Source organism: Virgibacillus sp. 6R (assembly GCF_001895305.1).
GTDB lineage: Bacteria > Bacillota > Bacilli > Bacillales > Amphibacillaceae > Virgibacillus > Virgibacillus pantothenticus.
This window is the reverse complement of record NZ_CP017762.1, coordinates 1,960,829-2,018,499: the sequence shown is the minus strand read 5'-3', so window position 1 is coordinate 2,018,499 and position 57,671 is coordinate 1,960,829. Positions and strand designations below refer to the sequence as shown.

Annotated in this window: 48 protein-coding genes and 2 pseudogenes (2 of these 50 running past the window's edge); 28 read left to right on the top strand and 22 right to left on the bottom strand. The window is 37.2% G+C overall.

Annotation, left to right across the window (positions count from 1 at the left end; translation table 11 throughout):
- A protein-coding gene (locus BKP57_RS09120) for a DUF4306 domain-containing protein (RefSeq protein ID WP_050350850.1) crosses the window boundary here: on the top strand, positions 1-140 show its final stretch. It extends 163 nt beyond the left edge of the window; 140 of the gene's 303 nt are visible here — the last part of the coding sequence; its start codon lies off the left edge, out of view; the stop codon is at positions 138-140.
- A gap of 316 nt (positions 141-456) precedes the next feature.
- Here BKP57_RS09120 and BKP57_RS09115 read toward each other — a convergent pair whose 3' ends face one another.
- The 5 genes from BKP57_RS09115 to BKP57_RS09095 form a co-directional block, all read right to left on the bottom strand.
- Complete coding sequence (locus BKP57_RS09115; protein ID WP_050350851.1) at positions 457-1,695, bottom strand: ABC transporter permease; 1,239 nt, start codon at positions 1,693-1,695, stop codon at positions 457-459.
- Complete coding sequence (locus BKP57_RS09110; RefSeq protein ID WP_128743317.1) at positions 1,688-2,620, bottom strand: ABC transporter ATP-binding protein; 933 nt, start codon at positions 2,618-2,620, stop codon at positions 1,688-1,690. Before BKP57_RS09110 ends, BKP57_RS09115 begins: the two co-directional genes overlap by 8 nt.
- A 73-nt stretch (positions 2,621-2,693) precedes the next feature.
- Positions 2,694-3,554 carry an ATP-binding cassette domain-containing protein gene (locus BKP57_RS09105; protein WP_050350853.1) on the bottom strand — a complete coding sequence of 287 codons (861 nt, stop codon included), beginning with the start codon at positions 3,552-3,554 and terminating at the stop codon, positions 2,694-2,696.
- Positions 3,551-3,946 (bottom strand): GntR family transcriptional regulator, encoded by a 396-nt coding sequence (locus BKP57_RS09100; RefSeq protein ID WP_050350854.1) that lies wholly within the window; start codon positions 3,944-3,946, stop codon positions 3,551-3,553. The genes BKP57_RS09105 and BKP57_RS09100 overlap by 4 nt, the downstream gene beginning before the upstream one ends.
- 37 nt (positions 3,947-3,983) lie before the next feature.
- Complete coding sequence (locus BKP57_RS09095; RefSeq protein ID WP_050350855.1) at positions 3,984-4,700, bottom strand: hypothetical protein; 717 nt, start codon at positions 4,698-4,700, stop codon at positions 3,984-3,986.
- A 389-nt stretch (positions 4,701-5,089) separates the two neighbouring features.
- Between BKP57_RS09095 and BKP57_RS09090 the strand changes: the two genes are divergently transcribed.
- Together BKP57_RS09090 and BKP57_RS09085 are read left to right on the top strand one after the other, a co-directional pair.
- On the top strand, positions 5,090-5,596 hold the full coding sequence (locus BKP57_RS09090) for a DoxX family protein (protein WP_050350856.1): 507 nt from the start codon (positions 5,090-5,092) through the stop codon (positions 5,594-5,596).
- Between the two features lie 221 nt (positions 5,597-5,817).
- Positions 5,818-6,138 (top strand): nucleoside triphosphate pyrophosphohydrolase, encoded by a 321-nt coding sequence (locus BKP57_RS09085; RefSeq protein WP_050350857.1) that lies wholly within the window; start codon positions 5,818-5,820, stop codon positions 6,136-6,138.
- A gap of 258 nt (positions 6,139-6,396) precedes the next feature.
- On the opposite strand, the gene BKP57_RS09080 is transcribed toward BKP57_RS09085, so the two are convergent.
- Positions 6,397-6,774 carry a PH domain-containing protein gene (locus BKP57_RS09080; protein ID WP_050350858.1) on the bottom strand — a complete coding sequence of 126 codons (378 nt, stop codon included), beginning with the start codon at positions 6,772-6,774 and terminating at the stop codon, positions 6,397-6,399.
- A gap of 253 nt (positions 6,775-7,027) precedes the next feature.
- Between BKP57_RS09080 and BKP57_RS09075 the strand changes: the two genes are divergently transcribed.
- Entirely contained in the window at positions 7,028-7,648 is a 621-nt protein-coding gene (locus BKP57_RS09075; protein ID WP_050350859.1) for a superoxide dismutase family protein, read from the top strand.
- A gap of 307 nt (positions 7,649-7,955) precedes the next feature.
- On the opposite strand, the gene gnd is transcribed toward BKP57_RS09075, so the two are convergent.
- Positions 7,956-8,855: a phosphogluconate dehydrogenase (NAD(+)-dependent, decarboxylating) gene (gene gnd, locus BKP57_RS09070; protein WP_050350860.1), complete on the bottom strand. Its 900-nt coding sequence runs from the start codon at positions 8,853-8,855 to the stop codon at positions 7,956-7,958.
- A 280-nt stretch (positions 8,856-9,135) separates the two neighbouring features.
- Between gnd and BKP57_RS09065 the strand changes: the two genes are divergently transcribed.
- The 6 genes from BKP57_RS09065 (at position 9,136) to BKP57_RS09040 (ending at position 16,121) form a co-directional block, all read left to right on the top strand.
- Positions 9,136-9,990 (top strand): MurR/RpiR family transcriptional regulator, encoded by an 855-nt coding sequence (locus BKP57_RS09065; protein WP_050350861.1) that lies wholly within the window; start codon positions 9,136-9,138, stop codon positions 9,988-9,990.
- 95 nt (positions 9,991-10,085) lie between these two features.
- Positions 10,086-10,841: a MurR/RpiR family transcriptional regulator gene (locus tag BKP57_RS09060; RefSeq protein ID WP_077298207.1), complete on the top strand. Its 756-nt coding sequence runs from the start codon at positions 10,086-10,088 to the stop codon at positions 10,839-10,841.
- 137 nt (positions 10,842-10,978) lie between these two features.
- Complete coding sequence (locus BKP57_RS09055; protein WP_050350862.1) at positions 10,979-12,574, top strand: PTS transporter subunit EIIC; 1,596 nt, start codon at positions 10,979-10,981, stop codon at positions 12,572-12,574.
- Between the two features lie 27 nt (positions 12,575-12,601).
- Positions 12,602-13,927, top strand: a complete 1,326-nt coding sequence (locus tag BKP57_RS09050; protein WP_072741394.1) for a 6-phospho-alpha-glucosidase — start codon at positions 12,602-12,604, stop codon at positions 13,925-13,927.
- Between the two features lie 190 nt (positions 13,928-14,117).
- The gene (locus BKP57_RS22045; RefSeq protein ID WP_139344987.1) at positions 14,118-14,264 is read left to right on the top strand and encodes an IS110 family transposase; all 147 of its coding nucleotides are present in this window, start codon (positions 14,118-14,120) and stop codon (positions 14,262-14,264) included.
- 669 nt (positions 14,265-14,933) lie between these two features.
- On the top strand, positions 14,934-16,121 hold the full coding sequence (locus BKP57_RS09040; protein ID WP_050350865.1) for an MFS transporter: 1,188 nt from the start codon (positions 14,934-14,936) through the stop codon (positions 16,119-16,121).
- A gap of 158 nt (positions 16,122-16,279) precedes the next feature.
- Here the strand turns inward: BKP57_RS09040 and BKP57_RS09035 are convergent, their stop codons facing one another.
- The 4 genes from BKP57_RS09035 to BKP57_RS23125 all read right to left on the bottom strand — a co-directional run bounded on the left by BKP57_RS09035 (position 16,280) and on the right by BKP57_RS23125 (position 21,260).
- Entirely contained in the window at positions 16,280-18,160 is a 1,881-nt protein-coding gene (locus BKP57_RS09035) for an ABC transporter permease (protein WP_072741392.1), read from the bottom strand.
- 14 nt (positions 18,161-18,174) lie between these two features.
- Entirely contained in the window at positions 18,175-18,939 is a 765-nt protein-coding gene (locus BKP57_RS09030; protein ID WP_050350867.1) for an ABC transporter ATP-binding protein, read from the bottom strand.
- Between the two features lie 324 nt (positions 18,940-19,263).
- Positions 19,264-21,144 (bottom strand): FtsX-like permease family protein, encoded by a 1,881-nt coding sequence (locus tag BKP57_RS09025; RefSeq protein ID WP_072741391.1) that lies wholly within the window; start codon positions 21,142-21,144, stop codon positions 19,264-19,266.
- Complete coding sequence (locus BKP57_RS23125) at positions 21,135-21,260, bottom strand: hypothetical protein (protein WP_257786705.1); 126 nt, start codon at positions 21,258-21,260, stop codon at positions 21,135-21,137. The genes BKP57_RS09025 and BKP57_RS23125 overlap by 10 nt, the downstream gene beginning before the upstream one ends.
- A 165-nt stretch (positions 21,261-21,425) precedes the next feature.
- Between BKP57_RS23125 and BKP57_RS09020 the strand changes: the two genes are divergently transcribed.
- Positions 21,426-24,614 carry an SNF2 helicase associated domain-containing protein gene (locus BKP57_RS09020; RefSeq protein ID WP_311998399.1) on the top strand — a complete coding sequence of 1,063 codons (3,189 nt, stop codon included), beginning with the start codon at positions 21,426-21,428 and terminating at the stop codon, positions 24,612-24,614.
- A 61-nt stretch (positions 24,615-24,675) separates the two neighbouring features.
- Here the strand turns inward: BKP57_RS09020 and BKP57_RS09015 are convergent, their stop codons facing one another.
- Positions 24,676-25,953 carry a hypothetical protein gene (locus tag BKP57_RS09015; protein WP_072741390.1) on the bottom strand — a complete coding sequence of 426 codons (1,278 nt, stop codon included), beginning with the start codon at positions 25,951-25,953 and terminating at the stop codon, positions 24,676-24,678.
- 413 nt (positions 25,954-26,366) lie between these two features.
- On the opposite strand from BKP57_RS09015, the gene BKP57_RS09010 reads away from it, so the two are divergent.
- Entirely contained in the window at positions 26,367-27,404 is a 1,038-nt protein-coding gene (locus BKP57_RS09010) for an NAD(P)H-dependent flavin oxidoreductase (RefSeq protein WP_050350869.1), read from the top strand.
- A gap of 304 nt (positions 27,405-27,708) precedes the next feature.
- On the opposite strand, the pseudogene BKP57_RS22040 reads toward BKP57_RS09010, so the two are convergent.
- A pseudogene (locus tag BKP57_RS22040) lies at positions 27,709-27,873 on the bottom strand (IS5/IS1182 family transposase); the annotation flags it as partial.
- Between the two features lie 512 nt (positions 27,874-28,385).
- On the opposite strand from BKP57_RS22040, the gene BKP57_RS22805 reads away from it, so the two are divergent.
- The 3 genes from BKP57_RS22805 to BKP57_RS08990 all read left to right on the top strand — a co-directional run bounded on the left by BKP57_RS22805 (position 28,386) and on the right by BKP57_RS08990 (position 30,544).
- Positions 28,386-28,691 (top strand): DEAD/DEAH box helicase family protein, encoded by a 306-nt coding sequence (locus BKP57_RS22805; RefSeq protein WP_072741389.1) that lies wholly within the window; start codon positions 28,386-28,388, stop codon positions 28,689-28,691.
- Positions 28,692-29,009: 318 nt separating this feature from the next.
- A complete protein-coding gene (locus BKP57_RS08995; RefSeq protein ID WP_072741388.1) occupies positions 29,010-29,384 on the top strand; it encodes a BlaI/MecI/CopY family transcriptional regulator in 375 nt (124 codons plus the stop codon).
- An 8-nt stretch (positions 29,385-29,392) separates the two neighbouring features.
- The gene (locus BKP57_RS08990) at positions 29,393-30,544 is read left to right on the top strand and encodes a M56 family metallopeptidase (RefSeq protein ID WP_072741387.1); all 1,152 of its coding nucleotides are present in this window, start codon (positions 29,393-29,395) and stop codon (positions 30,542-30,544) included.
- Positions 30,545-30,841: 297 nt separating this feature from the next.
- Here the strand turns inward: BKP57_RS08990 and BKP57_RS08985 are convergent, their stop codons facing one another.
- A complete protein-coding gene (locus BKP57_RS08985; RefSeq protein ID WP_156875305.1) occupies positions 30,842-31,624 on the bottom strand; it encodes a hypothetical protein in 783 nt (260 codons plus the stop codon).
- Positions 31,625-32,128: 504 nt separating this feature from the next.
- Here BKP57_RS08985 and BKP57_RS08980 point away from each other — a divergent pair.
- Complete coding sequence (locus BKP57_RS08980) at positions 32,129-32,623, top strand: hypothetical protein (RefSeq protein ID WP_072741385.1); 495 nt, start codon at positions 32,129-32,131, stop codon at positions 32,621-32,623.
- Positions 32,624-32,780: 157 nt separating this feature from the next.
- Here the strand turns inward: BKP57_RS08980 and BKP57_RS08975 are convergent.
- Positions 32,781-34,138: pseudogene (locus tag BKP57_RS08975) on the bottom strand (IS1182 family transposase).
- A gap of 474 nt (positions 34,139-34,612) precedes the next feature.
- On the opposite strand from BKP57_RS08975, the gene BKP57_RS08970 reads away from it, so the two are divergent.
- From BKP57_RS08970 to BKP57_RS08935, 7 genes are all read left to right on the top strand, one after another.
- Positions 34,613-35,164, top strand: a complete 552-nt coding sequence (locus tag BKP57_RS08970) for an IS110 family transposase (RefSeq protein ID WP_072741384.1) — start codon at positions 34,613-34,615, stop codon at positions 35,162-35,164.
- Positions 35,165-35,861: 697 nt separating this feature from the next.
- On the top strand, positions 35,862-36,863 hold the full coding sequence (locus BKP57_RS08965; RefSeq protein WP_050350871.1) for a TAXI family TRAP transporter solute-binding subunit: 1,002 nt from the start codon (positions 35,862-35,864) through the stop codon (positions 36,861-36,863).
- Between the two features lie 137 nt (positions 36,864-37,000).
- Positions 37,001-37,537 (top strand): DUF1850 domain-containing protein, encoded by a 537-nt coding sequence (locus BKP57_RS08960; RefSeq protein WP_072741383.1) that lies wholly within the window; start codon positions 37,001-37,003, stop codon positions 37,535-37,537.
- On the top strand, positions 37,530-39,530 hold the full coding sequence (locus BKP57_RS08955; RefSeq protein ID WP_072741382.1) for a TRAP transporter permease: 2,001 nt from the start codon (positions 37,530-37,532) through the stop codon (positions 39,528-39,530). Before BKP57_RS08960 ends, BKP57_RS08955 begins: the two co-directional genes overlap by 8 nt.
- Positions 39,531-40,627: 1,097 nt before the next feature.
- Positions 40,628-41,050 (top strand): hypothetical protein, encoded by a 423-nt coding sequence (locus BKP57_RS08945; protein WP_072741380.1) that lies wholly within the window; start codon positions 40,628-40,630, stop codon positions 41,048-41,050.
- Positions 41,051-41,053: 3 nt separating this feature from the next.
- Positions 41,054-41,683, top strand: coding sequence for a lysozyme family protein (locus tag BKP57_RS08940; protein ID WP_072741379.1), 630 nt, complete (start codon positions 41,054-41,056; stop codon positions 41,681-41,683).
- 39 nt (positions 41,684-41,722) lie between these two features.
- On the top strand, positions 41,723-42,103 hold the full coding sequence (locus tag BKP57_RS08935) for a RidA family protein (RefSeq protein WP_050350877.1): 381 nt from the start codon (positions 41,723-41,725) through the stop codon (positions 42,101-42,103).
- Positions 42,104-42,428: 325 nt separating this feature from the next.
- On the opposite strand, the gene BKP57_RS08930 is transcribed toward BKP57_RS08935, so the two are convergent.
- From BKP57_RS08930 to BKP57_RS08920, 3 genes are all read right to left on the bottom strand, one after another.
- On the bottom strand, positions 42,429-42,674 hold the full coding sequence (locus BKP57_RS08930; RefSeq protein WP_050350878.1) for a YuzB family protein: 246 nt from the start codon (positions 42,672-42,674) through the stop codon (positions 42,429-42,431).
- Positions 42,675-42,885: 211 nt separating this feature from the next.
- Complete coding sequence (locus tag BKP57_RS08925) at positions 42,886-44,250, bottom strand: MATE family efflux transporter (RefSeq protein ID WP_072741378.1); 1,365 nt, start codon at positions 44,248-44,250, stop codon at positions 42,886-42,888.
- A 600-nt stretch (positions 44,251-44,850) separates the two neighbouring features.
- Positions 44,851-46,056, bottom strand: a complete 1,206-nt coding sequence (locus tag BKP57_RS08920) for an MFS transporter (protein WP_050350880.1) — start codon at positions 46,054-46,056, stop codon at positions 44,851-44,853.
- Between the two features lie 719 nt (positions 46,057-46,775).
- Between BKP57_RS08920 and BKP57_RS08915 the strand changes: the two genes are divergently transcribed.
- Both BKP57_RS08915 and BKP57_RS08910 read left to right on the top strand, forming a co-directional pair.
- On the top strand, positions 46,776-47,702 hold the full coding sequence (locus tag BKP57_RS08915; protein ID WP_050350881.1) for a DUF1002 domain-containing protein: 927 nt from the start codon (positions 46,776-46,778) through the stop codon (positions 47,700-47,702).
- Positions 47,703-48,106: 404 nt separating this feature from the next.
- Positions 48,107-48,964: a LysM peptidoglycan-binding domain-containing protein gene (locus tag BKP57_RS08910; protein ID WP_072741377.1), complete on the top strand. Its 858-nt coding sequence runs from the start codon at positions 48,107-48,109 to the stop codon at positions 48,962-48,964.
- 1,395 nt (positions 48,965-50,359) lie between these two features.
- Here the strand turns inward: BKP57_RS08910 and BKP57_RS22030 are convergent.
- Positions 50,360-50,530, bottom strand: a complete 171-nt coding sequence (locus BKP57_RS22030) for a hypothetical protein (protein WP_156875304.1) — start codon at positions 50,528-50,530, stop codon at positions 50,360-50,362.
- A 708-nt stretch (positions 50,531-51,238) separates the two neighbouring features.
- On the opposite strand from BKP57_RS22030, the gene BKP57_RS08905 reads away from it, so the two are divergent.
- Positions 51,239-52,429, top strand: a complete 1,191-nt coding sequence (locus BKP57_RS08905) for a glycine C-acetyltransferase (RefSeq protein ID WP_072741376.1) — start codon at positions 51,239-51,241, stop codon at positions 52,427-52,429.
- A 35-nt stretch (positions 52,430-52,464) separates the two neighbouring features.
- On the top strand, positions 52,465-53,412 hold the full coding sequence (locus tag BKP57_RS08900; RefSeq protein ID WP_050350884.1) for an L-threonine 3-dehydrogenase: 948 nt from the start codon (positions 52,465-52,467) through the stop codon (positions 53,410-53,412).
- Between the two features lie 507 nt (positions 53,413-53,919).
- Here the strand turns inward: BKP57_RS08900 and BKP57_RS08895 are convergent.
- Positions 53,920-55,542 carry an ABC-F family ATP-binding cassette domain-containing protein gene (locus tag BKP57_RS08895; protein ID WP_050350885.1) on the bottom strand — a complete coding sequence of 541 codons (1,623 nt, stop codon included), beginning with the start codon at positions 55,540-55,542 and terminating at the stop codon, positions 53,920-53,922.
- Between the two features lie 579 nt (positions 55,543-56,121).
- On the opposite strand from BKP57_RS08895, the gene BKP57_RS08890 reads away from it, so the two are divergent.
- Positions 56,122-56,754, top strand: a complete 633-nt coding sequence (locus BKP57_RS08890; RefSeq protein WP_072741375.1) for a hypothetical protein — start codon at positions 56,122-56,124, stop codon at positions 56,752-56,754.
- 62 nt (positions 56,755-56,816) lie between these two features.
- On the opposite strand, the gene BKP57_RS08885 is transcribed toward BKP57_RS08890, so the two are convergent.
- Both BKP57_RS08885 and BKP57_RS08880 read right to left on the bottom strand, forming a co-directional pair.
- Positions 56,817-57,437 (bottom strand): YpmS family protein, encoded by a 621-nt coding sequence (locus BKP57_RS08885; RefSeq protein ID WP_072741374.1) that lies wholly within the window; start codon positions 57,435-57,437, stop codon positions 56,817-56,819.
- A gap of 5 nt (positions 57,438-57,442) precedes the next feature.
- A protein-coding gene (locus BKP57_RS08880) for an SGNH/GDSL hydrolase family protein (protein WP_072741373.1) crosses the window boundary here: on the bottom strand, positions 57,443-57,671 show its 3' end. 653 nt of this gene lie beyond the right edge of the window; 229 of the gene's 882 nt are visible here — the last part of the coding sequence; its start codon lies off the right edge, out of view; its stop codon occupies positions 57,443-57,445.

Below are 57,671 nucleotides of genomic sequence, written 5' to 3'. Positions count from 1 at the left end.
TTGATAAATGGGTATTTGCTTTTCAAACCTATCCAGTACGTACCATTACATTTTTACTATCAGCTTCTGCTGTTGTTGGTTTTTGCATCTTTTTTGTTCGCAAGTTTATTCGTAAGCGTAAAAGCAACCAAGAGATATAATAAAACCAATTGGGAGAGTGTGAGTATGAAACATAAAAAGAGTTCGAAAAATAAAGCTAACCACGAAAAGTTTTCTCTTTTAGATATACTATTTGATTTCTTAGGGGAGCTAGTTTTTTTAGTATTTAAGTGGATAGGCAGGATGATTGCTGGATTATTTAAGTCGTGGTTTTAAAACTTATGATGCCTATAGCTACAAGCACCTACTTCTATACAGAGGCAGGTGCTTGCGTTGTGTTTTAGATAGGTTACTTTTTGCTTCTCCAAGCGTTCATAAGAAAATTTCGATGCTTGTGGAATGAACAGCATTTAGGGTTTACATTCTAATCCATTTCCAAATTTCCGCCGGGGTAGCATTTTTACCATACATCAATATTCCTACTTTGAAAATCTTTCCGGCAAGTTTAACAAAAATCCAAATACTGATTACTAAAATAACAAGTGAGATGATGATTTCAATCCACGGCCATTCCTCTAAGTTACTAAGTCTAAGTAAGAGAACTCCTGGAGATGTAAACGGAATGTACGTTCCTAGTTGTGCCATGAAGCCATTCGGATCACTAAGAACAGGCGCAATAAAAATGAATGGTAGAAATGGGAGCATCATAACCATACCTTGAAAGTTCCCAGCTGAACTCACATCCGTCATGGTTGCTCCAACGCCAACAAAAATAGAAGCAAACATAAGATAGCCTAAAATAGCAATTATGATATATAGTGCTAATTCTGGGACAAATAAATATTCTAAAAATGCAATTTCTAACCTCCATGATAGGACGGGAAGTACAATAGCTAAAGAAACGAATGATTGTAGAATTCCCAATACAAAATAGCCAATAATTTTTCCTTGCATAAGATCATTTGGTGTTAGAGAAGATAAAATTATTTCGGCAATTTTATCTTTTTTCTCTTGGGATGCACTTTGAAATATCGCCATACCGGTAAATACGATGGATAGCATAATAAAACCGGCAAACGCCCCAGGCACGATCCGTTCTAATGGTGCATCGGTAGATTCCTCAGCAGCTTCATCGGTTTTCTCGGCAGTTGCTGGACTGTCAGCAGCTTCTTCCACTTGGATACCGCGAGACACAATAGCCAATTGCTCATCAGACAAGCCAAGTTCTTTCATTTGCCATGCTTGAATCGGCGCTGTTAATATTTGTGCTTGATTGATAAAGGAAGAATCCATCTCTTCAGATGTATAGGCAGGAATGATACCTTCATTTAAGCTTTCTTCGTCAATAAATAGATACGCTGTATGTTCGGTATCTTTGATCTCTTTTTTTACTTCTTCTTTCGTTAAATCTGTCTGCAGCACTTGCCATGGTAGATTATTGGATTCAGCAGTCGCTACAATTTCAGAAAATAAGTTCAGCTCGTCATGGATAAATACCTTGGTTGTTTCTGCTTCTTCCTCGTCGCCACCGAATAATTCACCTAAAAACATAAAACCGATAATAAATAATGGGGTTAAAAACATCCCGATGATAAATGTCTTATTTTTTAGGTTTCGCTTTATTTCCCACTTAGCCACTTTCATAGAATTACGCATACGCTTCACCTGCTTCCTGCATTAGATTCTTATCCGTTGCGATGTCAATAAAGATTTCATGTAAGGAAATACGATCTAAGCGCAGTTCTCGAACATCAAGCTGATCAGGGAGTTGCTTGAGCCACCACACTGGCTGAATCTCTTTATGTAAGTAGATAATATGATGCCCATTTTCTTGTTCTACACGCTGTACATTTGGCAGTTGCTCCAGCGCTTCTTTTTGATTATCTCCATGAATGGTGCATTTAAAGTTAGCAAATTTTGTTTTTACTGCATCCATATCACCATAAATTACTTTCTTGCCACGGTGAATCATAAACAGACGGTCAGCCATTTCTTCGACAAGATTCATTTGGTGAGAGGAGAGGAGAATAGCTGTGCCGTTATCAGCAAGCTGGCGAATTTCCTGTTTAAATAACTCCTGACTCACTGGATCCAAGCCAGAAAACGGTTCGTCAAGGATTAATAACTCAGGCTCATGGATAATGGAAGCAATGAATTGGACTTTTTGCCCCATCCCTTTGGAAAGCTCATCAATACTTACCTTTTCTTTACCTTCCAAATCAAATTTTTTTAAATAATGTAATGCGCGTTGCTTAGCACGGTCCAGTGGATAGTCTTTTAACTCTGCTAAATACAGCAAAATATCCATAACCTTGACATTTTTATATAATCCGCGCTCTTCCGGTAAATAGCCTATTTTATGACGCGGTATGGTATTATCCGTATAATTCGAAAAGGTAATTTTCCCTTCGTCGGGATATAAAATGCCCATAATATTGCGGATTGTAGTCGATTTCCCTGCTCCATTTGGTCCAAGTATGGCCATAATTTCACCTTGATTTACTTCAAAGGAAATATTAGAAATCACTTGCTTATCCTTAAATATCTTGCCAAGATTTTCTACCGTTAATATCGTACTCAAAAGTATCAAGCTCCTATTCATTTTATAATTAGTTAACCATTTACTATTATTCTATGTGCCTAGCTAAAAAGTTTTACCTCCCTTCTATAAGTAACGTAAGGATCTCTTCCAGGTCAAGAGATTCTTGTTGTGTCCAATTTATTTGCTCTTGTTGTAAAAAAGCTTCCGTTTGTTCAGGCGCATTTGAGATAAGATAACGCTTTGTACGAAATATTTCCCCCGGAATAGTCCATGCTGGAAGGTGGTTGCTATTGCTTATCCAATACCGCCGGTGGCTATGAATGAGGGTCTCTTTTTCAAAGGTTCCGATCAGCTTCCCTTTCTTTAATACGGCTATATAGTCAGAAAGTTTCATGATATCTGCGGATTGGTGACTAGTCATTATAATGGCCCGATCGTCTTGCTCCATCCATTTTACAAGTAGATTCATCAGCTTTTGCTTTGTTGGAATGTCTAAAAAAGAAGTTGGTTCATCGAGCAGTAACAAGGACGTATTTCTCGGTAAAGTAAGTGCGAGATGAAGTTTTTGCTGGACCCCTTGCGACAATTTTCCAAAACGCTGATCTAACGGAATTTGAAATAAATCTACCATCTGCTTAAAGAGCAGTTCATCCCAATTTGGATAGAGAGATGAAATAAACGCTTTTAACTTGTTTCCAGTGAAAGGATCCCAACCAATGATCGTTTGTGCTTGGTACGTGATATGTTGTTTCCAGCTTTCATCTGAACCATTTGTTTCTATATCCAATAGTTGAATACTTCCTTTGTCTCGTTTAGCTAAATTCATCATTAGCTTAAGAATGGTGCTTTTACCAGCTCCATTTGCACCTGCAAGTGTTGTAATGGTGCCAGACTCTATAGTTAATTGGAGCGGGCCTATATGTAAGTGGTCGAGCTGTTTTTCCAAATCTGTTATCGTTAGCAAAGGTCTCATTTACTTTTTCCTCCCTTTTCATTAATTACTTCAAAAAAGATTTCCTTCAATTGTTCTACCGTATAATCATAGCTAAGTGCGATTTTGATCGCCGTTTCGATTGCTTGGTAAACTTCAGATATTTTCATCTGCTGCTTCATCCCATCGTCCACTGGAGCAACATATGTCCCTTTTCCTTGGGTCGTTTGAATGAAGCCTTGATATTCCAAATTTTGATACGCACGACGGATGGTAATTACACTCGTTTCCAGGTCTTTTGCAAGTGCGCGTATAGACGGGAGCATATCGCCTTCAGCAAGTTGCCCACTAGCAATAAGTGTTTTTATTTGGTTTTCAATTTGGTGATAAATCGGCTCTCGTGATGTTTTGGAAAGGTGGATAGGTAATTCCACATGATCCGCTCCTTTCTACTGGCATTTGGATTGCAAATTATAAGTAATCCAACTTATTCAAAAACTTTTTCATATATACTTGATGTGCTTTTACAGCTGCTAAGCCAATGATTAGTGAAATGGCGGATGCTATCAGCGGCCATTTCTTCGCAACGATAATAGATAATTCCACTACACCGTGGTCAGTGATGAGATGAGAACCAGATAATATAAACAGGAAGATGAAGAATATAATAACAGCAATGATTACCGTGCCGATTCTAGTTGCGAATCCTGTTTCAATAGCTTCACTCATTGGAAGAAGCGTTCCCATATAAAGGTTGACGGATAACCAAATAATTGCAAACGCAATGTAAGCTGGTATCGATAATAAGCCAGAAATAGGCGATGTAAGATAAAAGACAACAAGAAATAGTATTTGTACAGGCAAGGTGAAACAAAAATGAATGACGAAGCGGCTTTTAATTAAGATATTCTGCTCAATAGGCAACTGTAATTGCGTTATTAATAAGGGATGAGCAAAATTGAAGTGTTGCTTTGATCGGAAATGATCTGGTCCCATGTTGGCTCCTATAATAAAGAAGAGAATAAAAAACATATCATAAAATATAAAGCCATTACTAAGGTAACCTTGCAAATTAAATACGAAGAACCCTGAAAAAATAATCACTATCAAGTAACCAAGAAAAAACTTCCCAATAGAATGACTTAACTCAAGCTGAGCAATACGCCATGCTTGCTTCCATTGCTGCATATATACAACCTCCTATAACTGTTATGCTGTGTATATCTATATAAACAGTATAACAAATGAGGGTAATAGTCAAGCGCTTATAGATAATCTATGAATAATAGGAATGATAATTTATTCAACAAGTAACTGGAGTAGATTTTCTTTGCAAAAATTCGAGGTGAACTCTAGGATAAGAAGCAGATGAACCAACCGTAAGAGGAGAAAAGGGATTTAGCTTCATGTGACAATATCAAGACAGATAATAATACATCATATGAACTAAAATATGACCATATTGTGAAATGTCGAACAATAATGACATAAACTGAAAAATCTATGATATACTTTACATGTAGTAAAGAGATACTACAAAATAATGTGAAATATTGAACAAAAGGGAGATGGTACAAATGATTATGAATTTTATCCGTAACAGCAGTATAGCCGCAGGTGTTTTGGCACTTATTCGTATTTATATCGGCTACGAATGGCTCGTTGCCGGTTATGGTAAAATTACCGGAGGGCAATTTGACGCTTCGGGATACTTACAAGGGGCAATCGCAAGTGCAGGAGGAGAACATCCGGCAGTTCAAGGCTGGTGGGCAGTATTCTTGGAAAAAGTAGCCTTGCCAAATGCTGATATTTTTACTTTCCTCGTCATGTGGGGCGAATTGTTAGTTGGTATCGCACTTATCCTAGGGATATTCACAAATTTTTCAGCGTTGATGGGAATTACGATGAATTTTGCTTTCTTGTTTAGTGGAACAGTTAGTACGAATGCGCAAATGGTATTGCTTACTGTATTCTTGTTAGTGGCCGGTTACAATGCTGGAAAATTTGGTTTAGATAGATGGGTCATTCCATATTTGAAAGGTGTTTTTATAAAAAAAGAGAGTGAAAATTTAAAAATTGCTTAATAGCAGATGAATAAAAATAAAATTACCATCTTCTTAAGACTGCAAAAGTTTTAAGAAGGTTTTTTTATTGCCAAAAATTTAGCCATCTTGTTCATAAAATGTGTTTTTAAATCTTAATACGACCTTATTTCAGGGTAATAAATAGGTTATTTGCATTTGTTTGCGATAACTAGATGAATAACATATGATAGCAATAACGAAATTGTAGAAACGGGGAAAAAGTGTCCAATTATCATAAGCTTGTTCGGGATCAAATACCAGAAATAATTACTAATAATGGACAGCAAGCGATAACGAAAAATCTTACTCCAAAGGAATATCATATGGAGTTAAAGAAAAAGGCAGAAGAGGAGTTACGCGAATATTTCCAAGCTGAAGGTAGTGAACCGGCACTGGAAGAATTAGCGGATCTTTTGGAAGTGATTCAAGCATTGGCAAAAACACATGGTGGTTCTTTTCAAACAATTGAAGCCTTACGTAAAAAGAAGCGAGAAGAGAGAGGGGGATTTGATAAAGGTGTGTTTTTAATTTTTGTTCAATAATCAATGTAAATATAAAAGCTCCCTTTTTTGGTGTTGTCGTTATAAAAGTAAGATTATCCCCCTGACGATAAAGGGGCAATACCTGTCGTATAGTAAGGGAGTTTTTATATTTTCTAAGTATATATATTTTGTCTATCGGAGCGGATATTCAATTAACCCTCAGTATTGTTGTTTCTCCAAGTCAATTTATCTCCTTTTTAACACGATACTACTAGCTTGCACGTCGAAATTGCAGTTGAATTAGGCGCTTAGATTTTATTACTTGCAGACGTAGTTGGCTAGGACAGATTGTACTTTGTAAATATTTAATTGCTTATTAAATGTCTTTTGAATTGGTTCTGAGCTTCCGGATACCCATAGTTTTAACTCTGCATCTAGATCAAAAGTTCCAGCAGTTTCGATCGAAAAGTGTGTGATGTTTTTGTATGGAATAGAATGGTATTCCATTTTCTTTCCAGTTACCCCTTGCTTGTCGAGAAGAATCAATCGCTTATTGGTGAATATCATCATGTCTCGGATTAGCTTATACGCATGTTCCACATTCTCTGCTGTAGCTAACAGCTCAGTTACTTCTTGCTCTGCTTTTTTGGCATCCATTTCAGATGCGTTACCCATCATTCCATCAAATAATCCCATTTAGTAATTCCTCCTGTTTAAATTTTGTTCAAAAATTCAGACCGAAAAGGGTGATTTATATCTTATAGATGATTTGGTTGTATACGTATCAGTTTACAATACGTTTCTCTCTGTGTGTTTTACCTTCCTTTTTGAACACGTAGTTATATATTTATTGTACACGAGTGAAAGTAATCTGGAAAGGTAAAATATGTTTAAACATACTGGGAATAGAGCAAGCTGGTAACAAACAATTTGAAAGGAGCAAGGTGAGATGCATAAACAAACCATTAATATCATAATTGCCACGATGTGCTTGTTCGTTTTATCAGCCTGTAATACAACCGATGATGAACGAACGCAAGGAAGTGAAGAACTAGAAAAGCTACAGTCAAATGAGGCAGAACAAAAAACTACGAACGTAGAAAGGGATTCTTCGAAAAAGGTTATGGTTTCATTAAAGGATCGCAAGCAGCAAGAAGTAGCTACCGCAATAGTAACTGAAGAAGAGCAGGGCGTTCGTATTAAACTGGCTGGGGAAAATTTTACACCTGGGAAGCATGGTTTCCATATTCATGAAACAGGATCTTGTGAAGAACCTGATTTTAGTTCTGCAGGAGAGCATTTCAATCCAACAAACAGAAGCCATGGAAAGAAAGCGCCAGGTGGTCCGCACGCAGGCGATTTGCCCAATATAGAAGCAGCTGATGATGGAACTGTAACAGCTGACTTTTTAAACGAAATGGTCACACTCAAACCAGGGGAAGACCATTCATTAGTAAAGGAGGGTGGAACAGCTCTAGTCATTCATTCTGACAAAGACGATTACAAGACCCAACCTGCAGGGAATGCAGGGGAACGCATTGCCTGTGGCGTTATTAAGGAAGCAAAATAAAAGTATAAGACAAGACTCGGACATAACTAAAACAGCTGATTAAAAAACGAACAATAAGGAAGTGAATCTTGAATCAGTGGGGGTTTTCATTCATCCCCTACTGATGGAAGATTCGCTTTATTGGCAGTTTCAGATAATAAGAGAATTGAAAAGGGAAATTTTCGCCGCTTAAAGAAAAAGCTCTCCCATGTGGTGAAATGGAATAAAATACGTGCTCATTACGATGAGATAAATAAAGAGGCTAGGGCCATCTCAAAGTAAAAAGCTGACGCTAGCCAATATAAAGAAAAGCGAAGTAATCTTTGAATCAGTTATTCTTTACAACATCATGTCCACCAAACTCATTTCTGAGTGCTGCTACAACTTTACCCGTAAACGTATCATCTTCTAAAGAACGATAACGCATCATTAACGATAGAGCAATCACGGGGGCTGCGACTTCATAATCGAGTGCAGTTTCTACCGTCCATTTTCCTTCCCCAGAAGAATGCATAATCCCACGAATCTGTTCCAATTGCGCATCTTTTGCAAATGCCTGCTCCGCTAATTCCATTAACCAGGAACGAATAACTGATCCATGGTTAAATACTTTGGCAACTTTTTCATAATCATAATTAAAATCACTTTTGTGAAGAATGTCAAAGCCTTCTGCGATTGCTTGCATCATACCATATTCCATCCCATTGTGAACCATTTTTAGGAAATGTCCGCTGCCGGTTTCCCCAGTATATAAGTATCCATTATCCGTGGAGATATCTTGAAATAGAGGTTCAATCTGTTTAAATGTTTCTTTATCTCCGCCAATCATCGTACAAGCACCATTTCTAGCACCATCTGTTCCTCCGCTAGTACCACAATCAAAGAAGGCGATGTCTTGAGCATCTAAAAAATGTTTCCGTTTCATCGTATCTTTATAATGGGAGTTTCCACCATCAATTAAGATATCCCCTTTTTCTAACAACGGGACCAACTCTTGGATGACTTTTTCCGTAACTTCCCCTGCAGGAACCATTAACCATACAATCCGTGGAACCGGTAAATGTTGAACTAGATCTGCCACGGAGGACTGTGGTTGATAATTTTGATGTGCAATAGATGCAGCCTGTTCTTCGTTTTTGTCAAAACCTACTACATTATGTTGATGATCAAGCAAATTTAGTGCCAGATTGTAACCCATTTTTCCTAAACCAATAATACCAATATTCATGTTGCTCACCTCTAGTTTGAATAGTATGAAGCTGTTTAAAAGTAAAAGGATGGAAGCTCCATTTTTCATATTCTTTTCTTCTTCCGCTTTTTGAACGCGTATTTCATTAGTTCGATTCCATTATATCAAATTTTTTTCCTTAATCAATTAATATCGTGGAATTTTTTTTCGTGTATAATATGATTTACAGAAAGCCGATGTAAATTGAATTGTTTTGGTCCATTTGTATTACTGCCAAAACAGCTGTATAAACAGGTTGATGTAAAAAGGGGAGCGTTATATGAATCAAGTTAATCAACACGGTTTAGCCCGTATACGTAGCAATTATAGCCGTCTGAGTGATAAAGAAAAAAAGATCGCTGACTATATTCTGCAACAACCAAAAGCAATTATTCACCATACGATCAATCAGATTGCTGATGAGCTGGAAGTGGCAGAATCAACCGTATTTCGTTTTTGTCAGCGTGTAGGATTTAAAGGATATCAAGCGTTGAAAATCGCACTCGCTGCAGAGGTGGTTGAACCCGTAACAGATATCCATGAAAAAATTCAAGCTGGCGATGACATCGGAACGGTTAGTGAAAAAGTGTTTCGTTCCAATATGAAAACGTTAGAAGATACGTTGAAAATTACCGACCAAACGGCATTGAATGATGCGGTTCAGGCTCTTATTAAAGCGGAAAGGGTAGAGTTTTTTGGGATTGGTGGTTCGGCAATTGTATCCATTGATGCGTATCATAAATTTCTTCGCAGTGGGATTCATGTTTATGCAAATTTAGATGCGCATATGCAATTAATGTCAGCCTCTCAATTAGGAGAAAAGGATGTAGCGGTCATTATTTCTCATTCCGGCTCAACCAAGGATATAATTGATATATTGCATGTATTGCGGGATAAGCAAGTAACGACAATTGCCATCACCAACTTTGCTAAATCATCATTGTCCAAGCACGCAGATATTTTATTGTATACAGTGTCTGAGGAAACGGAATTTCGTCCCGAGGCTTTATCCTCAAGAATTGCCGAACTGACTTTAATAGATGCGCTGTATACGAATGTGATGCTTGCCAAAGGGGAATCTGCTCAACAAGCTTTACAGGATATGCGAAAAGCAATTGCATTAAAACGGCTATAAAAATTAAGCTAAACTAAATCCAATTCAATGAACCTTATTTTTGAAGACTAAATTCATCTTTTTGCATAACTAAATATGTTGAAGGAGGGGGTAATTTGATTGATATTAGTAAGTTAATTCAAGGGAAAAATCTCACAGAGTTAGACATTCAGCTTTTAAACTATATTATTGAAAATATTGATCATGTGTTACAACAAGGCGTACGTCACATCGCGAAGGTGAATTATACTTCTCCGGCAACGATTATTCGCTTATCCAAAAAGCTTGGCTATACAGGATTTGTAGATATGTATTATCAGTTATTGCCGTTAATAAAAGAAGTAGAGGGAAAACAAACAGGTGTGGTGGATGACTTTCCAGAAATTAATACACAGGAATTTTTCGAATACAATACTATGGAAACGATTGAATTATTTATAAATCGAGTAATGAAGTTAGAACAAACCTATATTTTCCTTTATGCCACTGGTTTTTCAGCTATAGCCGCTGAATACTTATATAAAAAGTTATTGGTTTTAGGTAAAAAAACGATATTGGCTAGCGGAATGGATTCGATCGGGGTTTTTGAAAATAATTTAGACAATATTGGTGCACTTGTCGTAATTTCAAAATCAGGAGAAACGCAACAAGTCATTGATAAATTAGTTGTTGCAAAGGAACATCATATTTTTACCGTTTCCTTTACCAAAGAGATAGACAATCGCATTGCCGGCATATCTGATTTAAACTTTAAAATTATCGACAATAATAAATTGGACGATCGAAATATGCTGCCAAACATCTTTTTTCCAAGATTATTAATGACCTTCGAGTTGATTATAAAGGAATATCTAAAAACAAATACCAGATAATAGACTCTTTTGAAACGTGTTTTTAAACAATGAAACACGTTTTTTCTCGTCTGAAAATCATATACAAGAAACCGTTTACGGAGTAAACTAAGTCATGTCAAAGACAGATAGACGTCAAATATATGGGGGTGTATGAAATGAAGCAGAGAATAATGGAAGCGATGCAACGCTTTTCGAAAGCTATGTTTATTCCAGTTCTTATTTTACCAATTGCAGGGATTCTTATAGCTCTTGGAAATGTATTTACAAACCAACGATTACTTGAAGTAATTCCATTTTTAGATAATCCCGTTACAACTGGATTTGGATCCATCTTATCGGGCTCATTAGTTTCGATATTAAGTAATTTAGGGTTAATTTTTGCTGTCGGTATAACAGTAGGCTTAGCCAAAAAAGAAAAATCTGTAGCAGGATTTACCGCATTATTAGGATATTTAGTATTTGTTAATGCGATGAATAAATTTATGGAACTAAGCGGTCTACTCGTTGAAGCAGAATCATTGCAAGGTACTGGACAAACATTGGTATTAGGAGTCCAGATATTAGATATGGGAGTTTTTCTAGGAATTATTCTCGGTATTGTAACCGCTTATATTCACAATAAATTTATTGATACGGAATTTAATGGTGCCTTCCAAATTTATGGCGGTTCCCGGTTTGTATTTATTGTCTTAATTCCAGTGGCTGTGTTAATGGCGGTGTTTCTCACCTATGTTTGGCCTGTTTTTCAAAGTGGAATCAACAGCCTTGGCACATTAATTCAACATAGTGGTAATTTTGGAGTGTTTCTATATGGTGCGTTGGAGAGGCTACTTATTCCAACTGGTTTGCATCATTTAGTCTATACCCCATTTCTATACACTTCTCTCGGTGGGGTTGAAGAAGTTGGGGGACAAGTGTTAGAAGGTGCAAGAAATATTTACTATGCAGAAATTGCCGACCCTGAAGTAGCTCGTTTATCTAAAAGTGTCATCTGGGATGCTCGTGGTATTGCAAAAATGTTTGGCTTAATTGGTGCATGTTTAGCCATGTACCATACCGCAAAACCAGAAAATAAAGTAAAAGTAAAGGCAATTTTAATTCCAGCTGCATTTACTTCCTTTATTGCCGGAGTCACGGAACCAATTGAATTCTCCTTTATGTTTGTGGCACCACTCTTATTTGTTGTTCATGCTGCTCTAAGTGGTTTCAGTATGGTGGTATTAAACATATTGGATGTTCGAGCCATCGGACCAAACGGAATGATTGACTTTTTATTATATAATCTCCCGCTTGGTTTTGAAAAAACAAGTTGGCCGATGTATATCTTAGTAGGAATCATATTCTTTGTTATTTATTATGTTGTATTTCGTTTCTTAATTAAGAAATTCAATTTCAAAACGGTTGGTCGTGAAGAACAAGGTAAAGAAACAAAATTGTATTCTAAACAAGAATACAAAGCAAAAAAGAGTAAAGGAAAAGACAACACAAATACGGCAAACTCAGATGTTGCAAGCATTATTGTTGATGCCCTTGGCGGTGCAGAAAATATTGATACCGTGACAAACTGCTACACGAGGCTGCGCCTCACATTGCATCAACCAAACTTAGTTGATGAACAGACATTAAAAACAAAAACGGGCGCAAGTGGAGTCATTATGAAAGATAAAAACGTTCAAGTAGTATATGGCTTACAGGTAACAACTGTTCGTAAAGCAGTGGATCGTTATTTAGGCAGAGGACAAACAGAATAACTAATCAGAATAGAGAGGAAGATAACGATGAAACAATTTTCGATTGTTATAGCAGGTGGCGGAAGCACATACACTCCAGGGATTGTTATGATGCTTCTGGATAATTTGGACCGTTTCCCAATTCGTACACTAAAACTGTATGATAATGATGCAGACAGGCAGGCGGTTTTAGGAGAAGCATTGGAAATAACGTTAAAAGAAAAGGCTCCTGAAATAGAATACATCTATACGACTGATCCCAAGGAAGCCTTTACGGATGTGGACTTCTGCTTTGCGCATATACGCACTGGAAAGTATAGAATGCGTGAATTGGATGAAAAAATCCCGCTAAAGTACGGTGTAGTCGGTCAAGAAACGTGTGGCCCTGGTGGAATTGCATACGGTATGAGAAGTATTAAGGATATGATCGAACTGATTGATTTGATGGAAGAATATGCACCTGATTGCTGGATGTTGAATTATTCTAATCCAGCAGCTATTGTTGCTGAAGCTTGCCGGGTGTTACGTCCACATTCCAAAGTGTTAAATATTTGTGATATGCCAGTCGGAACATTACGTAGAATGTCACAAATTATTGATAAAACACCAGAAGAGCTTGACGTTCGTTACTTTGGCTTAAACCATTTCGGCTGGTGGACAAGTATAAAAGATAAAGACGGAACAGAATATTTGCCGCAAATCAGAGAATATGTGAAGGAAAATGGTTACTTGACACAAGTTGAAGTGGACACACAGCATATGGATCAAAGCTGGCAGGAAACGCATAAAAAAGCAAAAGATTTGTTAGCAGTCGATCCAAGATTTTTACCAAATACGTACTTGAAGTACTATTTCTATCCAGATTATGTTGTGGAACACTCCAACCCAAACTATACTAGAGCAAATGAAGTGATGGATGGCAGGGAAAAGGAAGTATTCTCTACAGCAATGGTAATTGTGGAGAAAGGTACATCAGAAGGAAGCGAATTTTCTATCGGGAGTCATGCAACGTTTATTGTCGATCTTGCACGTGCTATCGCCTATAATACACATGAAAGAATGGTTATGATTGTGGAAAATAATGGAGCTATTGCAAACTTTGATGATGATGCGATGGTTGAAGTCCCATGTATGGTTGGGACGGATGGTCCTGAACCGTTATGCCAAGGCAAGATTCCCGAATTCCAACGGGCTTTAATGTATCAACAGGTAACAGTGGAAAAGCTGGTAGTCCAAGCATATATGGAAGGAAGCTATCAAAAATTATGGCAAGCTCTCACGCTTTCGAAAACAGTGCCAAGTGCAAAAGTAGCGAAAGAAATTTTAGACGACTTAATAGAAGCTAATCGAGAATTTTGGCCAGAGTTAAAATAAAAAAAGACCGTTCCTCTTTAAAAGGAAAATGGATTCTACCTTTTAAAGAGGAGTCTTTTTTTACAAGATAAGAAAGCATTCCTGTAATAAAGCAAAATGAGGATTGAACTAAAAAGCCTCCTTGGTATGATACGAGGTGTCCAAAGCTAATCGCAAAAATGGACCCTTAAATTAACCAAGGAGGATTAATATGAATTATAAACACAATTATAAACAAAATGAAAAGATATTGCAACTGACAGAGGAAATTTTAATTGTGGGAATTGATATTGCTAAAGAGAAGCATGTTGCTCGCGCTCAAAATAAGCGAGGAATTCAATTCGGAAAAGCGCTTTAAGTTGAGAATAGTTTCGAAGGTTTTCAGTACTTTAAGGGTTGGATAAATGAATTAGCCGTGCAAAACAATAAAAGTGATAAGACGATTGGTATGGAACCTACTGGACGCTATTGCTGCCTCTTGCATACTGGCTAATGGAAAACAAACTCAAAGTAGTCGTTGTCATTCCAGCACATGTTAAAAGTCAAAAGAGTTGGATGACAATACCCCAATCGAAAATGATGTAAAAGATACCAAAGTCACTCCACGCTTAGTCCAAGCTGGACGTTATTCTGAACCCCATTTGCCGGGCATATATGCGGAACTCCGCGAAGGCATGAATAGGGTATGATCAATTAATGTAAGAGCGGTACAAGGAAGGGTTCATCCATTTACTACGTTGCTAAACGAGCGCCCCGCGCCTTTGTTCCACTATAGGAAAGTATAAGATTTTTTTGGTTTATAGTATAAGAAAAACAAAAGGCTTTCGCCATAAGACTTGGCGACAAGCCAAGTTTTTCTAAGCCTCTTTTTAATGAGGTTCTATTATATGTTGAAATAAGCGCTTTGCCTAACTCAAGTTCGGTCAAAAACTTCTAAGTTGAATAGATTGCTTTCTCCCCCCACTTCTGTATAATATATTTCGAGTATCGAAGAAAAGCATCGGAATGTTTGGAAGGAGAGCGATTCATGGATGCACAACCTAAGGCAGAGACAAAACATGAAAAAATTTGGACACGTGACTTTATCCTGATTTGTCTCGCCAATTTCTGTATATTTTTAGGCTTTCAAATGACGCTGCCGACTTTACCGCTGTTTGTTAAAGAGTTAGGTGGCAGTGATCAACTCATTGGGGTTATTGTGGGAATATTTACATTTTCGGCATTGATCCTGCGTCCATATGCAGGTCACGCTTTGGAATCCAAAGGAAGACAATTTGTTTATATGTTTGGACTGCTTATCTTTGTATTATCTGTTGGTTCATTTGCACTCGTTTCGAGCATTGCACTATTACTTATCCTCCGAATCGTTCAAGGAATCGGTTGGGGATTTTCAACGACAGCCACAGGTACAATTGCTACGGATTTAATTCCACCTTCACGTCGTGGAGAAGGGATGGGTTATTTTGGCTTGGCTGGTAACCTAGCATTAGCACTTGGCCCATCTTTAGGATTAGCCCTCGTCGACCAAATGCGCTTCTCCCAATTTTTTCTAATCTGCGCCTCTGCTGGTCTTGCTGCTTTAATTCTATCAAGTAAAATTAAATATAAAAAAGTAGAGCAATCAAAGGATAAGACGGTGACTTTAAAGTTTGATATTTTTGAGAAAACGGCTATTCAACCCTCTTTGCTGTTGTTTTTTGTGACGTTTACTTTTGGCGGTATTGCTACCTTCCTACCTCTGCACGCAGCTGAACAAGAGATTGCTGGCATCGAAGGCTATTTTTTAATGTATGCTGTTTTCCTTTTGATTTCCCGAACTTTCGCCGGAAAAATTTATGATCGGAGAGGTCATTTATACGTTTTTCTTCCCGGAACAATCCTGATTTTTGGCGCTATGCTATTATTAGCTTGGCTTCCAAGCACGGTAATTTTATTAGTTGCAGCTAGCTTATATGGACTTGGGTTCGGAATGATTCAGCCTGCATTACAGGCTTGGGCGGTAGAAAAAGCACCGGCAAACCGTAAAGGGATGGCGAATGCGACTTTCTTTTCCTTTTTTGATTTAGGTGTTGGTATGGGAGCTATCATCTTTGGACAAATTGCCTTCTTATTTAATTATGCAGTTATCTATGTAACTGCTGCCGGCTCCGTATTCATATCCATGTTATTGTATCTCTATTTAGTATTTATTGCTGTTCGTGGGAAGAAATCATAATGAAGTGAATCCTCTCTTAGTAAGAGTTACCACGGTCATTTGAATTCAAGCGAATTTACAGTAATTCCAGATAAATAAGGAACCAAACTACTGTTGCTCGGTTCCTTATTTTTGGGTTTTCGTTATTCAGTTTGTTTTACAGCTTAAATTTTTTTCTATTAGTGATGCTTAGGCAGTACAATACGTTTGTACAATTGGACCGTAATGACATAATATAAACCGTAGATAGCTACGAAAAGGCTAATCGGTAGCCAAATTTTTGTATAAGGCTCAACCAAGATGAAAGAAAACATTTGCATGCCAATTAGGACATGAACGAGCCCAATAATGGCCGGGAATAAAAATAGGAGAAATAATTCTCGGTAAATGGACCGTTTTAATAACGACTTGCGCACACCGATTTTCCGTAACATATGATAGCGCTCGATATCTGCTCCAGCACTTGATAGTAATTTAAACATAAGCACACTCGCCATCATCATTAAAAATGCAATACCGAGGAAAATTCCCATAAATACTGTACCGCTGGAAAAACTTTTTAAACCAACGTAGTTATTGTATTTTCCGCCCGCATTGTCTACAGTATGACCTACGTAACTTTCGGCAACTATTTTTTGTCTTTCTTCCAGTTGCTTGAACGCGGACAAATGTTTAGAAAAGTCATCTGCCTTCGTTAAGATAACCTGTTTTTCTTTAGCATCTATTTTCCCATAATGGCTCTGATCAACCACATAAATCGTTCTTTCACCAAACATATTATCATCTGCATTTAATTCAAAGGAAATAGCATTCCACCATTTATCCGGGAGCTCTTCCCCTTTAGTGCCATACATCGTATATACGGGAGCAGGGAGTTTCTCTTTGACTCGCTTTATTTTTACATCTGCCAGTTTTTCCATGCCAACTCCTTTTTCATCTCCCATATGGGGGACTAATGGCGGCTGTTCTAATAAGCTTTCTTTAAGGAAAAATACTCCGTTATCTGTTACTTTATACAGATACGTATTTTCCTCTGTTAGCTCCATTGCTTCTAACGTCTTCAAGTCTTCTTTTGTTGGTTCGTAGATTGCTGCGTCGTTTGCTTTAAAGGTAGAAGCTTGCAGCTCAACATTATGATAAAACGATAAACCGGCTGTCATCGCACCTAATCCAAGTGCTATTAACATCGCTACAGTCCCTAGCACCTTGGTTAAGTTAAGCATTCGGAATCGTAATTGCCCCAATGTGAACGAATTAATTCCTGTTTCATTTAAAACCCGATTTTGTTTTAATGTTTTTACAAAGTATGGTAAAATTGAAATGAAAATCAAGTATGTTCCTGGTACGATCGTAACAGTTGCTAAAATAACTCCGATGTGTTGGAATTTAGCGATATGAATCATCGTATAGTAGCCAACAGCCATTAAAATAATGGAAAACAGCACACCAAAAAATGTTTTTACGCCACTTGTTTTAATAAAATCCTCCTGTTTATTTGCTTGTAGTAAATCAAGCACTTTTTTCCTGCCGATTTTCCAAGCATTCACCATTGATGTTAATAAAAACAAAATAATATAAAAGATAACGGTTGTGATTATTGAAGAGGCATAAATTGCTTTAAATCCGGTAGCTTCTGCTGAAAAATCAAGCATATCCATCAACACATCAGCGATAACCGTCGTTAATCCCATTCCAATTATAATCCCAATCACAAGCGAGATCAGTCCGATAAATAGTGTTTCCATAAACATCAACTGGGTAATCTTACTTTTTTTCGCTCCTAGCGTCATATACATTGCCATTTCTTTTTGCCGCAATGTTTGAATAAACGAGGTGGCATAAAAAATATAAAATATGGAAATAAACCCGAGAATAAAAGTTCCGACATGAAAAACAAACATTGTTGCACTAATCATAGCATTTGCTTCAACAAAAGCTTTGTTTTGAGCTAGTGTTTGAAACATATAGAAAATCGCGATGGAAATGGTTAATCCAAATAGTAATACTAGATAATCCTTAAACATTTTCCGCATACTTGTTAGAGATAATTTTACTAACATGTTATCACCTTCTTTTACCATTCACTCGGAGTGTTAAATTCGGAAAGTACATTAAGTATATCTTGGTGAAATGCACTTCGTGTATGATTGCGATGGATTTCTTTATACAGCTGCCCATCTTGGATAAATAATATACGCTGACAGTAACTTGCACTAAGCGGATCATGTGTTACTAGCATAATCGATGTACCAAGGTTTTCATTCATATGGACGAAGGTTTCCATTAAACTTCTAGCATTTTTAGAATCCAATGCTCCTGTTGGTTCGTCTGCCAGTATAAGTGCAGGCTCATGAACGAGTGCACGAGCTGCGGCAACCCGTTGCTTCTGCCCACCTGAAATCGTTACTGGGTATTTAGGAAGAATATCTTGAATGCCGAGATTTTCCGCCACCTTTAACACGCTTGGTTTAATTTGTTTTACCGCAACACCTTGTAAAGATAAAGGCAAAGCGATATTCTCGTAAACAGTAAGGTTTTCCAATAGATTAAAATCCTGAAAGATAAAGCCAAGCTGTTGTGAGCGAAAATCAGCTAGTTGATTTTGCTTCATTTTGGTAATATCCGTTCCGGCAATTTTAACAGAGCCGTCTGTAGCTTGGTCTAATGTGGATATCACATTTAAAAGCGTTGTTTTTCCAGCACCTGATGGTCCCATAATGCCGACAAATTCACCTGTGTTCATTTCAAATGATACGTCCTTTAAGGCATGATATTGTGTTTCTTTATGTTTTCCATATAACTTGTTTAAATGGTTCACTTGTAAGACAGACTGTGTCATAGTTCTACCTCCAACTTTATATTTTCTATTGTTAGCTTAACGCTATATGGAAATTACAGGTATCGAATTTCCTTTCAGCATGCTTACAGATTTGTAACCTTATATAATTAAAATTAGTTTAGTCTACAGAAGAAACCGAATGCTGATTTAAAAATTGAAGATTCATTTATTTGATGGTAAAGCGATAATAACTGGGCTGATGAATACTTCTTTTTGATCCGAATGGAATGCGCATTAAGCCTTCCGTTGATGGAAGCTAGATTTTGTAGCCTTAAATAAATGCTAAAGAACCAAGCATTTTTGCTGCTTGGTTCTTACCATTCTCTACTTTTGCTTAGGCAGTACAATTCGCTTGTACAATTGGACAGTTATAACGTAGTAAATACCGTAAATCAGTAAGAAAATACTAATTGGTAACCATATTTTAGTGTAAGGTTCGACCAAGATGATGGCAAAAGCTTGCATGCCAACCAAGACGTGTGCGAAACCAACGATTGCTGGGAATAAGAATAGCAGGAACAGCTCTCGGTAAATCGATCGCTCCAATAGCTTCTTACGTACGCCAATTTTTCTTAGCATGTGGTAACGTTCAATATCTGCTCTGGCGCTTGATAGCAACTTAAACATTAGCACACTAGCCATCATCATCAGGAAGGCAATACCTAAGAAAACTCCCATAAAGATGGTGCCGCTAGAAAGCTGATATAAACTAGTGTAAAGTGTGGATTTTCCTCCGTAATACGCTATCGGTTCTTCAGTATAGAGTTCGGCAACCTCCTTTTGCCTTTCTTCTAATTGCTTGAGTTTTGGTAAATATTTTGTGAAGTCGTCTGTGCGAGCTAAAATGACTTGCTCTTCCTCTGCGTTTATTTTTTGGAAATGGTTTTCGTCAACCACATAAATCATTCTTGGACCAAACATTTCAAAGCTTGCATTTAACTCACCTGAAATAGCATTAACCCAAGCCTCTGGCAACATTTCGCCTTCTTGACCATCCATGGAATATACAGCTGCAGGGAGCTTACTAGCTACCCGTTTTATTTTTACATCTGCCAGTTTTTGAATGCCAGCTGTATCAGGAATTAAAGGTGGTTGTTTTAATAAATTGCTTTTAAGAAAATAAACGTTATCATCTGTTAGCTTATATACATACGTATGTTTTTCGGGTAGTTTCATCGTTTTAATCGTGTCCATATCTTCTTTTATTGGTTGGTATATAGCGATATCATTTACTTTAAGTTTAGAAGTTTGAACTTCCGCGTTATGGTAAAAGGAAATGCCTGCTGTCATCGCACCTAATCCAAGGGCAATTAACATCGCTACTGTTCCCAGCACTTTTGTTAAATCAAGCATACGAAAGCGTAATTGGCCTAGTGTAAAGGAGTTGATTCCAGTTTCATTTAAAATACGATTTTTTTTCAGTTTCTTTACAAAGAAGGGCAGCAAGTAAATAAACATGAAGAATGTCCCTGGAATGACTGTAACTGTTATAATAATCACTGCTATCTTTTTTATTTCTGTAGACTTAAAATCTAGCATATTGATAAAAATATAATAAGCGATGGCAATTAAAATAACAGAAAAAACCACACCGAGAAATGTTTTTACACCATTCGTTTTAATAACATCTTGTTTTTGATTAGCCTGTAACAAATCAAGTACTTTTTTTCTGCCAATTTGCCACGCATTAACGATGGACGTTAATAAAAATAAAGCGACATAGAAAATAACCGTGGACAAAATCGATTTGGTATAAATAGCTTTAAATCCTTCTGCTTCTGCTGATAAGTTAAGTTTTTCCATTAATAAATCGGTCATAACTGTCGTTAACCCAAAGCCAAGTATAATACCAATAGCTAGGGAAATGAGTCCAATAAACAGGGTTTCCATAAACATCAACTGGGTAATCTTACTTTTTTTCGCTCCCAGCGTCATATACATAGCCATTTCCTTTTGTCGTAATGTTTGAATAAAGGATGTGGCATAAAAGGTATAAAATATAGTAATAAATCCAAGAATGACTGTACCCACATGGAAAATAAACATAATGGAATTAATAAGGGAATTTGCTTCAACAAAAGCCTCATTTTGAGCCAGTGTTTGAAACATATAAAATATAGCAATGGAGATGGTTAGCCCAAATAATAATACTAAATAATCCTTAAACATTTTCCGCATACTTGTTAGAGAAAGCTTTAATAACATACAAACTCACCGGTTTTCATTTCAAATGATACGTCTTTTAATGCATAAGATTGCGTTTCTTTATATTTTCCATATGATTTATTTAAGTGGTTCACTTGTAAAACAGATTGCGTCATGGTTTTACCTCCAGTATTATTTTTTTATTATTAGTTTAGCGTCAAATGGAAATTACAGGTATTGAACTTCCTTTCAGCAAGCTTACAGTTTTGTAAGTAACGATCTGTGAAAGGGAAGAATAGTTTAAAAACAGGGGAAACTTGTTTACAATAGAAGCATAAGTATTGGCAAAGGAAGGTATTTCTGTTTTGAAAACAATCCGTGATATTAATGTGGAAAAATTATTTCCGTCGGTCATTTATAAACGAGGGTTAAAATATTATAGACAAGGTCGCGTCAGTGATCCGTTATTTGATATTAATTATCAGGAGTGGTCGGCAACGGTTGAAGGAACGGAGAACTACATGGTAGAAATTAATGCAAAAAATCTAGCAAATGGTTCCATTGATACCTATTGTAACTGTCCAGCATTTGATACGTTTGGTACATGTAAACATATAGCAGCTGTGTTAATTAAAATTGTGAATAAAGATAAGGGGACGATGGCAGATTTTTCTTCCTATGACTATCACTTAACGCAAAATTTGATGAATGCGTTAAATAATCTTCCGCCAACGGATCAGCTGAAAGCACCATCGCCGAATCAAATCGAGCTTAAGGTGGAATATATTTGTAAGCTGGACTATCATGAGCAAATACAAGTAGAAATAAAAATGGGTGAAAAGCGTTGCTATGTTGTAAAAGATGCTCGTTCTTTATTAGAACATATTATGGAGAAAAGAGAATATCCGTTAACCAAGCGGTTTTCCTATCTTCCAGAGCTGCACACCTTTGCTCAAGAGGATATGGACCTTTTGGTTCAGTTGCATGCTATCTTACAAAGTGAGCGTGTCTATCGTAGTGAGGATAGATTTTCCAGTCATCAAGAGAGCAAACGTTTTATACTCATTCCGCCTTTAGAAGCAAAAACGTTACTGGAGCAGATGGTAAAACGGTCATTTTATGTAGACACAACGAAGGAAAATTATTCATCTGTAATGGTTGAAAAAGAGAAAATGCCGTTTGCCTTTTCTTTATCAGGCCAAAGCCGAGAGGAACTATTACTAAAAATGGATCCATTGCAAGACGTGGTCTTTTTGCCACATTATGAGCTTTTGTTTGCAAATGGAGTGTTCTATTTTCCTGAACCGCATCAAGCGTCCATTATGAAGCAGCTTCGTCGGTTTCAACATCATCATTGGCAATTGCCAATTGCTAAAAATCAGGCTGATGAATTTGTATCTACTGTCATTCCATCGTTAAGAAAAGTGGGCAATGTATCGATTGCCGATAATGTTGCAAAAGATATCGTCCAGTTTCCACTTGAAGCCAAGCTTTATTTGGAAGTAAAGGGTTCATATATTGTTGGAAAATTGGAATATCATTATGGCGATGAGCGAATCGATCCTTTTGGTGGAAGAGAGTCGAATGATATCATTATTATTCGAGATGTGGAAAAAGAACAACAAATCATGCAGCTCATTGAATATGCGGATTTTCATTATAACGGAAAAGAATTATATATTCATGTAGACGATGAAGAAGCAATGTATGAGTTTATTTATTACACGTTACCGAAATTAGATGCGCATGTAGCATTGTTTTTAACAGCTGCTATTCGCAATCTAATCGTGGAACAGGAGCCTCAAGCCTATACCAAAGTGCAGGTCGAAAGTTCATCCAATTTATTAGATATTGGTTTTGATATTGAAGGTGTTAATGAGTCGGAAATCAAACAAATTTTAGCAGCTGTAATAGAAAAAAAGCGATATTATCGCTTAGATAACGGGGCATTACTATCTTTAGAAAATGATACGTTTCTATCTATGCAACAATTTTTTGAGGATATGAATATAAGTACGGATGATGTTACAGAAGGCAATATGAAGGTACCGGTTTACCGCGGTGTACAAATTGATGAGCTATTGCAAACCGATAAAAATTATGATCGCTCGTTTCGCAAGTTGTTACATCATTTAAAATCACCAGAAGAGCAGGTTTACCCACTTCCTGAACTATTTGTTGAGCTTAGGAACTATCAGGAGACAGGCTATCAATGGTTTAAGTCGTTAAGCGAGTATCATTTAGGCGGTATTTTGGCTGATGATATGGGACTGGGAAAAACGTTGCAAAGTATTTCCTATATCGCTTCAGAGCCGGGTGAATACCCACATCTTATTGTTGCGCCGTCTTCTGTTGTATACAACTGGAAAAATGAATGTGCTAAATTCGCTCCACAATTGCAAGTCGCCGTCTTAACAGGTACACCACAGGAGCGGAAACAGAAATTTGCGGATTCGAAGCAGATGGATGTTTGGATCACTTCCTATGCTACAGTGAGGCAAGATATAGAGCTGTATCAGGATATTTCTTTTCAAACGTTAATTCTCGATGAGGCACAATATATTAAAAATTATGCGACGAAAACATCAAAGGCGATTCGGAGCATTCAAGCAGGGCGCCGTTTTGCGTTAAGTGGCACACCGATTGAAAACTCTATTGATGAATTGTGGGCGATTTTTCAAGTGATTTTACCAGGCTTAATGCCTAACTATAAAACATTTAAACAACTTCCTTACGACAAAATTGCCATGATAACAAGACCGTTTATTCTGCGGCGTTTAAAACGAGATGTATTACATGAGTTGCCTGAAAAGATTGAAACGGTGCACAGCTCTCATTTAACGAAAGACCAGAAGGATTTATATATTGGTTATCACCGTCAACTACAACAAGAAGCGGTACAATCAATGAGCGAAAATGGCTTCCAGAAAAGCCGTATGAAAATCTTGGCTGGTTTAACGCGCTTACGGCAGATATGCTGTCATCCGTCGTTATTTATAGAAAACTACCAAGGAAACTCGGGCAAGCTGGAACAATTGATGGAAACGGTAAGAAATGCCAAAGAAAGTGGCAAACGAATGTTGATTTTTTCTCAGTTTACCTCCATGCATGAGATTATTCAGAAAGAATTAGACAAAGAGCAGATTGGCTATTTTTATTTACATGGTCAAACGCCGTCGCAGGAACGTGTAGAAATGAGTGAACGTTTTAATAACGGTGAAAATGATGTTTTTCTTATTTCGTTAAAAGCCGGTGGTACCGGTCTGAATTTAACAGGCGCAGATACGGTTATTCTTTACGATTTATGGTGGAATCCAGCAGTGGAGGATCAGGCAACCGGCCGTGCGCATCGATTTGGTCAAAAGAATGTCGTACAAGTTATTCGTTTAATTACAGAAGGAACCATCGAAGAGAAAATATACGAGTTGCAGCAAAAGAAGCGCGAATTAATCGATCAAGTAATTCAACCAGGGGAAGCAATGCTTTCCAGCTTAAGTGAGAATGATGTACGCGAACTATTAAATATATAAAGGCAAGGGATGTGAAAGAAGCGCTATTAGTAAGGCTTCTTTCATTTGTTTGAGTAAATATTTACAAATTCAAGCTAAAAAGCTTTCTTGGTCGTCCCCTTATATATGGTTTTTCTTCACCTGTTACTTTAATAACTTTACCTGCTAAAAGCTTATTAATGGTTCGTTCGGCACTGCGCTTGGTTACTTTATAATGTAAGGCGAAATCATGCGACGAGAATGGCTCATTATTACGCAATGTAACGAATTGAATGAAATTATAGGATATTTCGTTATTTAACCGTGCTTTATGAATCAATGCCTGATACAATTTCGAAGTATCAAAGGTTTTGGTTATGCCAATAGGACCAATCATATCCTGATTTTCATTTACCAGATAACATTTGCTTTCATTCTCACCTAAGCAAGCCTTTAACGCTGTTTTAGCATTTTCTTTTGCTCTTTTTGCATTAAGCCCAAGCCCAAACCCAATAGCCACAGGAAGTTGTGAACGACGTTCGATGACATGAAGTAATGGAAAATCACGGTAATGTCGTTTGATGTGATCTAACATGCTATTTGTTCCAAAGAGCATGACGCGATTATGTTTATTTATTACTACACATGCATTGTTTTGGTGAGCGAATTCCTCAATGATATGTCGTAATTGCACATTGCTGTCGAAAGACTGTACTTTTGCTTCAGTCGATTTTAGCTGGATATATCCGATTACGATTTGGGTTGTATTCAGTTGATATTGCCGCAGTTTAGCGACTTGTCTTGCCTCTTCAATGGCTAATTTAATATTTAATGAGGGAGTATGTATCTTTCTGGCTGGAATTTCCTTTTGCTTCAGTTTCTCTTCTACTTCTTTGAGGGATGTAAGAACATAATCTATCTTTCCTTGTTTCCATAGACGTTGGTGATATTCAACAATAGAAGAGAAGTCATGAGACATCGATTCGTTAGTTTGAAGAAAATAGATGTCATTATCTTGCAAATCTAATTCTGATAAAACATTGTATACAGGTTTTACATCGCAAACATCCATAGAAATACGGTTCCAGTTTTGTTCCCTTTCCTGTTTCAAAAGACTTAATGTTGTTAATAGCATATATTCATTCAAAGAAATATAGATGCAAGGAGTCGTTTTTTTGACAGCTTTATTTTTCACCAATAAGTATGGAATTTGTTCGGTGAAAAGATAGATATCACATACATATGCTTTTTCTACTTGATAAAACAACTCTTTTGTTTGCACGTACGGAAAAAACATAAATTCAAGCTCTTTATCTACAGCTATTTTTTTAACTCGACTCAGCATAGAACTTGGGCAAAATATGGCTACTTTCATTTTCATTCGATCGCTCCTGTTTGAGTAATATAAATGCTGCACCCGCCGAAGCGAAGATGAATCTGTTTTGACTATTGCATGAAAACAGGTTGCAACAAGACTTCCTCGGATTATACAGGCGGATGTGTTTTTACAATTAAATAGTTAATAGCCATATGATATTGAATTTTCTAACAATTGTCAAGATTATTATTGGAAAAGGCAGCATGAATTCTAAAGAACCTCTTCTAACAAGAGGTTTCCCCTGTATCCCGCGAAAACGGGCTGTAGACTTCACATAGAGTTACAGAAAAGGTGCGAAGACTCCCCGTAAAGGCCCGATTGGTTTAACTAACTTGTCATGGTAAAGAGCATCCCATGACATGAAGTTTCCTTGTATAGTATGCTTATAAAAAGGGTATGGATGGGAGGAAGATAGGATGAATCGTTTTCTAACATTAACTAAAGTGAAGCTACCGATTATTCAGGCGGGAATGGCTGGTGGGATTACGACACCAGAACTTGTCGCAGCAGTTGCAAATCAAGGGGCGCTAGGAACAATAGGGGCAGGCTATATGAAACCAGAAGCATTACAAAAATTAATCCAACAAGTAAAACAATTAACGGATCAACCATTTGCAGTTAATCTGTTTGCGACGAATTTACAAGCGAGTTCAGACGATTTGGAGCCAATGCAATCAGAATTAAATACCTTTCGAGAACGTTTAAGGATTGAGCCAGGAAGTAAAGAAGTGCAAGTGCATGATTATATGCAAGAGAATCTAGAAGTTTTGTTAACGGAAAAGGTTCCTATTATAAGCACGGCTTTTGGTATATTAGCAAATGAACATATCGAGAAGTTGAAAAATAATCATGTGATCTTAATTGGAATGGCAACGAATGTAGAAGAAGCAAAACAGCTTGAAGAGGCGGGATATGATATAGTCGTAGCACAAGGGAGTGAAGCTGGTGGGCATCGAGGTACATTTTATATCGATCAATATCCAGATGGGTGTAATATCGGGTTAGTATCATTGCTTTGTGCTATTACGGAACAGGTTAATATTCCTGTTGTCGCAACAGGTGGGATCATTTGTAAAGAGCAAATGGAAGGGCTACTAAAGTTGGGAGCGGAAGCTGTGCAAATTGGAACACGTTTCCTCGTTGCTGAAGAGGCCGGAACAGCGCCTTCTTATAAGGAAGCTATTCTTAATGCAAAAGCAGAAGATACAGTGATCACAACATTTTTCTCAGGCAGACCGGCAAGAGGAATTGTCAATACATTCATTAACGAACTGGAGCAAAAACAAATGACAGCTTTGCCATTTCCGATTCAAAATGACTGCACGAAGGATATAAGAAAAGCAGCCAAGGAGCAAGGTGATTCTGCTTATCAATCCTTATGGGCAGGACAAGGAGTTGGTCAAATCAGAACGGAAGCAACAGTAAAGGATATTATAGAATCATTCATAAAATAATCTAACAAAAGCATTGGAATGAAGCGTTTGCCTTCATGTAAAAATATGCAATTAGAGTTCCCGTAGCGATTAGATGCTGCGGGTTTTTTAAACTATAGGGAAGTAAAAGTTTTTTTGGTTTATAGTATGAGTCAATTTCATAATAGCTCTTTTTAAAAATACAAAGACATACAGAATTTTAAAATTGTATTATAAAAAACAGAAATCATGCTACTTGTTGCTGATTATTTAATTGTGCATTTATACGATCTGCAGCTAGTTTTGAAGCATTGTACACAAGTGTTACCATGTCAAAATGGACTTTCGCACGCTTTAGTTTTTCTGGTGCACCGAGTCGTGACTTTTTAGTCATTGCATAATAGATTGCATCCAAATTTATCGCGGCAATAACTGCTTCATATTTTTTGGTAGATTCCATGTCATATAATTCTTGGATGCCAAATAAACTTGGTTGTCGTATAATAGTCATAGGAAGTACTCCTCCAGTCTTTTGGGATGTTTTAGTCAACTACCATTATACAAGACTTGGGGAGGCACTTCCTTTTTTACATCTCAAACACATTGATACACAAGGGCTAAGAATTATGAAATTCATTCTATTAATTATATCAGTAGTATTAACAAAAATTTCTTTGTTTTTATCATTATAAAAGGATTTCTAGAAATTAAAAGTGTCGAGTAGACTTTTTGCAAGTTTTCGAGTGGATAACTTTTATTTATATTACAAACATTAACAGGGCACTAAAACCAAAAATCACTCTAAGTTATTCTAAAAGTTATTATTTCACAAAAAGAGAATCCATTTTGATTAATCTTTTTTCAAAATGGATTCTTTAAGTTATTCCTAAAATTAGAGTTTGTGACTAATTTTAGGAATAATCTTATTTATAAGTTCGAGTTGCATTATAATCATATCCTATGTTCTAAATAAAGTGTACAAAAACGCGTGTGTCTCTTTGTAAGAAATCTACGTTTTCAGTATTGGCTGTTTGTGGATCTGGAAAAACAGAGATGCTATTTTCTGGAATCGAAGAAGCATTGCGACAAGGAATGCGAATTTGTATAGCTACGCCAAGAATAGACGTGGTAAGGGAATTATTACCCCGAATACAACAGGCTTTTTCAGCAGTAGCCATTCAGGCATTGTATGGGGATAGCGGTGAAAAGCAAGGTACTTCGCAAATCATGATCGCATCAACTCATCAGCTATTACGGTTTGAACACGCGTTTGATGTCGTCGTCATTGATGAAATAGACGCTTTCCCTTATTACAAGATGCTTCGTTAGCTTTTGCGACAGAAAGGGCATTAAAGCCTTCTGGTACAAGGATCTATTTAACCGCAACACCTAGGCAAAAGCAGCGAAGGCAAATGCGGTCGAAGCAGTTAGCACATGTTTTTGTACCAACTCGTTATCATGGATATCCACTCCCTGCCCCCGTAGTGGGAAATTCTGATGGCATAAACGTTTCATATTATAGTTAAGCTCTTATAAACTATAAATATAGCAAATTGACAAGATTAAATATAATATAGTAGCATGTTACTATATTGATGTAGTAATTTATTATAATGTAAATATGCAATTTAATACGAGGTGTATAAATTGAATGATTTCCAAAGTCTATCTGAAACGGAAATGAAAATAATGAAAGAAATTTGGAAAATAAATCGTCCCTTTAAATCGAATGAATTATTGGAAGTTTTTCTAGTAAAAGAAGGTAAAAAATGGAAAGGGCAAACAATTGCAACCTTTCTTTCTAGGTTAGAAGATAAAGGGATGCTTACTGTAAAGAGAGAAGGACGGTCAAATGTTTATAGCCCAAGATTATCGTTTGAAATGTACGAAAAAAAGAAAGCACAGGGTTTTTTAAATACGATGTATAAAGGATCTGTGAAGAATTTTTTAGCGACACTTTATGATGACGATATTAATTCTGAAGAATTGGATGAAATCAAAAAATGGTTTGATAATAGGTAGGTTTGATAATGGTGGAATATCTAACTATAATTATTGGTCTATCTATAGCAGGAAGCAGTGTATTGTTATTTTCACTATTTATAACATATCTTTCTAAAAGGACTCTTTCATCAAAGTGGTATTATCGGAATAGAAAATTATCTTTATTCTTTTTTCTTGTTCCAGTCTTTCTGGTGTCAGATTTATTATCGGTAATTAACAGCGAAGATGTGACTACTCAATATATAGAACAATCTATTATTTTTCAACCTGTCTTATCTTTAACAACGACTTTTTTTCAAGTCGTTGTTGTAGTTTGGGTTATTGGCGTAATGATTAGTAGTTTAGGATTTATATATATATTTATGCGATTCACGAAAAAACTTAAAGCGAGTTGCTTTTCTGTTCCAAAAGAAAATATTGTATACGATGTTCTACGCAAACAGATGGAGAATATGAATCTAAACTCTCCTGTCGAAATCGTATTTTGTCGTTTAAATATCAGCCCCATAATTATTGGTGTTTTTAAGCCTACTATTGTATTACCGATGCATGATATTCTACCCGATGAGTTAGAAATGATAATTAAGCATGAATTAATACATTATAAGCGAAAAGATTTATGGGTAAAGAGAACTGCGTTGCTCGCAACCATACTCCATTGGTATAACCCATTTGTTTATATATTACAAAAAGAAATCAATAAATGGAGTGAACTTTCCTGCGATGAAGATGTCGTGATAAAAATGTCTCACAGAGAGAGAAAAAAATATGGTGAAACCATTTTAAATATGATCTATCGTTCCAATCAAGAGACAACCCCATATCTTTTGGGTACTTTTTTTGCGACAGGTCAAGTTGATTTTAAAAAAAGATTATTGAGAATATTAGAAGCAAAAAAGGTTAGTAAATCTATTGTAATCCTATCCTTCATAATATTTTTAGCTATCGGAAGCGGTAGTGTTGTAAGTGCTAACTTAATTCACGAAAATATAAATAGAGTATCAGAAGTGGTGCTTTTTAAAGCTGGTAATGACAAGTCAACAGAAGAACAAGAAGAAGGGAGTAATTATGAAATAAATTCAGTCAAGAAATCTGATGAATCTAAATTCTCGAAAGAAGATTGGGAAGAAATTCTTAAACAAGTTGAAAATGGTGAAATAGTTTTAGAAGACGAATGAATAGAATAAAGTAAAACATCATTAATTATAATAAATCACTTATACGAGAAATCATATTCTTTAATACTCAAAGAAAGCGGCTTATCAGGTATTGCATAAGTCGCCTTCTTTTTAGTATTATCTATCTACCAGCAACATTTGCTCACAAAGGGTTGAAGTTTTATCTTTTCTTTTTTTTTCTTTTTTTAGTTAACAAATAACGAAATAGAAAAAAAACTATTAAAGCCCCTACCCCTACAAATATTATTTGAGAAAAGAACGTATTGAGTTCAAAGCCACCCATAAAAATAACTCCTTTTATTTTGAAGATTTAGAGCTAGAAGTCCATTTCACTTTTGAATTAGTGGCACTTGTGATTTTTAAAGTAGTTGTTAAATCAAAAGACTCGCTAAACCCAATTGGTTGACCTCCAATAACTATCCCATTTACTCTAGTAAATGAACCACGACTTTTTACTGTTTTCTTATTATTAGTGACTTTTTTCAATGAGTCAACTACTATGGTTGTTGGTGCATTTGCTTTTGTGCCAGCTTTAGTAACGTCAGTTATCTTAATAGAACCTTTGTTGACTGTGTAACTAGTATTTATTTTAGCTCTGGCCGCTAAATAAAATCCCCAAAAGTCAACTTTATAACTTGTTTTCCATTTTGAACCTGGTTTTCCACTATGACTAGCAAATGTTGAAACAGAATCTGAATTAGCTTCACTAACAGTAGCAGTTTCGGCAACTACAAAACTACCGTCATCGAACTCTACAATCTCTCTATCGTTTAGTCCTAAATCTAACTTCTCTAACTCATCTTCGACTAATTTATAATTAAAAGCACTGACTTTAGTATTTAAATATTGATATATTTCATCTTCTGTGTATTTACTTTGAAATTCAATTACTTCTGGTAATTCTCCTATTTGATCTTCAGACCATCCATCTAAAACTTTTTCTTTAATCAATCCCATCAATTCTTTATAATCTTTCTCCATTTTATTTTCCGATGTTAAATCAGATGCGAATACGCTTAAAGGCGATACTAGGCTTAATAATAAACCAATAATTAAAAATGAATTGAGTAATTTTTTCAAAATTAAAACCTCCCTGTACATAAATATAAATAAAATTACGAGAATCTTTAAACCTATGATTTTCTTTTTCCAAATCAGCATTCGTTTAAAGTTTCTTTATTAACTATCCTCCTTTTATTAGTTATCAACAGTCATTTTGTAATTAAAAAGACGTTTAATTACAAAAATAATCATGAACTACAACTATGTAGTGCAATTATCACTATACCATTGTAGTGATTCATTGTAAATATTAAATATCCGAAAAGAATGAATTTAGCGTAGGTTAAAACGAATATCTTTTTAAAAGATGGTAATAAATCGTTAATAAATTAATTTTAAATTTAAAGACTGTCTAGATTATTTATTAAAACTACACCATGCTTTTTTAAAGCATACTTAAATTAAGCTAAATGGATATATTTTTACTACATGCATGTAGAAAAAAGTAAATATAGCTATTATAATAGAATAATCACAGTTACTAGTGATAAGTAAAACGTAATGCTTAAAGGAGTTGTAACAATGGTTAAGAAGTATTTTGTAATGGTGTTTAGCCTGTTTTTTATGTTTTTATTTCATGTGGGAACTGCAAGTGCAGAGGAAAGTTCAATTTCGGATATGGATTCAGAAGATATTGTTGCTGAACTTGTGTATGAAAAGGATCAATCTACTGAAGAAGAATCTATTGACAAAATATCACCATTTTTAAATTTTACGGTTAGACATTCTTCTCTTGGTATAAATAAACATGTTAAATCTAAAAACAAGTATAAAATGTCAAAAAATCAAAAAGTAAAGGTTGGTGTAATTACATGGAAGCCCTCATCACAAAAAATACAATTGGGATTTATTAATGCTAGTAATGGTAAACAATATTGGACAAAAAGTTATGGTGGTGGGAGGAAAACAAGTGGTAGTTTTATACTAAGTGGACCTAGTGGTACATATTATATTGCTATCCGTACTCCATCTACAAATACTAGAAGTATTAATGTAAAAGGAAGTTTTGACTTTTAATACTTAATATGAATTTGCTCCAGAATATAATAGTTGATGAATTAAATTTATCCGGTGACTTTTTAATTTTTACTCTATTGAGTCAATTTCATAATAGCTCTTTTTAAAAATACAAAGACATACAGAATTTTAAAATTGTATTTTAAAAAACAGAAATTCATGCTACTTGTTGCTGATTTAATTGTGCATTTATACGATCTGCAGCTAGTTTTGAAGCATTGTACACAAGTGTTACCATGTCAAAATGGACTTTTGCACGCTCACCAGTACGATAACGAACATTGTTAAGCTGAAAGAATTCTTTAAGATATGCGTTAACACGTTCTACAGCAGTACGACGTTTGAAAATGTTTTTCCAAGCCTCTGAACCGCGAGCTGGAGCGGTATATTTCCGAAGGTCTTGGGTTATTTTTACCTTATAAACCTTTTGACAGATGCCTTCGTTGGCTAAAGGACAATCATTACATTCTTTTGGTCTCGTGTATTTTAATGTCTCATACTTAGAATCAAAGCTATCATAACGATAAGAATGCTCGCGAAAACAGGTTGGGGAAAAGTGCTTATCATAGCCAAGGAATTCCCCTTCATTTCGCTTGTTGTAAGCAATCACAGATTGGTGCCCCATTCGATGTAATTGATCGTATATCGGTTCATAATCATAACCTGCATCCATGGTGTGATAACGTAAAGACAGTTGAGGAAAGCGTTCATTCATTCCCTTCAGTAATGGGATAGCTGCCTTCCCATCATTTAAACTGCCAGATGAAAAGAGGGAATCTAAAATGTATTGACTTGATGTGCCAACGACTAAGTGAGCTTTGTAGCCAAACCAAAAGACATTCTTTCCTTCCGAATTCTTTTTCACTCCCCACTTGGGGTCTTGAGGAACTCCGGCACGTAATTCAGCTAGAGGAAAATCTAATTGTGCTTCTATTTTCTTTTCATACAAGGGCAAGTTAGCTTCCTTTTGAGCTTCGTCTTTTAACCCCCCGTCACGCTCTTCTTTCGATTTACGGGCCACGTTTTTTAGGTTCGGACGTTGGTTTGTCTTTTTTTTGGTGGTGCTTGATCACGGGCTTCAACATGACAGGCATCGGTAGCAGCAGTATCATCCTGAATAAAACCTTCTGCGATAGCTTGATGTACGATATATTTTCCTTTTCCGTTTCTAATATGTCACACGCCATTAATTTCGTTACAAGCCGAGAATAAGAGGCTTCTGAAGGAACGGAGTCGGATACAAGGAATCCACAATTCCATTTAAAGGCAATATCATCACGAAGACGTTTAATAGATCCTTTATCGTTGGAATTCGTTCCACATATCTCACCACAATGGAAATAATCATAGCTGCATAATTTAGTTTTTCTGGTGCACCGAGTCGTGACTTTTAGTTATTGCATAATAGATTGCATCCAAATTTATCGCAGCAATAACTGCTTCATATTTTTGGGTAGGTTCCATGTCATATAATTCTTGGATGCCAAATAAACTTGTTTGTCGTATAATGGTCATAGGAAGTACTCTCCAGTCTTTATTGGATTTTAGACGACTACCATTATACAAGACTTGGGGAGTACTTTCTTTTTTACATCTCAAACATATTGATACACAAGGACTAAGAATTATGAAATTCATTCAGTATAAGAAAAAAAGGCTTCCGCCATAAGACTTGACGACAAGCCAAGTTTTTCTAAAAAGATAAGAAACCACCATGGCTCGCCTAGAGCGCGAGCCACCATCTATGATGAAAATAAACTTTAAATCGAAATAGAGGTATATACCGTATTCAAATGTGGGTATAACCCTAATAACAATACAACCAGATCGAATATACATTGGCGGATCCTGAAAGGGGATACCCTGCGTAAGAAACGGGTTGTGACAGTATAGAAGTACCATCTATTGTGACTAGATCACGTATACAAAAATTTTGCAAGAAAACTACTGTCATTTGTATTGTTAATTTACTGATGAGGTGGTTCTCCCATGGAAGCAATGATAGAAAGATGTGCAGGCTTGGATGTACACCAGAAAACAGTGGTAGCTTGTGTATTATATGGTCCCTTAGACAAACGACCAAAAAAATCAATTGAATCTTTTTCAACATCAACGAAAGGATTGCTAGAACTTAATGACTGGCTGGTATCGTTGGGAGTAACGGATGTGGTGATGGAAAGTACTGGTGTTTATTGGAAGCTGAAATGGAATATTCTCGAAAATCAATTTCGTCTTGTGCTTGCCAATCCCAAACATGTTAAAAATGCCCCTGGCAGGAAAGCAGATATCAAGGCTGTAGAATGGTTAGCAAAGCTACTGCGCAGTGGCCTTATTGAAGGCAGCTTTGTGCCTCCTGAAGATATTCGGGATTTAAGAGACTTAACCCGCTTTGCTTATAATATTTTAAAAACAGGAGAACCTTATCAGGAATTAGGACCAGATTATGTGAAACAGCATCATAAAAATAAAGAGTTAAAAATGATCGAATATTTAAAGAGGAAAGGATATCGTATTTCATCATCATATCAGCAACCAGCTTAGGTAGATTTAAAAACAAAGTGATATAAATATGAGCCCCTCAAAAAAAAATCAATGATGAAGGGCTTAGCTTCGTATTGCCTTTAGCCAGGGATATTTTCATACAAAATTATAAATTTAGGCGCTTGTGGATAACGAAATAACCGGCTAGCTACGTCCGGCGCATGAGCCCAGCAACGATGCGACTTCACAAAATCGCCCTACGATAAGTCATCATCGGTTCGTCGCAAAGAGGAAGGCCGACTAAAAACGGGCTTGCCGCTCAGGCGTAGCATACCCCTGGTTGCAGGGGCATGATTCCTTTATCTCAGTTGATTTGTTCCATTCGCTACGTTGCTAAACGGGCGCTTGCGCCTTTGTTCCGGGGAGGAGAGTATAAGCTTCTGCTCCATTCCATCTACACCAGAATAGACCAGCTCCGGAAGCACCTCTTTGCGTGCGAGTATGCAACATCCATCTTCATACGATAATTCCACGTCGAATCTAAAGCTTGATCACTACTATAGTAAAATAACAGAAGATGTATCTCTTTTATAAAGCTAAAGTACCTCCTTAAGCTGTTCAGATTTTATTTTATAATAAAGTAACCGAATACATAATAAAATATTAATTTAATTATTTCTATTACTAATAGTTTGACAATAAAGGGATTAAAAAGTTAAAATATAGTTTATAAAAAGGTTTATAAGGGGGAGTACGCATGAAACAATCAAAGCAATTTTTATTAATGGTTACCTTATTTATCTTTGCGTTATTACTGACAGCATGCGGAGGGGACAATAAAGCTGACAGTGCAGATGAAGGGGGCAAGGCAGAGGGGGAAAAACCAGAATTTCTAAGCTTATTGACTGGTGGAACAAGTGGTACATATTATCCCTTGGGTGGAGAAATGGCCTCCATTATTAAAGATGAAACAGGTATTCAGACAGACCCGCAATCATCCAATGCCTCTGCTGATAATGTAGCTGCTTTAAGAGATGGAGATGCGCAATTAGCTTTTGTACAGACAGATGTTATCTCTAATGCAATTGAAGGAATAAACTCATTTGAAGGAGAGCCCGTGGATAATGTGCAAGCAATTGGCTCCCTTTATCCAGAAACCATTCAAATTGTTACAACAAAAGATTCAGGGATTACCTCAGTGGAGGATTTAGCTGGAAAAGCGGTTTCTGTTGGAGCTCCTGGGTCAGGGACGTATGTGAATGCGGAGCAGATTTTGGAAATTCATGATATGACAATGGATGATATTGAAGCGCAAAATCTTGATTTTGGAGAGTCGACTGGTGGTATTCAAGACGGAAATATTGATGCCGCATTTATTACAGCGGGCACCCCGACAGGTGCTGTTGAAGGATTACAAGCTCAAGTGGATGTAAATATTGTTCCGATTGCTCAAGAAAAGACGGATGCCTTGGTAGAAAAATATCCTTATTATGCAAGTGATACAGTTCCTGCAGGGACATATGGGCTGGAAGAGGATGTCCAGACAGTGGCCGTACTAGCGATGCTGGCTGTAACAGACAGTCTCTCCGAAGATGTTGTCTACGATATTACGAAAGCTATTTATGAAAATTCAGATAAAATCGCACATGATAAGGGTCAGCTTATAACGAAAGATACTGCTCTTGATGGGATTGGTATTGATTTACATCCAGGTGCTAAAAAATATTTTGATGAAGAAGGTATTTCAGCTTCTGAGTAATGATGTAGCGATAGTGACCGGCTGTAAAATTAGTTTGCAGAATTTTGCTGCCGGTTATTCTATTGTCCCCTAAAAGTAAGACTGACATCTCATAACATTTAAAATTTCGAAACCTAAAAATATAAGGTGAAGACCATATGAAAGCTTTAGCTAGAAAGCAATGGGGTTTTATGCTTATTTTCCTCGCTAGTATTACGCTGTTAATTACTTTACTTGTTCCCTTTCAAACAGCGCTTATTTTTTATAAGGAAAATACAAATCGAATAGAAATGTTCCTTCCTGTCGAGGAGGGGGATCCGTTTCAGCTTATATTTACCCATTCCATTCATTTAACAGATGTAGTGGAAAAATATGAAATAACGGATAAGAAAACGATCCGCCAAACGGAAATCAGCTTTGAGGAATTTGCTATCGGTATGCCTTCTAATGCGCAAGGTGATGAACAATTTACTTACGAAGATGGAAAATATCATATTAAAAATATAAATCAAACGTTTGATCAAATTAAGCTTCGCAATGGAAAAGTTGTTTCTGAAAATAGACTCGTTTGGGGAGATGGCGCAGACTATCGCGTTTATTTAAACGATTATGTGGAACCAGGTGCTTGGTTTACGTTAAAAGTGGAAGACATAACGCTATGGCAATACCTGAAAGGAGTGGAAATACATGAGTGAGGAAAAAGATCAGTTAACGGAACAAGAAAAAGAAGAATTGTTACAAAAATACGATACAGAATCAAATACGAGGAAGCTTGCAGGAATGGCTGCTGGGATCGTATTCATTGGCCTGCTGGCATTTTCAATCTTTCAATTATATACAGGTGCATTTGGACAAAAAACGGCTTATATTCAACGGACTGTTCACTTAGGATTTGCACTCTCCTTAATTTTCCTTTTGTTTCCAGCGAGAAGGAGCGGAAACAAGTTCCGGGTTGCCTGGTACGATTATGTGCTTGTTATATTATCGATTATTGTTTGTAGCTATTGGCCGCTATACTATGAAACACTTGTGCAGCAAATTGGCGGTATTACAGAAGCGCAAATGATTATTGGAGGAATGGCTATATTACTCGTAATGGAGGCTGCGCGAAGAGCAGTAGGCTTGCCGATTACAGTTATAGCAGGTTTGTTTTTAATTTATGCTTTATTTGGTAGGCAAATGCCTGGCATAATAGCCCATCAAGGATTAAGTCTAGAACAGCTTATCGATACGATGTTTTTTACGACAGATGGGATTTTAGGAACACCATTGCAAGTTTCTTCCACTTATATTTTCCTCTTTTTGTTATTTGGTGCATTTTTAGTCCAAACAGGAGTCGGGAATTATTTCAACGATTTAGCCATCTCCATTGCCGGTAGACGGACTGGGGGACCTGCGAAGGTAGCGATTTTTTCTAGTGCATTAAATGGGACAATATCTGGAAGCTCCGTTGCCAATACAGTAACGACTGGTTCCTATACCATTCCAATGATGAAACGATTAGGGTATAAACCGAATTTTGCGGGTGCTGTAGAAGCAGCCTCGTCAACAGGTGGACAGATTATGCCGCCAATTATGGGAGCGGCTGCTTTTTTAATGATTGAATTTGCTGGTGTAGGGTATTGGGAAATTGCTCAAGCTGCACTAATCCCAGCTATTTTATATTTTTCTGGTATTTGGATCATGACACATTTAGAAGCAAAACGAATTGGTTTGTACGGGCTGCCAAAGGACCAAATCCCCCCTAAGAAAGAAGTGCTTAAAAAAATTTACTTGCTCCTGCCGATTATAGCAATTGTTTGGCTGTTATTTGAGGGATTTAGCATTGAACGAACGGCGCTGTATGGAATAGGTATTACCATATTAGTTAGTTTATTTATGAAGGAAACGCGTATAACGCCGAGAAAATTCATTACCGCACTGACGTCAGGAGCACGTACAGCATTAGGCGTGGCTGCAGCCACTGCTTGCGCTGGAATTATTGTTGGTGTCGTCACAAAGACGGGGCTAGGAGTAAAGTTAGGAAATAGTTTAGTGGATATCGCAGGAGCCATCGCCACATCAGCAGATATGCAATTATTATTGACCTTGTTTTTTACGATGATTACGTCAATTATTTTAGGAATGGGTTCACCTACGACTGCGAATTATATTATAACTTCAACGATAGCTTTGCCTGCTATAGTAGCTTTAAATGGTGAATTGGAAGTTGCTATACCATTACTTGCTGGGCATATGTTTGTGTTTTATTTCGGTATTGTAGCTGATATCACTCCACCAGTCGCACTCGCTGCTTTTGCAGCTACGGGGATTTCAGGAGGAGAACCGATTCGTACTGGGGTAAATGCTGCGAAGCTGGCTATTGCTGCTTTTATTATTCCGTATATGTTTGTTTTACAGCCAGAATTATTAATGATTGATACATCGATAGTCGAGGTTGGGTGGATTTTATTTACAGCTATTACAGGTATGATCGCGATTGGCGCAGGATTGATTGGCTTTTGGTATGTAAAGCTCCACTGGTCCATTCGACTTGTAAGCATAGCAGTCGGTTTATTGTTAATTTATCCAGAAGGAAATACGGATTTATATGGATTAGCCGCCTTTATTCTTATGTTAGCTATCCAGTTGTACATGAATCGTTCAAAAGCATCAGGTGAGGAAATGGAAAAAACGGCCAGCGGTTAGGGAGAGGATCGTAACCGCGTAAACCTTATGTAGCTTACGCTTGGTTTTCTGGATGTATGGATACCATCTCTTGGCGTTATGAAGGAAGGGCAACATGCGAAAAATGTGTGTTGACACTTCCCGTAAGCTGAAATGTTTTATGGATTCTTCTAAATAGCAGACGATAGACTCTAACATCATGATATGGATGTTAGAGTTGTTTCGTTGTATAGGAACCTATAAAATGAGATGCTTGTGGAAACGAAATAACCGACTAGTCACGTCCGGCTCCATCTCCCAGCAACTAGGCGACTTCTTAGGTTGTAAAATTTATCGTTTATCCGGTATGTAAGGTGCTGTAAGCCTCCCGCTTAGAGGAGTTATCTGAACTGCAACGTATTTCGTAATAAGTCTTTAGACCATACCCTTGGGCTACTAATCATCAGTGGGGGATGAAAGATCCCCCTGATAGAAGGTTCACTTTACCTACATGCGATAGCGCGGTAGTTGTAAGATTTTCTATCCCATTAAGTGGAAGTTTGGGGAGTATTATAGTTGATACTGTTAAGCAAGCTAGCGGAGGAAAAACACGGAGACTCCTTGAAAATGAACTAGACATTTTCTTCGTGCGATGTTTCGCTGACGTAGCTTTCCTTGTCCTGTGGGAAAGCGCAGTGGGAAGACCCTGCAGAAAAAAAGCGAATTTCTTTTTTTGAGGAGGCTGAGCGCCAGCCCTAGGAAAGCGTAGTGTTTTTCCGCAGCGGTCACTAGCTACATTTCGCTTACATGTTTTTCAAAACAATTGTTGTATTAAAAATCAATAAATTTGTACATAAATAGAGTGCTGGAAATATAGAGGTTATAACTATGTCGAGAAAAACTTGAGACATACCATAAAGAAATCTTACTTTCGCATAACCGAAATTTGTTTTAAAATGGTAGATAATTCATTTTTGCAGAAAAGAATCTAGGATCACGTAAAGCTGAAGAGAATAAGTTGTACAAAGAAGATAATCATTTTTTCCCTAACGTACTTTGCAAAGTTTCTTATCATGTCTTGGAATTCAGGAATATAAAATGGAAGTACCTTAGATCGCGTCAATAAAGGAGATCAAATAATGAGGCTGTTGCAATTAATGATCATTGGAGTTATCTCAGGTCTCGGTCTTGGAAGCTTTCTAAAACTTATGGAACAAATGACATCAAAACAGGTCTATACATTATTGTTAAATGTTGATTACATTCCTGTATTAAACAGCTGGTGCCTAAATGAATTCAGTGAATTTATGTTGCATATTCTCGTTTCTATCATACTTGTGCCAAGTATCTATTATAGCTTGAAACAGATCGGTCAAAGGCAAAGCATATACACATATATGCTAATTAGTAGTTTAATAGGTGCAATATTATATGTAACGACAAGCTTTTCTACTCGTACACCAGCTCTTTATGATGAGGCAGCATTTTTACTTTGGATCCTAGGTCATCTATTATTCGGATGGATTGTAGGTACTTTAATAGCTATGATAGTAAAGGATTAGATAATGATGAAAAACAGCAGAAGATTGTCAAAAGCAGTTAAACGGACGTTTTTAATTGGAGTCGCATTGTTTATATTACTTATCGGTATTTCGTTGTTTTTTCAACGTACTTTGTTGAATCAACCTGATTCACAAACAGGGCCATTAATCAGTGAACAAGTATTAGATTATCGCCCACTTGTAGCCAAATATGCCAAACAGTATGGGATTGAAAAACATGTAGAAACCATCCTTGCCATAATGATGCAAGAATCTGGAGGACGTGGGGACGATCCGATGCAAGCCTCAGAAAGCTACTGTGGCGAGCGAGGATGCATCAAGGACCCGGAATTATCTATTAAACAAGGTGTCTATTATTTTTCCAAAACATTGAAAGCGGCGGATGGAGACTTGCTAACTGCTGTTCAGTCTTATAATTTTGGAAAGGGGTTTATTGATTTTATTCGGGAACAGGGAGAGAATTTTTCCCAGGAAGCTGCTATTCAATTCTCACAAAAAATGTATGCTAACGATCCAGACAAGGAAAAATACCGTTGCTTACGGGATGGAGCAAAGGAGCTTGATGCTTGTTATGGCGATATATACTACGTTAAATCCGTCATGGCATATAGAGAAAAAATAACAGAAGAGTAGCTTTTTCCGTGGTATGATGAAAAGAAGGAGGAGATAGCAATGAATAAGGCAATTCATACCGAAAAGGCGCCAGCTGCATTGGGGCCATACTCACAAGCTGTTGCGGCAGGTGATTTTCTTTATGTGTCGGGGCAAATAGGCATTGATCCGACGACAGGGGAAATGACAGAAGGGATTGAAAACCAAACGAAGCAAGTATTGAAAAATATTCAAGCCATTCTTGAAAAAGCAGGCACAGATCTGACAAAGGCAGCTAAATTTTCAATCTATTTAAAGTCAATGGATGATTTTTCCACCGTGAATGAAATATATGGTAGTTATTTGCAAGAGCCATATCCAGCAAGATCGACGATTGAAGTTAGTAAACTACCTAAAGATGCGCTTGTAGAAATGGATGTTATTCTACATTTAAAGGCTTAGGAGGCGAAACTTGCAAAACCCCGCGTATCATAATCCAACAAAATTGATTTTGGGGAAAGGGCAATTAGGCAAGCTCCTTCAATAACTGGCTCCTTATCGGAAACTTATCGTTTTATGGTAGAGGAAGTATTAAGCGTAAAAGGATATATGAACGTGTTATGGAGCAGTTAAACAGTATCCATGCAAAATGTCTTTGAATTATCTAGTGTGAACCTAATCCAAGGATCTCTACTATATGTAAATGGGTAGAAATTAACTGATTGAAGATTCACTTTATAGGATGTTTTAAAAACCTGGTGAAGTGAAAAGCAAAAAGGGCTGGCTATTATTCATACATAGCCAGCTCTTCTTTAATCGCAGCTCTTATTTTATCCAAGCATTCTTCTGGTGTGTTTCCAAAAATGCGTCGATTGTTAACGAGCGCATATGGCTTTACTCTGCACAGTCCGCAAAAGGATAGACAATCATTTGTGAGTACAGCTACTTCAGGGAACTCTTTTTCTAAAATTTCCTCTATATCAATAGAAGTGATTGCATTTCCGTCACAGACCTCAACTACGACAATACCCATTGCTATCACTTTCTTTCTGATTTTAGTTTGTATACAAAAGGTAGACAGTACCAAGTATCATAGCAGTAGATATATAAAAGCCGTTAACAACAAGTTACCGATGGTCGACCTCTTGTTTATAACCGACTTTTAGTACATGCTCTTCATTTCCCTTACCCTTAAATAAGGTACTTTGTTAGTTTTAGCATAAACGTAACGAGAAATCAATCATCTAAACTGAGTCTTGCTTCTTTCCTGGTTGTACAAAGCTCATGGATACCCAATTACGCTGTTTCCAACGGCGGAGCATGAATAAACCACGCAGCCATTCATCAGCAATAAAGGAAATCCAAATCCCCATGAGACCAAGATTTAGGTAAATAGCGAAGAACCAAGCAAAAGTAACGCCAATGCCCCACATGACAGCAACACCAATATAAACTGGAAACTTCACGTCTCCTGCTGCACGTAAGGAGCTAATCATGATTAAATTAAAGGCTCGTCCAGGTTCAAGCACAATTGTCATTAATAATAGCCATGCTCCAGTTTCTAAAATGGTCGTATCATCTGTGAAAATTCCTAGTAATGGCTTGGAATAAAAGTAAACAATCGTAGCCATCGATAATGAGACGACAATAGATATTTTGAGACTTTTCATCACACGCTTGTATGCTGCCTCCATATCTCCAGCACCAACTAAATGACCAACGAGGATTTGCGTGCCTTGACCGATAGCAATGGAAAATAAAAAGATAAACATCATAATATTTTGCGCATATACCTTTGTAGTAATTGCGATGGTACCAAGTTGCGCGATAAAATAGGTGATTACCATCTGGCTGGCATTATAAGAAATCTGTTCCCCGGCAGACGGAATACCGATTTGCAATAATCGCTTGACATATTGTTTTTGATAACGGAAAAAGTATCCGATTTTTATCTCGTCACTGTTTCGTTTCCAAAATAAGTAAAATAACACAATAACTCCGATAAAACGGCTGATTGCAGTTGAATAAGCTACTCCTTCCACCCCTAGTACCGGAAATCCAAACGGACCGAAAATAACTAAATAATTTCCCATGACATTCAGGATATTCATGCCAATGGTGACATTCATCGTATCCTTTGTATATCCATAGCTACGCAAAATAGCACCGAGCGTCATAATTAAAGCTTGAATAAAGATAAGTCCACCAACAATTTGCATATAGCTGGATGCTTCTCCCATGATTTCCTGTGGAAGATCCATGAATTGCAGGATGGTTTTTGCGCCGAAAAATAAACCAACGCTTAGAAACAGTGAAAACAATAGGTTTAAGCTAATAGACAAGGCGGAAATTTCTCCTGCCTGTTGATTATTTTTGGCACCTAGATTTTGCGCAATGAGGATAGCCGCCCCTTGCGCTACAAAGCCAAACATCACAATGACTACCGACAACACTTGATTAGAAACACCAACAGCTGCGACGGCTTTATCGGAATATTGGCTTAGCATTAGTGTATCCGCATTCCCCATTAACATATGTAGGAAAATTTCAATAAAAATAGGCCACGTTAGACCAAACAATGTGAGCCTTTTCGCTTTTTCTGAGGACATAGTTATCCCAACTTTCTAAGCTATCATAGAGTTAGTTTACCTTTATTTGGCCAGAATGGGAAGTATTAAAAGATGGTGTTTAAATGAATGTCATTCTAGCATCGTCCGGCTTCATCGCTCAGCATCGATGCGACTTTAGAAATACGCCCTACGATAAGGCCTCATCGGTTCGTCACTAAGAGGTATGCCGACTAAACACGGGCTTGCCGCCCAGACGTCGGCATACCTCTGTTTTTAGTGGCATGATTCCTTTACCCCGTAAAAAGGCGTTGTAGTCTCCCACTTTAAGAATGGAAGAATGGTGAGCTGAACAAGTCGAAGCGGGAGGTAACAGCACCTAAATCCCCGATTCGTTCAAGGTCCTTTAGGTCATACCCTGGTGGTACTAACAATCAGCGGGGATGAGGAAAACCCCGCTGATTGAAGGTTCACTTTATCTTTAGTTGATTCGTTCCATTCGCTACGTTGCTAAACGGGCGCCCCGCGCCTTTGTTCTATTTTTCTCAAAGGGCTGTTGGAGAACTCCAATTGAATGAAGCTCCTTTTAGTTTTCTAAAAAGAGCTGAAACAGAAAAAAACGAGAACGATGGTCGTCCTCGGTTAGCCTCTTTTCGCAAACAAAGAGTGAGAATGTGAACGGTTGTATTCATGTTTATACCAGAAATACAACATAATGCCTCCGCTTAATAAAAGCAGTAAGCTAGTAAGAAGAAAGACAGCGGAAAAGCCGAAGAATCCAGCAATTACGCCACCTAATGCAGGCCCAATGATATTGCCTAAAAAGCGTAAACTGGTATTATAGCCTAGAACTTCACCTTGCATAGAAAGAGGTGCAGTTTGCCTAATATATGCAATACGAACAGGGATTATTCCGCCAATGGAAATACCTAATAAAAAGCGTAAAACAACTAGCTGCCAAATGTTTGTTACCCAAGCACCGGGAAGATAAACAATTCCAGCCATAAATAACAATACAATCAGCACTTTAATATAGCCGACTTTATCCCCTAGTCTGCCAAGCCGTCTTGACATAAGCAAATTACCAAGTCCAGCTGCAGAAAATGCCACTCCTGAGAAAAAGGCAATATTGGCCGGACCGTGAATGTCTTGGACAAACAAAGATAAGATTGGTTGCACACTAAAATGAGCGATCTGAACCAACGCAGAGATAAGCATTACAATGAGTAAAACCGGGCGTGAAATAATATGCTGTAGGACTTGTTTTCTCGTATAAGATTTTTCATCTTTTTCATTATCAGCGAGATTTGCTTTTATTTCTTTAACGCCGAAGAACACAATAATAGCAGAAAAGAAAATGGTTATGGATACCCATTTAAACGTACTTGCATAACCAAAGGCATCTGCAAGTGTTCCGCCTAATAGAGGACCCATCAACGTTCCAGTAATGCTACCAGTTTGCAGTGTTCCAAGTACTTTTCCAGCGATATTTTTTGGTGTTTGTGTAGCAATGAATGCTTGTGACATAGGAATAAATCCAGTAGCAATTCCCATTAGCAGGCGGAGCATAAATAACTGCCATACTGATGTGGCAAACCCCATTAAGAATAAGGAGAGACCCATTCCAGTTGCAGAGAATATAAGCAGTTTTTTGCGTCCGTATTTGTCACCAATCCGACCCCAGATCGGGGAAAAAATGAAGGCAGTGACAAAAGTGATTGCAAAAATCCAGCCTGACCAATTCTGAACATACGCATCTGAGAAATTCCCCATCGACTCAATGTATAAAGAAATAAATGGAAGCACCATTGTCATACTTCCAGAAACAAAAAAGTTAGCAAACCACATGATTGCTAAGTTTCGTTTTACTATAGGATGATTGTCAATGATGGCAATACCCTTCTTTCTGCTAAATATTTCGTCACTCTAAATATTATCGTATTTCTAGGGAAAAAGAAAGGAATCTGCTTTAATCGTAATGACCAGCTATGTTAGACTTATCAGTATTAATTTAAAGCCGGAGTCTCTGTTAATTACTTATAACTAGTTGTTCACATAAATATTGTTTATCTGGCAATAACATCACCATTTCCATTTATTGCGAGCTGAATCTGAGTAGGATAGTGGGCAATCCAATTGCAAGTCAAAGTCTGTTCAAATAACAAACAGAAGAAAGTCCTCTTTTGCTTGAAATATAACTTTCGTATATAAGGTGCTGTAAGATTCCCACTTCAAGAACTGGAGATCCATACAACAAGTCTAAGCGGGGATAACAGGACCTAAAGTGACCTTTAGGTAGATCATTACGGTACTAACAAGCAGTGGGGTATGAATGAAAATCCCCACTGATGGAAGATCCGATTTATAATCATAGTAAATCATGTTGGAATAGCATGGAGTTTAATTTGTTGATGGTCTACTTTTCCTAAATGGGAGGTTGGGCGTATACGCCTCTGGTAGTAATTTTGATAAAATGATATTCAATTTTTTGCAAAACAGGTATAATAATATTTAGTTTATGAAAAACATAGACTAAAGCAAGAACAAATAAAGGGAGAAATGAAATGATGATAAAAAAAACAAGCAAATTTCTCATCATCACACTGATTGCTGTTTTGGCTCTAGGGTCAAGTTTACCTATTCATGCAGACAGCGGAGCAAGTGATTCCGATAGTATTAATGAAAAATTAGGACCACCTATTGTGGTATATGGTGCGCAACTCTCTGATAACCAGCGAGCAGAAGTAAAAGACTTATTAAATGTCAAAGATGAAAACCAAGTCGATGAATATGATGTTTCAGGACAAGACGCAGCAAAATATATTAACGGCAACCCCAATTCAAATATGTATTCCAGTGCGAAAATTACTCGCCAGGAAACAGGCAACGGCTTAACCATTAATATAGTGACTCCGGATAATATAACGGAAGTGACTAAAGAAATGTACGCTAATGCATTGCTGACAGCTGGAGTGGAAAATGCTACGGTTGATGTTGCCTCTCCGGTAAAAGTTAGCGGTCATTCTGCTTTAACAGGAATTTATAAAGCGTATGACGTCGAAGGCGAACAGCTTGACAAGGAACGGATGGAGCTGGCAAATGAAGAGCTTGATGTGGCGACACAATTAGCGAAAAAAGAAGGAATGGATTCGGAAAAGGTTAGTCAGTTGTTAACAGAGATTAAGCAAACTATTGCTGAACAAAATCCTGCAACAAAAGAAGATGTGGAACGAATTGTTCAAGAACAATTGGATAAATTGGAAATAAACTTAAGTGATAAAGATCGTCAATTGCTTATTGATTTAATTGATAAAATGCGCGATTTAAATATTAATTTTGATCAAGTTAAAAGCCAGCTGGAGGACATTACATCTGCGATTAAAAATAAGGCAGATGAACTCGGTTTAGATGAAGGATTTTGGGAAAAGGTCGGAAATTTCTTCAGTGAACTTTTCCAAGCAATTAGTAATTTCTTTAAAGGGTTATTTAGTTAGTCGGAATATATTAGATTTGAAAGCATACCTTTATGCATAAGGGTATGCTTTTTCATATTCTATTAAAAGAGCGCTGTGTTTATAGGCTAGAGTTGCTTATCTATGAATTTCTTTGTATTTATGGATGAGTTAATTATAAGGCTCATGACACAGACAAATTCACTGGTACGTTTATTGCCTTTGGACTTCTAAATAAAAAGATATATTACAAGAAGTTCCGTTCTATGACTATCGTAATACAAAAAAGGAGATTGATAGTACTTTTATATCAAAAAGGTTACAACTGTAATAATACAACCTCATTTTGGTAATCCTTGTAATGGACTTTTAAACGTACTGTAACTGCACGGTCATAGCCCATGTGTTAGGATAGGCTATGTCAGATATTTAAGGAGGGAAAACGAATGAAAAAGATTGTGGCTTCATTCGCTACTGGTATGATTATTGCTGGCACTGCTGCTACTACAGTATCAGCAGAAGAGTATGACGTAAAAAACGGAGATAACCTTTGGAATATTGCAAATGAATATAATACAACTGTAGAACATTTAGTTGAAGTAAATGAATTAAAAACAACTACTATACAACCAAAACAAACACTTATTATAAATAAACAAGCAAAAATGAAATATAAAGTCCAAAAGGGAGATACATTAAGCGTTATTGCAAATAAATATGGTGTATCTGTAGAAAATTTAAAGGAATGGAATAAATTAGATTCCGATCTAATTATTGTTGGTCAGAATCTGACCATTGAAGGTGCAACAGTTTCCAATGACAAGCCAGCCGAAACGGAAGAGCAACCTCAAGCACAGCCTGCGGTGCCAACGAAAAAAGAACAACAACCGGTTACAGAAACGAAAGCACCTGTGCAAGAGCAGCAAGCAACACCAGCTTCTTCTAAACCTGCTGCTAGTCAAAAAGCACCTGAAAAAGCATCTGAGCAGCAATCACAGCAGGAAAACCCTCAGGGTCAATCGTTTTCTGTAACTGCAACAGCTTACACAGCAAGCTGTAATGGATGTTCTGGTGTAACAGCAACAGGTGTTGACTTGAACAAAGATCCAAATGCAAAGGTAATTGCTGTTGATCCGAGTGTCATTCCATTAGGTTCTAAAGTTTATGTTGAAGGCTATGGCTATGCAACGGCAGCTGATACTGGTGGTGCGATTAAAGGCAATAAAATTGACGTTCACGTCCCATCCAAAGGGGAAGCAACGAATTGGGGCGTCAGAACGGTTAATGTAACGATTGTAGAATAATAGATTTTAACATGTATATATTCCAATATGAATCGAGTGAGATGTTTATCTTACTCGATTTTTTGTATGCAATTTTTATTTTAGAAATTGAAATTCATCTATGCATCCAGTCCGTATTCGTTTATATGACAATTGTCATGTTGGAATGATGACAACGCATACTATTCTTTTTTAAACAGAGAACGTAGACTAAAGAAGAAATATTTTATTTATCCCGTATCTAAGTTGCTGTAAGCCCCTACTTCACGAGTTGGAAAATCTGTACAAGTTTAAGAGTAGGAGATAACAGCACCTAAATGCCCGATTCTTTCTTCTAGTGGGGGAGGAATGAAAACCTCCACCGATTGATGATTTACTTTATCAGCTTTAATATTCAAAATATTCCCTTCCGCTCATGCTTTTAAACCACAAAAAATCAATCTTCGTAGTGGATAGAAGATGATGTACCATTAAATATGATATGCGAAGGAGATAAACCATGTTTCTGGAAATAAAATCAATTCCAAGTCATTTGGAAAAAAACAAGCCTTGCGGAAAATTTCCATGAATGTCATGAACTTTTAGGATTTGGATGTTAAAGTGGAGCATCCTCTATGCCAAATGGAAGATTCAAAGCAAGGATCGGGTGTCCACTTATCCGCATATAAGGTGCTGTAAGATTCCCACTTCAGGATAATGTGTACTGCAACGTGGGAGATTACACTACCTAAATGCACTATTTCTTAAGAAGCTTTTAGGCCATACTATTATGGTACTAACCATCAGCGGGGGGGCGAATGAAAATCACCGCTGATGGAAGATTCACTTTATATATCCTGAACTTTAATGTTGTCTGGATTATCACTGATTATTTCATTTGAGTTACTATTTATCTCTACATATCCGAATATTCCAAAAGTAATAATAAGAACTGCACATAAAACGACAAGAAGTTTTTTCATATAGTTTCATTCCTTTCTCCTCTTAGGTATCTTTATCCTGCATAGTAAGAAGCTGTAAGACTCCCACTTCAGGAGTAATCTGTACTGCAATCGTCTAAGCGGGAGATCACAGCACCTAAATGCTCAATTCGTTTATTTAACAATCAGTGGGGGAAAGAATTTCCACTGATAGAAGAGTCACTATATTTTTGAAAAAATGTTGTTTCAAAATGATTGGAATAGTTGAATCATCATTGACTTGTTTGGCGCTATTCGTCTCAAGGCTTCCAGTCGGAAATTTGTCTTCCTCTAAATTCTTCCCTTTTTTACAGAATAAGAAAGTATAAAATTTGTTGCTTTGGGATAAGGGAATAACTGAATAGCCACGTCCGGCGCATGAGCCCAGCAACTAGGCGACTTTAGAAATGCGCCCTACGATAAGTCATCATCGGTTCGTCGCTAAGGGGCAGGCCGACTAAAAACGGGCTTGCCGCTCAGGCGTAGCAATCCCTGTTTTTAGTGGCATGATTCCTTTATCCCGGATATAAGGTGCTGTAGACTCCCAGTTCAAGAATGGAAGCGGTGAGCTAAACAAGTTGAAGTGGGAGGTAACAGCACCTAAATCCCCGATTCGTTCAACTAACAATCAGCGGGGATGGAAGAACCCCCGCTGATTGAAGGTTCACTTTATCTTTAGTTGATTCGTTCCATTCGCTACGTTGCTAAACGGGCGCTTGCGCCTTTGTTCAACACCCATGTTTTAAATAACCTTAGATTCAGTATAAAAAATTCCCTGCTCTTAAACCATTGTTTTAGGTGACAATGTAGCAGGTAAATCTTACAAATTTGCAATCTTTGCGGTGTGTTCGACATCTTTCTACAATCGCTTATTGGAATAAAAGTGGTTTTTTAGACAAATTCCTGTAATTAGCGCTTTCTCCGATTAAACATTTCGATTGACTTGTGTTAAACTGAAAATGAAATAAGCATTATCTCGCATGGAATGGCGCAGTATCTGTCCTTGTATCCTAGCAAGAGATGATACGTTGGGCATCTAACAGATAGTAGATGCCGATTCGCGTCTCTAACAATCTTTGGGGGATAAAGATTTATTTTATTCCGCATATAAGGTGCTGTAAGACTCCCACTTCAAGAATTGGCGAAACAAGTCTAAGCGCAAGATCACAGCACCTAAATGCCCTATTTCGTAAGAGGCCTTTAGGTCATACCATTACGGTACTACCAATCGGTGGGGGATAAAAGAAAACCTCCACTGATGGAAGGTTCACTTTATAGTATGACACGTTTCATGTCACAGGAACCAACATAAACTTACATAAAAGGAGGACGTAAAATGACTAGTAAAGCGTTAGATTCTTTTTTAAATGACAATATTGCTGATTTGAAGGAACGAGGTTTATATAATGAAATTGACCCTGTACAAGGTCCGAATGGTCCGGAAATAAAAATTGGCGAGCGAACATTAATCAACCTTTCTTCGAATAATTACCTTGGGTTAGCTACGGATGACAGGTTGAAGCAGGTAGCGAAACAAGCAGTTGATTCTCATGGTGTTGGTGCGGGTGCTGTACGTACGATAAACGGAACGCTTGATCTTCATCTTGAGTTAGAAAAGAAGCTGGCAGCATTCAAAGGAACAGAGGCGGTTATTTCTTATCAATCTGGATTTAATTGTAATATGGCAGCTATTTCTGCGGTTATGGATAAAAATGATGCCATTTTATCTGATGAATTAAACCATGCGTCCATTATTGATGGTTGTCGCCTATCCAAAGCGAAGATTATTCGTTTTAATCATTCGGACATGAACGATTTGCGAAAAAAGGCGAAAGAAGCTGTCGAATCTGGACAATATAATAAGATTATGGTTATTACCGATGGTGTATTTTCAATGGATGGCGATATTGCTAAGCTTCCGGAAATTGTTGAGATTGCAGACGAATTCGACCTGATTACGTATGTAGATGATGCGCATGGTTCTGGAGTTCTTGGAAAAGGAGCAGGAACAGTGAAGCATTTCGGTCTGCAGGATAAAGTCGATTTTCAAATGGGCACATTATCCAAAGCTATTGGCGTAATTGGTGGTTATGTGGCTGGAAAAGCGAACCTTATTGATTGGTTAAAAGTCCGTTCTCGTCCATTTCTGTTTTCCACGGCTGTTTCGCCTGCTGATGCTGCAGCTAGCACGAAGGCTGTCGAGCTCCTCATGGAAAGCACAGAATTAAATGAAAAGCTATGGGAAAATGGCGACTATTTAAAGGCTGGCTTAAAGCAATTAGGTTTTGATATCGGTGATAGTGAAACACCAATTACACCTTGTATGATTGGCGACGAAAATGCGACACAAGAATTCAGCAGACGTCTTAACGAAGAAGGTGTTTATGCGAAGTCGATTGTTTTCCCAACTGTACCACGTGGAACAGGGCGTGTGAGAAATATGCCAACAGCTGCACATACCAAAGAAATGTTGGATAAAGCAATCGCAGTATATGAAAAAGTTGGCAAAGAACTTGGTGTTATTTAGTGAAAAGAGATAAGTGCTAGAGAGGATTTCGAGCAATGGAAAAAATACTAGTAACGGGAGCTTTGGGTCAAATTGGCTCAGAGCTTGTCATGAAATTAAGAGAGATCTATGGAACGGATCAAGTTATAGCAACAGATATTCGAAAGGCGGAAGGGCGTATAGCTGAAGGCCCTTTTGAAGTCGTTGATGTAACCGATGCGGATCAGCTTTTTGATGTGACAAAGAAATATCAGGTAGATACAATGATGCATTTGGCAGCTTTATTATCTGCTAAAGCAGAGGAAAACCCGAAATTGGCTTGGCATATCAATATGGGTGGATTGGTCAACGCCTTAGAGATTGCACGTGAATTAAAGCTGCAATTTTTTACTCCCAGTTCCATTGGAGCTTTTGGCCCCTCAACACCAAAAGACCAAACGCCTCAAGATACGTTGCAACGTCCGACTACGATGTATGGGGTTAATAAAGTGTCTGGTGAACTATTAGCTGATTATTACTATACTCGTTTCGGTGTGGATACACGTGGCGTTCGTTTTCCTGGGCTTATTTCATATGTCACGTTGCCAGGTGGGGGTACAACGGATTATGCAGTTGAAATGTATTACGAAGCCGTGAAGAAGGGTAGTTATACATCTTATATCGGTAAAGGTACGTACATGGATATGATGTATATGCCGGACGCCATAAATGCGATTATCCAATTGATGGAGGCAGATGCAAATAAATTACAGCATCGTAATGCATTTAATATATCTGCTTTTTCTGCCGCACCGGAAGATTTTGCTGCATCGATTCAAAAGTATATGCCATCTTTCACATTAGATTATGCTGTTGATCCATTTAGACAAGCGATTGCGGATAGCTGGCCAAATAACCTTGACTCTACTTGCGCTATTGAAGAATGGGGCTTTAAAGTAGAATACGACCTAGATAAGATGACGAGGGATATGTTAAGTAAAGTAAAACAAAAGCAAGAACAGTAAAAAATTAGGAGTCAGGGCATAAGCAAATACTATATAGCAAAAGCCGAACAATCCATTTATAATTGTTCGGCTTATTGGGATTAAAAAATTTCTATCACCACGATGTCAAAACACTTCGCTTTCCGCAAGGCACGGCTCAGCTTCCTTGGAAAGCAAAAACCGCTTTTCTGCTGGACCTTCAGCTCGAGCTGTTCCCCTGCAGGAGTCTACCTATTTTGACTACGCTAAAACTTAGTATACACAATTGGCGATTTAGTGTTCGTTTTTAGATTTAGTTAGGTTCCTCGTTAGCTATGATTTCATCCTGTATATAAAGTGCCGCTGTAAGACTCCCACTTCAAGAATTGGAGAATCCGTACTGCATAAGTTTAAGCGTGAATAACAGCACCTAAATACCCTATTTCGTAAGAGGTCATTAGGTCATACCATCACGGTACTAACAATCAATGGAGGATGAATGAAAATCTCCACTGACGGAAGATTCACTTTATGGTATAGATCTTTTAATTAATCCTCATACATAGCTGCTATTTTGCTTTGCAATTCCTTATCCTGTACATACTCATCATAGTCCATTTCTTTATCGATCAAACCATTTGGTGTGATTTCGATTAAGCGATTGGCGATACTTTGAATGAATTGATGATCATGTGACGTAAATAAAATAGACCCTTTAAATTTAATCAGCCCGTTATTTAAAGCAGTGATAGATTCTAAATCAAGATGGTTCGTTGGCTCATCTAAAAGAAGTACGTTCGCGTTACTCAACATCATTTTTGACAGCATACAGCGCACTTTTTCGCCACCGGATAAGACATTGGCCTTTTTCAAAGCTTGTTCACCAGAGAATAGCATTCTCCCTAAAAATCCACGTAAAAAAGTTTCTGTTTCATCTTCAGTTGAATACTGTCTTAACCAGTCTACTAATGATAGGTCGCTCTTTTCGAAATAGGCGCTATTGTCTTTTGGAAAATAGGATTGCGAAGTGGTTACACCCCATTTATACGTACCAGCATCTGGTTCCATTTCACCCATCAAAATTTTAAACAAAGTAGTTTTCGCGATATCGTCCCTGCCTACTAGGGCAATTTTGTCATCTTTATTCATGGTAAAGCTGATATTATTCAATACTTTTTCACCATTAATGGTTTTTGTTAGACCTTGAACAGACAATAAATCATTTCCAATTTCCCGTTCAGGCGTAAACGCAATATACGGGTATTTTCTTGAAGAAGGTTTAATATCATCTAACGTGATGTTATCAAGTAGTTTTTTTCTTGATGTCGCCTGTTTGGATTTGGAGGCGTTGGCGCTAAAGCGGGCAATAAAGGATTGCAATTCCTTGATTTTTTCTTCTTTCTTTTTATTTGCTTCCTGAGCCATTCTCGTTGCCAACTGACTAGACTCGTACCAGAAATCATAGTTACCAATGTAGATTTCAATTTTTCCGTAGTCTACATCTGCAATATGTGTACACACCTTATTTAAAAAGTGACGGTCATGAGATACGACGATGACAGTGTTTTCAAAATGAATCAAAAATTCTTCTAGCCATTGAATCGCATGAATGTCTAGACCATTCGTGGGCTCGTCCAATAATAAAATATCAGGATTACCAAATAACGCCTGGGCTAGTAAAACTTTTACTTTTTCGTCTGCGTTTAGATCAGACATTTGCTTATCATGCAAGGATTCTTCTAGTCCGAGCCCTTTTAATAAGACAGCGGCATCAGATTCTGCCTCCCAACCGTTCATCTCAGCAAATTCGCCTTCTAATTCAGCAGCTCGCATGCCGTCTTCCTCTGTGAATTCACCTTTCATGTAAATGGCGTCTTTTTCCTGCTTCACTGCATAAAGCTTTTCATGTCCCATGAGGACAGTATCAATAACGTTATATTCCTCGTAGGCGAAATGATCCTGCTTTAAAACAGCAAGGCGCTCACCAGGAGAAAGGGAGACATGACCTGTCTGCGGCTCTATTTCTCCAGACAATATTTTTAAAAAGGTGGATTTTCCAGCACCGTTTGCACCAATTAATCCATAACAGTTACCTGGAGTGAACTTTAAATTCACATCCTCAAATAACTTTTTATCACCATATCGTAAACTAACATTCGATACATTAATCATTCGGGTTATTTTCCTCCAATTAAATAAAAGTAATCAAGGTTAGCTTACGTTATTTCAAGGAATTCGTCAACGCTTGCTTTAGAAACAAACAAACTTTTGGTATATGGAAGTAGACGCAAAACCATTAAATTGTTTCACTTTTATCCCGTATATAAGGTGCTGTAAGACCTCCCGCTTCAGGAGTTGGATAATCTGTACTGCAACATGTCTAAGTGGGAGATAACAGCATCTAAATACCAGATTCGTTCAGAGGCCTTTAGGCCATACCATTACGGTGCTAACAATCAGAGGGGGATGAATGAAAACCTCCACTGATTGAAGATTCACTTTATAATTATACTTGTGTAAAATGACTTTTTTTGTAATAGTATAAGAAAGGTTAGTGCAATTGCAAATGAGTGCGTTTGAAAGGAAGGGTGAAGGAAGCATTGTTGTAATCATTACCGTTTTGTGCAGCAAAATGGGGTCTATTCATACAGGTGCAGTACAAAATTGGTGATGAGACAGGCAGAATGTCATTTCAGTCAGCCGACCTTTTGAACCATCTCTCTACATCATAGCTGGAAGGGGATATGTGTATTGGGAGAAACAGCCATTTACCTTCTCTTCACAGATACGGGCACGAATTTAGCGAAGGCGATTCATTTTTTTACAAAGCAATCATTGAACCATGTTTCCATCGGATTTGATGAAGATCTGAAAGAACTGTATAGCTTTGGGCGGAAGCGACCAAAAAATCCTTTTATTGGGGGGTTTGTTAGAGAAGATATTCGCAGTGATTTTTTAAAAAAATCCGATTGTGCAGTTTATCGTTTTAACGTATCTGATGAAGAACGTGAGCAAATTTTACATCATATCAACCAAATAGAGCGTGAAAAAGATCGCTATCGATATAACTTTATTGGTTTGATTGGGATCCTACTACAAATAGAAATCAATCGAAAATGTGCATTTTTTTGCTCACAATTTGTCGCTACTGTATTAAAGAATGCTGGTGCTTTTCAAATTAAGAAGCCTACTTGCTTTGTCACCCCTGAAGATATTCGAAGTCATGAGGGGATGCAGCTGATTTATGAAGGCAGGCTAGGAGATTATCCTAACCGTAACAAAGTAGCTTGTTATAAGCAGAAAGAAGAAGAGCAAGTTATGTCATCATATATTATTTATTCTCGTATGAATGAACAATTGTTTACACATAGGGATGAAGTGTAAGCATGTTTTGAAAAAAAGTTTGTATCTATGAATAGGCGAAGCCGGGTCCCTTCCAGCTTCGCTTATTCAATGCCTAATGTTTGGTAAGGAATACGGAATTTAAACGACAGATGATTCGATGGTAAATCAATATGTTCAACAGCTACCTGAAAGTTACTCTTAAGCTGTATATCAGTGACTGCTACGTATATTTCCTCATCTTTTGGATTAACGGTTACCCATTCAGGCATAGGAAGGTATTTATCCATGTATCCCATGATTTTTTTGTTTGGCAATTCTAATCGTCCAATGGAAATAGATCTCTGTTTAAGAATGATATCGCCATTTTCTTGAACGAAAGGTTCTAAATGAACAGATAAAGGAACAGTAGATGAGAAAACAGGCAATTCTCCAATCAAATGAACATCATCTCCCAGTTCAATACGGTAGCGATGATTGGTACCATCCAGCAATTTATCGATATGTGCATTGATTAGATCATTCAAATTCTTTTTTGTTGTACGAACAATAAATTCAGAACTTGCTTCCGTTTTTTTTGCAGTTGGCTCCGGGTAATCGGCTTGCGGTACGGGCCAAAAAATGAGTGTCAGAAATGCGATCAGCAGGGTGATGTTGAAAGCAAACAGACCAATAAACAGCCACTTCCACTTTTTGTTTTTTTTATGTTTGATTCTGTTCCCCATGCCATTCATCCTCTTTTATGTTTATTCTTCATAACCTCGAATACTCGTTCAGCGATCCGTTGGTAACCTAACCGATTCGGATGGAAATTATCTTCTGCAAATAAGTGTTCTTCCGCATTTGAAAATAAATCCATAATTGGTATGAATGAGCTGTTTTCATACTTGTTTACTAATTGTTCCCCTGTTTTATTCCAATTTTCAGCAATGAGTTTCAATTCTTTAATATCTTTAAAA

Bases quoted from the DNA above. Each gene is read 5' to 3' on its own strand.
- BKP57_RS08970 (WP_072741384.1), top strand. From the start codon at position 34,613: ATGGAAGCAATGATAGAAAGATGTGCAGGCTTGGATGTACACCAGAAA.
- BKP57_RS09050 (WP_072741394.1), top strand. From the start codon at position 12,602: ATGAAACAATTTTCGATTGTTATAGCAGGTGGCGGAAGCACATACACT.
- BKP57_RS08980 (WP_072741385.1), top strand. From the start codon at position 32,129: ATGGTTAAGAAGTATTTTGTAATGGTGTTTAGCCTGTTTTTTATGTTT.
- BKP57_RS08905 (WP_072741376.1), top strand. From the start codon at position 51,239: ATGACTAGTAAAGCGTTAGATTCTTTTTTAAATGACAATATTGCTGAT.
- BKP57_RS09010 (WP_050350869.1), top strand. From the start codon at position 26,367: ATGAATCGTTTTCTAACATTAACTAAAGTGAAGCTACCGATTATTCAG.
- BKP57_RS08920 (WP_050350880.1), bottom strand. From the start codon at position 46,056: ATGTGGTTTGCTAACTTTTTTGTTTCTGGAAGTATGACAATGGTGCTT.
- BKP57_RS08900 (WP_050350884.1), top strand. From the start codon at position 52,465: ATGGAAAAAATACTAGTAACGGGAGCTTTGGGTCAAATTGGCTCAGAG.
- BKP57_RS08945 (WP_072741380.1), top strand. From the start codon at position 40,628: ATGAGGCTGTTGCAATTAATGATCATTGGAGTTATCTCAGGTCTCGGT.
- BKP57_RS09115 (WP_050350851.1), bottom strand. From the start codon at position 1,695: ATGCGTAATTCTATGAAAGTGGCTAAGTGGGAAATAAAGCGAAACCTA.
- BKP57_RS09080 (WP_050350858.1), bottom strand. From the start codon at position 6,774: ATGGGATTATTTGATGGAATGATGGGTAACGCATCTGAAATGGATGCC.
- BKP57_RS08885 (WP_072741374.1), bottom strand. From the start codon at position 57,437: ATGGGGAACAGAATCAAACATAAAAAAAACAAAAAGTGGAAGTGGCTG.
- BKP57_RS08935 (WP_050350877.1), top strand. From the start codon at position 41,723: ATGAATAAGGCAATTCATACCGAAAAGGCGCCAGCTGCATTGGGGCCA.
- BKP57_RS08925 (WP_072741378.1), bottom strand. From the start codon at position 44,250: ATGTCCTCAGAAAAAGCGAAAAGGCTCACATTGTTTGGTCTAACGTGG.
- BKP57_RS08990 (WP_072741387.1), top strand. From the start codon at position 29,393: ATGGTGGAATATCTAACTATAATTATTGGTCTATCTATAGCAGGAAGC.
- BKP57_RS09015 (WP_072741390.1), bottom strand. From the start codon at position 25,953: ATGAAAATGAAAGTAGCCATATTTTGCCCAAGTTCTATGCTGAGTCGA.
- BKP57_RS09105 (WP_050350853.1), bottom strand. From the start codon at position 3,554: ATGAGACCTTTGCTAACGATAACAGATTTGGAAAAACAGCTCGACCAC.
- BKP57_RS09090 (WP_050350856.1), top strand. From the start codon at position 5,090: ATGATTATGAATTTTATCCGTAACAGCAGTATAGCCGCAGGTGTTTTG.
- BKP57_RS09095 (WP_050350855.1), bottom strand. From the start codon at position 4,700: ATGCAGCAATGGAAGCAAGCATGGCGTATTGCTCAGCTTGAGTTAAGT.
- BKP57_RS08895 (WP_050350885.1), bottom strand. From the start codon at position 55,542: ATGATTAATGTATCGAATGTTAGTTTACGATATGGTGATAAAAAGTTA.
- BKP57_RS09035 (WP_072741392.1), bottom strand. From the start codon at position 18,160: ATGTTAGTAAAATTATCTCTAACAAGTATGCGGAAAATGTTTAAGGAT.
- BKP57_RS08915 (WP_050350881.1), top strand. From the start codon at position 46,776: ATGATAAAAAAAACAAGCAAATTTCTCATCATCACACTGATTGCTGTT.
- BKP57_RS09055 (WP_050350862.1), top strand. From the start codon at position 10,979: ATGAAGCAGAGAATAATGGAAGCGATGCAACGCTTTTCGAAAGCTATG.
- BKP57_RS08940 (WP_072741379.1), top strand. From the start codon at position 41,054: ATGATGAAAAACAGCAGAAGATTGTCAAAAGCAGTTAAACGGACGTTT.
- BKP57_RS08910 (WP_072741377.1), top strand. From the start codon at position 48,107: ATGAAAAAGATTGTGGCTTCATTCGCTACTGGTATGATTATTGCTGGC.
- BKP57_RS08965 (WP_050350871.1), top strand. From the start codon at position 35,862: ATGAAACAATCAAAGCAATTTTTATTAATGGTTACCTTATTTATCTTT.
- BKP57_RS23125 (WP_257786705.1), bottom strand. From the start codon at position 21,260: ATGACGCAATCTGTTTTACAAGTGAACCACTTAAATAAATCATATGGA.
- BKP57_RS09030 (WP_050350867.1), bottom strand. From the start codon at position 18,939: ATGACACAGTCTGTCTTACAAGTGAACCATTTAAACAAGTTATATGGA.
- BKP57_RS09075 (WP_050350859.1), top strand. From the start codon at position 7,028: ATGCATAAACAAACCATTAATATCATAATTGCCACGATGTGCTTGTTC.
- gnd (WP_050350860.1), bottom strand. From the start codon at position 8,855: ATGAATATTGGTATTATTGGTTTAGGAAAAATGGGTTACAATCTGGCA.
- BKP57_RS09065 (WP_050350861.1), top strand. From the start codon at position 9,136: ATGAATCAAGTTAATCAACACGGTTTAGCCCGTATACGTAGCAATTAT.
- BKP57_RS08955 (WP_072741382.1), top strand. From the start codon at position 37,530: ATGAGTGAGGAAAAAGATCAGTTAACGGAACAAGAAAAAGAAGAATTG.
- BKP57_RS09025 (WP_072741391.1), bottom strand. From the start codon at position 21,144: ATGTTATTAAAGCTTTCTCTAACAAGTATGCGGAAAATGTTTAAGGAT.
- BKP57_RS08930 (WP_050350878.1), bottom strand. From the start codon at position 42,674: ATGGGTATTGTCGTAGTTGAGGTCTGTGACGGAAATGCAATCACTTCT.
- BKP57_RS08960 (WP_072741383.1), top strand. From the start codon at position 37,001: ATGAAAGCTTTAGCTAGAAAGCAATGGGGTTTTATGCTTATTTTCCTC.
- BKP57_RS09040 (WP_050350865.1), top strand. From the start codon at position 14,934: ATGGATGCACAACCTAAGGCAGAGACAAAACATGAAAAAATTTGGACA.
- BKP57_RS22045 (WP_139344987.1), top strand. From the start codon at position 14,118: ATGAATTATAAACACAATTATAAACAAAATGAAAAGATATTGCAACTG.